The sequence below is a fragment of the Aurantimonas sp. C2-5-R2 genome (assembly GCF_036549495.1).
Classification (GTDB): Bacteria; Pseudomonadota; Alphaproteobacteria; order Rhizobiales; family Rhizobiaceae; genus Aurantimonas; species Aurantimonas coralicida_A.
In genome coordinates this window covers 1-51,333 of the sequence record NZ_JAZHLJ010000025.1, presented here as the reverse complement: position 1 = coordinate 51,333, position 51,333 = coordinate 1, and the positions used below count along the sequence as shown (strand labels likewise).

Annotated in this window: 49 protein-coding genes and 1 pseudogene; 22 read left to right on the top strand and 28 right to left on the bottom strand. The window is 63.4% G+C overall.

The window, feature by feature from the left end; genetic code table 11:
* Positions 1-247: 247 nt before the first annotated feature.
* The 5 genes from VQ044_RS12810 to VQ044_RS12790 form a co-directional block, all read right to left on the bottom strand.
* Positions 248-1,045, bottom strand: a complete 798-nt coding sequence (locus tag VQ044_RS12810; RefSeq protein WP_327647610.1) for a sensor domain-containing diguanylate cyclase — start codon at positions 1,043-1,045, stop codon at positions 248-250.
* Between the two features lie 968 nt (positions 1,046-2,013).
* Positions 2,014-3,357 carry an NAD-dependent dihydropyrimidine dehydrogenase subunit PreA gene (gene preA / locus VQ044_RS12805; RefSeq protein WP_327647605.1) on the bottom strand — a complete coding sequence of 448 codons (1,344 nt, stop codon included), beginning with the start codon at positions 3,355-3,357 and terminating at the stop codon, positions 2,014-2,016.
* Between the two features lie 11 nt (positions 3,358-3,368).
* A complete protein-coding gene (locus VQ044_RS12800; RefSeq protein WP_327647604.1) occupies positions 3,369-4,205 on the bottom strand; it encodes a class I SAM-dependent methyltransferase in 837 nt (278 codons plus the stop codon).
* 9 nt (positions 4,206-4,214) lie between these two features.
* On the bottom strand, positions 4,215-5,579 hold the full coding sequence (locus tag VQ044_RS12795; RefSeq protein ID WP_327647603.1) for an NAD(P)-dependent oxidoreductase: 1,365 nt from the start codon (positions 5,577-5,579) through the stop codon (positions 4,215-4,217).
* Positions 5,580-5,757: 178 nt separating this feature from the next.
* Positions 5,758-7,395: a CHASE domain-containing protein gene (locus tag VQ044_RS12790; RefSeq protein WP_327647601.1), complete on the bottom strand. Its 1,638-nt coding sequence runs from the start codon at positions 7,393-7,395 to the stop codon at positions 5,758-5,760.
* A gap of 744 nt (positions 7,396-8,139) precedes the next feature.
* Here VQ044_RS12790 and VQ044_RS12785 point away from each other — a divergent pair.
* Together VQ044_RS12785 and VQ044_RS12780 are read left to right on the top strand one after the other, a co-directional pair.
* Positions 8,140-8,787, top strand: coding sequence for an SCO family protein (locus tag VQ044_RS12785; RefSeq protein WP_327647599.1), 648 nt, complete (start codon positions 8,140-8,142; stop codon positions 8,785-8,787).
* A 33-nt stretch (positions 8,788-8,820) separates the two neighbouring features.
* Entirely contained in the window at positions 8,821-9,690 is an 870-nt protein-coding gene (locus VQ044_RS12780; RefSeq protein WP_327647598.1) for a F510_1955 family glycosylhydrolase, read from the top strand.
* 93 nt (positions 9,691-9,783) lie between these two features.
* Here VQ044_RS12780 and VQ044_RS12775 read toward each other — a convergent pair whose 3' ends face one another.
* The 9 genes from VQ044_RS12775 to VQ044_RS12735 are packed head-to-tail and all read right to left on the bottom strand — an operon-like array spanning position 9,784 to position 17,036.
* Positions 9,784-10,569: an SDR family NAD(P)-dependent oxidoreductase gene (locus tag VQ044_RS12775; protein ID WP_327622499.1), complete on the bottom strand. Its 786-nt coding sequence runs from the start codon at positions 10,567-10,569 to the stop codon at positions 9,784-9,786.
* A gap of 22 nt (positions 10,570-10,591) precedes the next feature.
* The gene (locus tag VQ044_RS12770) at positions 10,592-10,972 is read right to left on the bottom strand and encodes a DUF423 domain-containing protein (protein WP_327622500.1); all 381 of its coding nucleotides are present in this window, start codon (positions 10,970-10,972) and stop codon (positions 10,592-10,594) included.
* 31 nt (positions 10,973-11,003) lie between these two features.
* Positions 11,004-11,405, bottom strand: a complete 402-nt coding sequence (gene mnhG, locus VQ044_RS12765) for a monovalent cation/H(+) antiporter subunit G (protein ID WP_327622501.1) — start codon at positions 11,403-11,405, stop codon at positions 11,004-11,006.
* Positions 11,402-11,758 carry a cation:proton antiporter gene (locus VQ044_RS12760; protein WP_327622502.1) on the bottom strand — a complete coding sequence of 119 codons (357 nt, stop codon included), beginning with the start codon at positions 11,756-11,758 and terminating at the stop codon, positions 11,402-11,404. Before VQ044_RS12760 ends, mnhG begins: the two co-directional genes overlap by 4 nt.
* On the bottom strand, positions 11,755-12,228 hold the full coding sequence (locus tag VQ044_RS12755) for a Na+/H+ antiporter subunit E (protein WP_327622503.1): 474 nt from the start codon (positions 12,226-12,228) through the stop codon (positions 11,755-11,757). Before VQ044_RS12755 ends, VQ044_RS12760 begins: the two co-directional genes overlap by 4 nt.
* Positions 12,225-13,883: a monovalent cation/H+ antiporter subunit D gene (locus tag VQ044_RS12750; protein ID WP_327647597.1), complete on the bottom strand. Its 1,659-nt coding sequence runs from the start codon at positions 13,881-13,883 to the stop codon at positions 12,225-12,227. The genes VQ044_RS12755 and VQ044_RS12750 overlap by 4 nt, the downstream gene beginning before the upstream one ends.
* A 2-nt stretch (positions 13,884-13,885) precedes the next feature.
* Positions 13,886-14,263 carry a Na+/H+ antiporter subunit C gene (locus VQ044_RS12745; protein WP_327647595.1) on the bottom strand — a complete coding sequence of 126 codons (378 nt, stop codon included), beginning with the start codon at positions 14,261-14,263 and terminating at the stop codon, positions 13,886-13,888.
* On the bottom strand, positions 14,263-14,682 hold the full coding sequence (locus VQ044_RS12740; protein WP_206455351.1) for a Na+/H+ antiporter subunit B: 420 nt from the start codon (positions 14,680-14,682) through the stop codon (positions 14,263-14,265). The genes VQ044_RS12745 and VQ044_RS12740 overlap by 1 nt, the downstream gene beginning before the upstream one ends.
* A complete protein-coding gene (locus VQ044_RS12735) occupies positions 14,679-17,036 on the bottom strand; it encodes a putative monovalent cation/H+ antiporter subunit A (protein WP_327647593.1) in 2,358 nt (785 codons plus the stop codon). Before VQ044_RS12735 ends, VQ044_RS12740 begins: the two co-directional genes overlap by 4 nt.
* 426 nt (positions 17,037-17,462) lie before the next feature.
* Here VQ044_RS12735 and VQ044_RS12730 point away from each other — a divergent pair, with 426 nt between their 5' ends.
* On the top strand, positions 17,463-19,574 hold the full coding sequence (locus VQ044_RS12730) for a S9 family peptidase (RefSeq protein ID WP_327647592.1): 2,112 nt from the start codon (positions 17,463-17,465) through the stop codon (positions 19,572-19,574).
* A gap of 44 nt (positions 19,575-19,618) precedes the next feature.
* On the opposite strand, the gene VQ044_RS12725 is transcribed toward VQ044_RS12730, so the two are convergent.
* The 4 genes from VQ044_RS12725 to VQ044_RS12710 all read right to left on the bottom strand — a co-directional run bounded on the left by VQ044_RS12725 (position 19,619) and on the right by VQ044_RS12710 (position 22,876).
* Complete coding sequence (locus tag VQ044_RS12725; RefSeq protein ID WP_327647590.1) at positions 19,619-20,551, bottom strand: cytochrome c; 933 nt, start codon at positions 20,549-20,551, stop codon at positions 19,619-19,621.
* Between the two features lie 46 nt (positions 20,552-20,597).
* On the bottom strand, positions 20,598-21,056 hold the full coding sequence (locus VQ044_RS12720; protein ID WP_327647588.1) for a c-type cytochrome: 459 nt from the start codon (positions 21,054-21,056) through the stop codon (positions 20,598-20,600).
* A gap of 212 nt (positions 21,057-21,268) precedes the next feature.
* Entirely contained in the window at positions 21,269-21,871 is a 603-nt protein-coding gene (locus VQ044_RS12715) for a superoxide dismutase (protein ID WP_327647587.1), read from the bottom strand.
* 141 nt (positions 21,872-22,012) lie between these two features.
* Positions 22,013-22,876 carry a branched-chain amino acid aminotransferase gene (locus VQ044_RS12710; protein ID WP_327647585.1) on the bottom strand — a complete coding sequence of 288 codons (864 nt, stop codon included), beginning with the start codon at positions 22,874-22,876 and terminating at the stop codon, positions 22,013-22,015.
* Between the two features lie 374 nt (positions 22,877-23,250).
* On the opposite strand from VQ044_RS12710, the gene VQ044_RS12705 reads away from it, so the two are divergent.
* From VQ044_RS12705 to VQ044_RS12695, 3 genes are all read left to right on the top strand, one after another.
* Positions 23,251-23,502: a hypothetical protein gene (locus VQ044_RS12705; RefSeq protein WP_327622512.1), complete on the top strand. Its 252-nt coding sequence runs from the start codon at positions 23,251-23,253 to the stop codon at positions 23,500-23,502.
* A 264-nt stretch (positions 23,503-23,766) separates the two neighbouring features.
* A complete protein-coding gene (locus tag VQ044_RS12700) occupies positions 23,767-24,429 on the top strand; it encodes a haloacid dehalogenase type II (protein ID WP_327647584.1) in 663 nt (220 codons plus the stop codon).
* Positions 24,430-24,614: 185 nt separating this feature from the next.
* Complete coding sequence (locus VQ044_RS12695) at positions 24,615-25,316, top strand: L,D-transpeptidase (RefSeq protein ID WP_327622514.1); 702 nt, start codon at positions 24,615-24,617, stop codon at positions 25,314-25,316.
* A 90-nt stretch (positions 25,317-25,406) separates the two neighbouring features.
* Here the strand turns inward: VQ044_RS12695 and VQ044_RS12690 are convergent, their stop codons facing one another.
* Positions 25,407-25,610 (bottom strand): NINE protein, encoded by a 204-nt coding sequence (locus VQ044_RS12690; RefSeq protein ID WP_327647583.1) that lies wholly within the window; start codon positions 25,608-25,610, stop codon positions 25,407-25,409.
* A 161-nt stretch (positions 25,611-25,771) separates the two neighbouring features.
* A complete protein-coding gene (locus VQ044_RS12685; RefSeq protein ID WP_327647582.1) occupies positions 25,772-27,436 on the bottom strand; it encodes a helicase HerA-like C-terminal domain-containing protein in 1,665 nt (554 codons plus the stop codon).
* 169 nt (positions 27,437-27,605) lie between these two features.
* Between VQ044_RS12685 and VQ044_RS12680 the strand changes: the two genes are divergently transcribed.
* From VQ044_RS12680 to VQ044_RS12640, 9 genes are all read left to right on the top strand, one after another.
* Entirely contained in the window at positions 27,606-27,980 is a 375-nt protein-coding gene (locus VQ044_RS12680) for a DUF2267 domain-containing protein (RefSeq protein WP_327622517.1), read from the top strand.
* Between the two features lie 189 nt (positions 27,981-28,169).
* Complete coding sequence (locus tag VQ044_RS12675; protein ID WP_327622518.1) at positions 28,170-29,885, top strand: HWE histidine kinase domain-containing protein; 1,716 nt, start codon at positions 28,170-28,172, stop codon at positions 29,883-29,885.
* Between the two features lie 141 nt (positions 29,886-30,026).
* Positions 30,027-31,463: a methylmalonyl-CoA mutase subunit beta gene (locus VQ044_RS12670; protein WP_327647581.1), complete on the top strand. Its 1,437-nt coding sequence runs from the start codon at positions 30,027-30,029 to the stop codon at positions 31,461-31,463.
* Complete coding sequence (scpA, locus tag VQ044_RS12665; protein WP_327651015.1) at positions 31,460-33,625, top strand: methylmalonyl-CoA mutase; 2,166 nt, start codon at positions 31,460-31,462, stop codon at positions 33,623-33,625. Before VQ044_RS12670 ends, scpA begins: the two co-directional genes overlap by 4 nt.
* Before the next feature lie 66 nt (positions 33,626-33,691).
* Positions 33,692-33,913 carry an AbrB/MazE/SpoVT family DNA-binding domain-containing protein gene (locus tag VQ044_RS12660; protein WP_327622521.1) on the top strand — a complete coding sequence of 74 codons (222 nt, stop codon included), beginning with the start codon at positions 33,692-33,694 and terminating at the stop codon, positions 33,911-33,913.
* On the top strand, positions 33,910-34,296 hold the full coding sequence (locus VQ044_RS12655) for a type II toxin-antitoxin system death-on-curing family toxin (RefSeq protein WP_327622522.1): 387 nt from the start codon (positions 33,910-33,912) through the stop codon (positions 34,294-34,296). The genes VQ044_RS12660 and VQ044_RS12655 overlap by 4 nt, the downstream gene beginning before the upstream one ends.
* Complete coding sequence (locus VQ044_RS12650) at positions 34,293-35,345, top strand: magnesium transporter CorA family protein (RefSeq protein ID WP_327622523.1); 1,053 nt, start codon at positions 34,293-34,295, stop codon at positions 35,343-35,345. The genes VQ044_RS12655 and VQ044_RS12650 overlap by 4 nt, the downstream gene beginning before the upstream one ends.
* An 86-nt stretch (positions 35,346-35,431) precedes the next feature.
* Positions 35,432-37,381 (top strand): putative bifunctional diguanylate cyclase/phosphodiesterase, encoded by a 1,950-nt coding sequence (locus VQ044_RS12645; RefSeq protein ID WP_327647579.1) that lies wholly within the window; start codon positions 35,432-35,434, stop codon positions 37,379-37,381.
* 97 nt (positions 37,382-37,478) lie between these two features.
* Entirely contained in the window at positions 37,479-38,240 is a 762-nt protein-coding gene (locus tag VQ044_RS12640; protein WP_327647577.1) for an N-acyl amino acid synthase FeeM domain-containing protein, read from the top strand.
* 28 nt (positions 38,241-38,268) lie between these two features.
* Here the strand turns inward: VQ044_RS12640 and pqqE are convergent, their stop codons facing one another.
* The 4 genes and pseudogenes from pqqE to pqqA all read right to left on the bottom strand — a co-directional run bounded on the left by pqqE (position 38,269) and on the right by pqqA (position 41,472).
* The gene (gene pqqE, locus VQ044_RS12635) at positions 38,269-39,411 is read right to left on the bottom strand and encodes a pyrroloquinoline quinone biosynthesis protein PqqE (protein ID WP_327647576.1); all 1,143 of its coding nucleotides are present in this window, start codon (positions 39,409-39,411) and stop codon (positions 38,269-38,271) included.
* Positions 39,408-40,441 (bottom strand): annotated as a pseudogene (gene pqqC, locus VQ044_RS12630) (pyrroloquinoline-quinone synthase PqqC). The gene pqqE and the pseudogene pqqC overlap by 4 nt, the downstream one beginning before the upstream one ends.
* Positions 40,438-41,352, bottom strand: coding sequence for a pyrroloquinoline quinone biosynthesis protein PqqB (gene pqqB / locus VQ044_RS12625; RefSeq protein ID WP_327647608.1), 915 nt, complete (start codon positions 41,350-41,352; stop codon positions 40,438-40,440). The pseudogene pqqC and the gene pqqB overlap by 4 nt, the downstream one beginning before the upstream one ends.
* 42 nt (positions 41,353-41,394) lie before the next feature.
* Positions 41,395-41,472, bottom strand: a complete 78-nt coding sequence (gene pqqA, locus VQ044_RS25665) for a pyrroloquinoline quinone precursor peptide PqqA (protein ID WP_206455397.1) — start codon at positions 41,470-41,472, stop codon at positions 41,395-41,397.
* 205 nt (positions 41,473-41,677) lie between these two features.
* Here pqqA and meaB point away from each other — a divergent pair, with 205 nt between their 5' ends.
* Positions 41,678-42,688, top strand: coding sequence for a methylmalonyl Co-A mutase-associated GTPase MeaB (gene meaB / locus VQ044_RS12620; RefSeq protein ID WP_327647575.1), 1,011 nt, complete (start codon positions 41,678-41,680; stop codon positions 42,686-42,688).
* Between the two features lie 53 nt (positions 42,689-42,741).
* On the top strand, positions 42,742-43,548 hold the full coding sequence (locus VQ044_RS12615) for an NYN domain-containing protein (RefSeq protein WP_327647574.1): 807 nt from the start codon (positions 42,742-42,744) through the stop codon (positions 43,546-43,548).
* 41 nt (positions 43,549-43,589) lie between these two features.
* Here the strand turns inward: VQ044_RS12615 and VQ044_RS12610 are convergent, their stop codons facing one another.
* Positions 43,590-44,591, bottom strand: a complete 1,002-nt coding sequence (locus tag VQ044_RS12610) for an asparaginase (RefSeq protein ID WP_327647606.1) — start codon at positions 44,589-44,591, stop codon at positions 43,590-43,592.
* Between the two features lie 78 nt (positions 44,592-44,669).
* Between VQ044_RS12610 and VQ044_RS12605 the strand changes: the two genes are divergently transcribed.
* From VQ044_RS12605 to VQ044_RS12595, 3 genes are all read left to right on the top strand, one after another.
* Positions 44,670-45,416: a DUF3750 domain-containing protein gene (locus VQ044_RS12605; RefSeq protein ID WP_327647573.1), complete on the top strand. Its 747-nt coding sequence runs from the start codon at positions 44,670-44,672 to the stop codon at positions 45,414-45,416.
* Positions 45,417-45,529: 113 nt separating this feature from the next.
* The gene (locus tag VQ044_RS12600; RefSeq protein ID WP_327622538.1) at positions 45,530-45,811 is read left to right on the top strand and encodes a type II toxin-antitoxin system RelE/ParE family toxin; all 282 of its coding nucleotides are present in this window, start codon (positions 45,530-45,532) and stop codon (positions 45,809-45,811) included.
* Between the two features lie 18 nt (positions 45,812-45,829).
* Entirely contained in the window at positions 45,830-46,123 is a 294-nt protein-coding gene (locus VQ044_RS12595; protein ID WP_327647572.1) for a HigA family addiction module antitoxin, read from the top strand.
* Between the two features lie 69 nt (positions 46,124-46,192).
* Here the strand turns inward: VQ044_RS12595 and VQ044_RS12590 are convergent, their stop codons facing one another.
* Together VQ044_RS12590 and pcaD are read right to left on the bottom strand one after the other, a co-directional pair.
* A complete protein-coding gene (locus tag VQ044_RS12590; protein ID WP_327647571.1) occupies positions 46,193-47,251 on the bottom strand; it encodes a 3-carboxy-cis,cis-muconate cycloisomerase in 1,059 nt (352 codons plus the stop codon).
* Complete coding sequence (pcaD, locus tag VQ044_RS12585; RefSeq protein ID WP_327647570.1) at positions 47,248-48,054, bottom strand: 3-oxoadipate enol-lactonase; 807 nt, start codon at positions 48,052-48,054, stop codon at positions 47,248-47,250. Before pcaD ends, VQ044_RS12590 begins: the two co-directional genes overlap by 4 nt.
* Positions 48,055-48,222: 168 nt before the next feature.
* On the opposite strand from pcaD, the gene VQ044_RS12580 reads away from it, so the two are divergent.
* Positions 48,223-49,173 (top strand): carbohydrate kinase family protein, encoded by a 951-nt coding sequence (locus VQ044_RS12580; protein ID WP_327647569.1) that lies wholly within the window; start codon positions 48,223-48,225, stop codon positions 49,171-49,173.
* A gap of 130 nt (positions 49,174-49,303) precedes the next feature.
* Here the strand turns inward: VQ044_RS12580 and VQ044_RS12575 are convergent, their stop codons facing one another.
* A complete protein-coding gene (locus tag VQ044_RS12575) occupies positions 49,304-50,089 on the bottom strand; it encodes an outer membrane protein (RefSeq protein WP_327622543.1) in 786 nt (261 codons plus the stop codon).
* 882 nt (positions 50,090-50,971) lie between these two features.
* On the opposite strand from VQ044_RS12575, the gene VQ044_RS12570 reads away from it, so the two are divergent.
* Positions 50,972-51,333: c-type cytochrome (locus VQ044_RS12570; protein WP_331827677.1), on the top strand; the 362-nt coding region annotated here is incomplete at its 3' end.

The following is a 51,333-nucleotide window of genomic DNA, read 5'->3' as shown; positions in this document are numbered from 1 at the left end:
GACAAGGCTCTCGACTATATCGCCGCCGAGCCGGATTTCTGGATCCACGCTTGAGCGAAAACCCGCTCAAAATGGCCAAAGTCGAGCTGAGGGCGCTTGCGAAATATGCCCAGAGAACCGGCAACAACAACATTCCCTAGGGCGGAACCAAGGACCAAGACTGGCGGCGAAGCGGCAATCGGGTAACATTCCGGTTCTCATCGTCGGAATACCGCCAAGGGTTTCAATCCGAGCTTGACCGACTGCTTTAGCCCGGTCCTTGGTCGATCGTCTCGACCAGCGACAACGACCCCGCTACCCCCAGAGGTAGTAGTGGGTTTGTCAAAGACAATATCGCCTTTAAAATCGCATCGCCAACCGGATGGCCGTGGGTATCGTTGATCGACTTGAAGCCTCGGATGTCCACCACGGCGACCAAGAGCCCGTCTCGGCCTTTGGCCAACCGCTGGTCGAGCACCTCGGCGAAGTTCTTGCGATTGGGCAGGTCGGTCAACCCGTCGTGCCCGGCGACATGTTCCAGGCGCCGGGAGATTCGCTGTTTCTCGGTGATATCCTCAAAGGTGATCAAAAGCCCTTTGGCAAGCATGCCGCGGCGCTTCACCTCCATGACGGCTCCGCCAACCTCGAGAAGGTCCGTTGCCATCTCGTTTTCGCGCAACGGCAGTGTCAAACTCGGATCGGTGAGAAAGGCCCGAGCCGGCGTTCCCGGTGCCACCTCGCCAAAATAGCGAGAGAACACCTCGTTGGAGAGGACCAACCGCTTTTGCCCATCGAGCATGCAAAGTGCCTGAGTCATATTGTTCAACGCCGCGCCCAACTGGCTTTCCTGCCGATTGAGACGCACGGCCATCATGTCGGCCTCGCTCAGCATCGTGGCCTCGATCTTGCGACAGCGCGCACCCATCTCCTCGAGCGCGAAGAGCACGTCGCGCACCTCCCGGGGACCTTTCGGAACACCAGGCTTGGCCGACGCACCGCTCGCGAGTTCCCGGGCGCGCAGCGCCATCTCGCGCAAGGTCCTCCCGATGGAGCGGGAGAGGAACATCGCAAAGCCGAACAAGGCGCCGAAAACCGCAACCAGAGCGACGCCGTTGCGCATTCTAGCGCTTTCGATTGCGTCGGAGGTCTGCCCTCGCAATTCCGCCAAGTCGGCTCGCGCGACCGTCACAGCGCCCTCCAATCCCAGCCACAAGGCAGCGAATTCCCGCCGCACGGCGCCGCGCGCGAGGTTTCCTTCGGAGGCCTCGATCCGGCTGAGCGGATAACGCAAGGCGCCTACGGCCCTGCGCAAATCCGGGGACACGTCGGCGGATAGAACCTGGCGAATCTCCGACATGATCGATGAAGCGGCAAGCATGATTTCGCCAGCGCTTTTGCCCTGAAGTCTGGCCTCGTCATTTTCGCTACTGTCGTCGGCCGCAGGCGAAAACCGCAATTGGATCACCGCGGTTTTTTCCTTGGCAATCTCCAGCCGACTCAGCGGGGCAGAGCCCCCGTCATAAAGTTTGCGGGCAAGCTCCAGCGAAACCAATTGCGAATCGTAGGAAAAAGCCGCGAACACAAGAGTCAGGGATGCGAAGATAAAGCTGCCGACTAGGAGTCGTAGATTGATCGACATCACCGCGATAATTCCGCCCGCTCCAACAAACCCGAACGGTCTTCCGAGAGGAAGCTTCCGAACAGCGGCGACTATGGAGCGCTCAAGTTACCGGGGGGTTACGCCACAGTCGGCGTAGTCAGCATATCCCGCTGTTTTTTCATTATCTTCACCTGCGGGTAGCGCTGGCGCCAGCATTTGCCGCGACATATTGCAATTTTCGAATTTTTTTGGGCGACTTGGATCACGATGAAAGCCGATCGATGCTATCCGATGTCATGAACCCATCGATTCCCGTCAGTTAGCGCACAATGCAGGTGGAAGACCGGTTTCACTTTCCTCATTTCGCGCGAGCGAGCGGCGGTCGATCCTGCGGCCTGATGCCGCAAGTCTGGTCGCACTCGGGGGAGCTCGGTCTACTCCGCGGCGTCGGGAAGATTGACCGGTTTCGGTGCGAACTGCATCGTTTCTTTCGCCATCGGATTGTTCGGGTGGTTCGTCCAGTTGCCGTATTCGTCCGGGATCGGCTTCTTCGTGCGCGGGTCGGTACCGGCGATCTGCTCCATGGTGATGCAGTTCTCGACCGGGCAGACATTGACGCACAGATTGCAGCCGACGCATTCGGCGTCGATCACCTCGAAATGCCGCTTGCCGTCCACCATCGCCGTGATCGCCTGATGCGACGTATCCTCGCAGGCGATGTGGCAGCGACCGCACTGGATGCACAAATCCTGGTCGATCCGCGCTTTGGTGACGTAGTTGAGATTGAGATATTGCCAGTCGGTGACGTTGGGAACGGCCCGGCCACGGAAATCCTCGATCGTGGCGTAACCGTTCTGATCCATCCAGTCGGACAGGCCCGACGCCATTTCCTTGACCACCTTGAAACCATAGGTCATCGCCGCCGTGCAGACTTGCACCGTGCCGCAACCGAGCGCGATGAACTCGGCCGCGTCGCGCCAGTTGGTGATGCCGCCGATGCCGGAAATCGGCAGGCCGCGCGTCTCGGCGTCGCGGGCGATTTCGGCCACCATGTTGAGCGCGATCGGCTTGACCGCCGGGCCGCAATAGCCGCCATGCGAGCCCTTGCCGTCGATTGTCGGCGTCGGAGCAAAATTATCCAGGTCGATCGAGGTGATCGAGGAGATCGTGTTGATCAACGAAACCGCGTCGGCGCCACCCTTCTTCGCGGCCCTGGCCGGAAAGCGGACGTCGGTGATGTTCGGCGTCAGCTTGACGATGACCGGCAGCTTCGAGTGCTGTTTGCACCAGCGCGCCACCATCTCGATATATTCGGGCACCTGACCGACGGCCGCGCCCATGCCGCGCTCGCTCATCCCGTGCGGACAGCCGAAATTCAGCTCCACGCCGTCGGCGCCGGTCTCCTCGACCAGTTTCAGGATCTTCCGCCACGGCGCCTCTTCGCAGGGCACCATTAGCGAGACGATCATCGCCCGGTCCGGCCAATTGCGTTTGACCCGGGCAATCTCCTCCAGATTGATGTCGAGCGCCCGATCGGTGATCAGCTCGATATTATTGAGGCCGAGCAGCCGACGGTCCGGCCCCCAGATAGCGCCATAGCGCGGACCGTTGACATTGACGATCGGCGGATCCTCGCCGAGCGTCTTCCACACAACGCCGCCCCAGCCCTGCTCGAAGGCGCGCTGCACGTTGTATTCCTTGTCCGTCGGCGGCGCCGAGGCGAGCCAGAACGGATTGGGGGAAGAAATTCCCAGGAAATTCGTCGACAGGTCGGCCATGGCGTATATCCTCAGGATGCCGGCTTGCGGAAGATCATCTCAACCGGAGCGATGGTACCGTCGCGGATGGCGGCGATCATGTTCGTCATCTTCGCCGCGATCGTCGGCCCCATCAGCAGATGTAGTCCAAGCGGCGGCGGGGTGTCCGACTTCGCCTGGGCCTGGATGTGGGTGAAGAAGTCGAGCGCGATGGCTCTGCGATCGTCTTCGGCAATGGCGGTGAAACCTGCCGCTCTCGCCGCATCGCGATAAACCTCCCGCGTAGCCACGGCCGACAGCTCCGCGCTTTCGGCCCAAGGCACGGGAAAGGCCAGTTCGCCCTCACCGGTCTTCATGACGTCGTAGACGGCGAACACCCTGCCCGGTCGCAGGACCCGGTATGCCTCGCGAAACAGTCCCGCCTTGTCGGCTATGTTCATCCCGACGTGGAGCAGCGTCGCCGCGTCGAAACTTGCATCGGTCAGCGGCAGCGCCGTCGCGTTGCCGACCTCGAACCGCACGCTGCCATCCATCCCGCACATCTTCGTCAACGCCGTGGCGGCGGCGACGAAGTCCGGCGTCAGATCGATTCCCGTCACCTCGCAGTTGAATCGCTGCGCAATAGTTCGGGCCAGGCCCCCGATTCCGGAGCCGATGTCGAGGAGATGCATTCCCGGCTCAATGGCAAGACGGTCGAGCAGACGAGCCGTCGCGTCGGCACCGCCGATGTGGAACTCGTCGACCGGCTTGAGCTGATCGGGCGAGAGCTTCTTCAGATCGGCGCCCGAGCGTTCCAACCCCAAGAGGATGCGCTCCAGGACGCCATAAGAACCGTAATGCCTGGCAATTCGGGGTTCGAGATCGTTCATGACCTGCTCCTACGCCGTCAGCGCGCGGTGGATTGATTCCGCCGCCACCTTGCCATCCTCAACCGCAACCACGGTCAGGTCGTCGCCCCCCGAAATGCAGTCGCCGCCTGCCCAGACACCGGGGAGCGAAGTGCGCCGGACGTCATCGACCTCGATGCGTCCCCGATCGATCTGGATACCTTCGCCTTCGCCGTCGGTGCCGTCCGGCAGGAAGCTCTGACCGATCGCCTTGAATACCTGGTCGGCTTCGAGCGTCACCGTCTCCCCCGTCCCCACCAGCCGGCCGTCCTCGGCCCGGGTCCGCTCCAGCTCGATGCCGGTGACATGGCCGCCCTCAGCCAGAATCCGCTTCGGCTGCAAATTGCAGCGGATCGCAATGCCGCGGGTCTGCGCGATCTCCTGCTCGTAGCGGGAGGCGTTCATGGCTTCTTGGCTCCGACGATAGGCGATGGTCACCTCCTGCGCGCCGAGGCCCTTGGCTTGCACGGCCGCGTCGATCGCCGTCATGCCACCGCCGATGACGACGACGCGGCGCCCAACCGGCAGCGAGGCGAGATCGGTGGTCTGGCGGAGGTCGGCGATCCAGGCGACGGCGTCGGCCGAACCCGCTTGGCTCTCGCCCTCGGTGCCGAGCGCGTTGACGCCGGCAAGGCCGAGGCCGAGAAAGACCGCGTCGAAGTCCCGGCGCAGGTCAGCGAGATGGATGTCGCGGCCCAGCACCTTGCCGGTTTCCAGGGTGATGCCGCCGATATCGAGGACGAATTCCACCTCGCGCTGCGCAAAGCCCTGCGTCGTCTTGTAGGCGGCGATGCCGTATTCGTTGAGACCGCCGGGTTTTTCCCGAGCGTCGTAGAGCGTCACGTCATGGCCGTGCATGGCGAGGCGATGGGCGCAGGACAGGCCCGCCGGTCCCGCCCCGACGACGGCGATCCGCTTGCCCGTGGGCGCGGCACGGGTGAAGGGATGCTCACCCTTGTCCATCAGGATGTCGGTGGCGAAGCGCTGCAACAGTCCGATCTTGACCGGTTTGCCTTCGGCGATCTCGCGTACACAGACTTCCTCGCAAAGCGTCTCGGTGGGGCAAACGCGGGCGCACATGCCGCCGAGAATGTTCGACGACAGGATCGTCTTGGCCGCTCCGGTCGGATTGCCGGCCTGGATTTCGCGAATGAACAGCGGAATGTCGATCGAGGTCGGGCAGGCTATCGTGCACGGCGCGTCGTAGCAAAAGTAACAACGGTCGGCCTCGACCACCGCCTCGTGCCCCTCAAGCGGTGGGTGGAGGTCGGAAAAATTCGCTTTCAGCGTGTCGGCATCGAGGCGCTTCGCGCCGATATCGGGCCGGATCGGTCGGGCTTCGTTCATCGCGGACATTCCCTCCAGCCAGTCACCATCGGCGACCGCGCGAGAGGCGCCCTCCCCGGTCAGCCTGATCGAGAAAGAGAATGATCCGAGTTTTTCAGCAGGTCAAATTTTTTATCGTTTGGTCAAAAACATGAGCAAAACCTGCTGACTTTCCGAAAGTGGCCGGCACCCGCGCGCAAGGTCCGTCTCACGCGGTCGTTTCAGCCTTGCGCAATGCCTCGTCCGGCCACGGGAAAGCGATCCGGATGCCGAGCCGATTCACCCCCGGCCGCCGTGTGATCGTACCGCCGAGTTCGCCGGTGACGTTGATGTCGATGAGACGGGTCCCGAAGCCGCTTCGCGGCGCCAGTGACGGAGTTTCGGCGATGCCGAATTCGCACCAGTCAATCGTCACCTCGCCGCCCAAGAGCGCCCATCGAACCGAAAGGCTTCCGTGCAACGTAGCGAGGCCACCATATTTCAGCGCGTTGGTGGCCAGCTCATGGAAGGTCAGCCCCAACGCCTGGGCCTTCGTCTCGCTGACCTCGATGTCCGGTCCGCTGATATCGCAAGCTTCCAGCCGATCGCCGAACACCTGGCGCAGCTCTCCCGCCAAAAGATCGCCAATCTTGGCCCGCTTCCACTGCGAGCGGGTCAATATCTCCTGGGCCGACGCCATCGCGCCGAGCCGAGCCGCGTAGGACTCCAGAAAATCGTCCACCCCCTTGGCGCCGCGGGCGGTCTGGCGAGCAATCGCCAAGACCCGCGCGATCGAGTTCTTGATGCGATGGTTCATCTCCGACAGCATCAGATCCTTCTGGGCGAGATTGCGCTCGCTTTCGGCGTGCAGTGCCGCGACCGCTTCGGACCGTCGCGCCTGCGCCAAGGTCAGCAGCGCCAGAAGGACGGCGAGCAACAATCCCGCGAGCGCAAGGACAACCGCGGGAAGGACCGAGCCGATTCTCTGGAAATCAGCCGTGGGAGTCAGCCGGAAAATCCAGTCGCGACCCGCAACTTCGAGATTCCGCACCACCGCGAACTTCTCGTTGCGACTCGCGTCGGCATCGACGCGCGATGTGAATATCCGAGATCCTGGCGCCATCTCGCCGTCGAACGCCTCGACGAGCACCGGTAGGCGCGGGCTTTGCTGAAGCGCGGCGGAAAACAGATCGCCCAACCGGAAGGGCGCGTAGACGAAGCCTTGTGTCTCACCGACGGCGCCCGCCGCCTGCGCCGCTTCAGAGAAAAACGGCAGATAGATCAGAAAGCCGACCTGAGGGTTCTCGTCGATCTCCTGAACCAGGCTGACCGGAGCGGTAGCGCTCGCCTCGCCGGTGCTCGCCGCCCGCTGCATGGCTTCGCGGCGACTTGCGTCGGAAAACATATCATAGCCGAGCGCGGCGCGATTGCGTTCGTCCTGCGGCTCCAGCAGCACGATCGGAGTACGCTCGGTCTGGTCGGTCGCGGGCCAGATGTCGGCCACATCACCGTAATTCCTGCTCAGGGTTGCGCGGGCGGCCGCGTCGTCCTGCGTCGGGACGGTCAACGCGAAACCAACGCCCTGAATCCCGTCGAACCGTTCCGTCAGATCAACCTTGTCGAGGAATCGGGAGAATTTTTCCCGCCCGACCTGCTGACCCTCGACGACGAGAAAGGCGTGAGTGGCATGCAGCAGCGACAGATGCATCTGCAGACGGGCGGAGATCCGCGCCATGGCATCGTCCGCGACGCCCACAAAGCGCAGACGATCGGCGTCGCCACTCGCCTTCCAGACATGGCCAGCCAGCGCGAGACCCAAGGTCGTCACGATGGCAAACGCCAAAACCGAAAGGATACGTGTCCTCAAGCAGAGCCGCCGTTCGATCGTTTCATGCTCCCCCGCTCCGGGCCATAGCAGTGCGCCTGCCATTTGTCTCGCTCGCAGACGACGGGCTTGAACAATGATGATTCGCCGTCCACCGGTGGACGGGCGCGGCGGCCGATACGGCAACATCGAACGCCGCCCGTGCCGAGGCTGCCGACCGGCCAATTCAGGGGCGGAGTGGCTGCGGATCCGGCGTGCGTTGGCATCGGGCGCGCGAAGGGCTATATCGGCGTCATGTCGGCTCTTCGTCGGATCCTCGTCTTCACGCTTTTCCTGACCTTCGCGTTGGGAACGCCCGGCTATGGAATGCCGCCGGGCGACATGGCGGACAATGCCCTGACGGTCACGAGCGGCGCCACGACGCCGGATACATGCGACACGTGCGCGAATGACATGGCGAAATCGGTCTGCGTTTCTCCGTGCCTAGTCGTCGGCGTCCTGTCTTGTGCTGACGATTGTCTGCCGGCGGGGGCGGAAGAAGTTCCCGGTTGGATGCCCGAGCGGCCGACGCCCGACGCCATCGCCGCGCCAGACCCTTTCCCTCCTAAACTCTTCGCATAAGACGAAGCGATCGCCGCAGCCGCGGCGGTCGATGTCGACGCCCCGATGCGCCCGACGGCCCGCGATTTTCGTTGCCGTTCGGATCGTCGGCCCGACCTGATCCGGACATAGGAAACTCAGATGCGATCCATCCTTCGCCAAGCCCTGGCGGCAGGGCTTTTCGTCATGATGTCCGTGCCGCCTGCGGCAACCGCGCATTCATTGGACGATCTCCAGGCGCAACTCGGCGAGAACGAGCAATATTTTGAGCCGAGAAACGAGCCCGCTCCCGACTTTTCGCTTCAGGACGCGGCAGGAAATACGGTTCGCCTCAAGGATCTTCGTAACCAGGTCGTGGTGCTGAACTTCGTCTATACGCAGTGCCCGGATGTTTGCCCTCTTCATGCCGAGACGATCGCTCGCGTTCAGAAGATGGTGAACATCACCCCCATGAAGGATCGCGTGACTTTCGTCACGGTAACCACCGATCCGGTCCGCGATACGCCCGATATTCTCCGAAGCTATGGCGATGATCATGGGCTTGATCCGGCAAACTGGCGGTTTCTCACCAGTGGACCGGAACGACCGGAACAGACTCGCAAGCTGGCGGAAGCCTTCGGTCACAAATTCAAAGTGACGGAGGATGGCCTTCAGCTCCACGGCATCGTTACCCACGTCATCGATCAGAACGGCGTTTGGCGAGGAAATTTTCACGGCCTGGCTTTCCAGCCGGTCAACCTCGTCAGCTTCGTCAACGCACTGACCAACGATCGGGATTTGCATGACAAGCCCGCCGATCCTTCCTGGTGGACGACGTTTCGTTCGCTGTTCTGACCTCATCCCCCTGCAACTCGAATAGGAACTCCAATGAAAAACCGTACGACATCATTCCTCGCCATGGGCGCTCTCGCCGCCGTGGCCGTGGCAGGCTCCGGTTGGTCGAGCAGCCAGGCCCAGAGCATGCCAATCGCCGAGGTCTCACATATCCATGGCATTGCCGTGAATCTGTCCGACCCGTCCCGGCTTTACCTGGCAACCCACGACGGTGTGTTCCTTACCTCTCCCGACGGCACGGCCGAGAAGGTATCGAGCAACACAGACGACTATATGAGCTTCACCTCGCATCCCTCCGACGCGAACACCTTCTTCGCGAGCGGTCACCCAAAAACAGGCGGAAATTCGGGCTTTCTCGTATCGCGTGACGGCACGAGTTCCTGGGAACAGGTCTCCCCTGGCGTCAACGGGCCGGTCGACTTCCACGCCATGACCGTCAGCCCCGCCGATCCGAACGTGCTCTACGGCCTTTACGGCGAGATCCAGACAAGCGCGGATGGCGGCAAGACCTGGGAGGTGGTCGGCGCACCGCCCGCCGACATCTATGGCTTGGCGGCGTCGGTCTCAGATCCGAAAACGGTCTACGCGGCCACCGGCCAGGGCGTAATGGTCAGCCGCGATGGCGCCAAGACCTGGGAGCCGAGCGGGCCTGCCGGACAGCCGGCGAGTTTCGTCAAAGCAGCCCCGGACGGAACCGTCTACGCCTTCGTGGTCGGCTCCGGTCTGGTCAAGCTGGCGAAATCCGCAAGCGAGTGGGAGCCGATCACCGACCGTTTCGGGAACCGTATCCTCATCCACTTCGCCGCCGATCCGAGCAATCCCGACAATCTGTTCGCTGTCACCCAGCAGAGCGAAGTGATCGTCAGCAATGACGGCGGCAAGAGCTGGAAGCCGCTCGGCTGAACCAGCCCCCAAGCCGCCGGACGATTCACGGCGGCTAGGCTGCGTCCGCCGGGCGGCCGAGGAAAATGGCGGAGCGCTCGCGGGCGCTCCGCCTCAGCCCATGAACTGGCCGCCATTGACCTCGATCACCTGGCCGGTGATGTAGCCTGACAGCTCCGGGCTGGCGAGAAACAGATACGCCGGCGCGCAGTCCTCGGCGGTGCCAAGGCGCTGCATCGGAATCGTCGCGGCTGTCGCCTCCAGCTTTTCCGGCGTCGAATAGCGGCGATGGAAGTCGGTCATGATCGTGCCGGGCGAAACCGCATTGACGCGGATGTTGTCCGGCGCGAGTTCCTTGGCGAGTGCCCGTGTCCAAGTCGAGATGAAGGCCTTGGAGGCCGAATAGAGCGATGAGCCCGGGCTGCCGCCGATGGTCGCCGCGACCGACGATGTGTTGACGATCGCGGGAGCTTCGGCGGCCTTCAGCGCCGGAAGGAGCTTCGTTGTCAACGCCACGACGGATCGGACGTTCAAGTCGAGGACGTGATCGTATTGCGCCCGGTCGACGTCTCCCGCCGCCACCCGGCCGCCCATCGTGCCGGCATTGTTGACGAGAACGTCGATCCGGCCGCCGACTTTGGCGAGGATCGCCTCAGCCAGGCGCTCGCCCCCCTCCGGGTCGGCAAGATCGGCGGTCAGCAGCGTCAAACGCTTGCGATCCTCTGCCGGTAAATTCGCGAGCAAGTCCTTTTCCGCATGTTCCAGACTGCGTCCCGCATGGGCAACGACATCGGCGCCCGCAGCGAGAAACGCCCGCGTGGCCGCCGCGCCAATGCCGCGTCCCGCACCGGTGATGACGACGGTCTTTCGGGCAAAGAGCGCTCGATCGAAACCATTCATGGGGATTCCTCCAATTTCGATTTCATAGTGCCGGCGGCGTCGACCGCTGCCGTGCCATTCCCACAGCGATACCAGCGATTGCCGTCACCAGCCACGCCCCGATCAGGATCATACCTCCGAGCGGCGCGGCATTGGCGAACAACCGCTCGCTCCACACGACCCGCGCCGCCAGATCGCCGGAAAACAACAGCGTTCCGGCGATGGTCAGCATCCCCGCAATGGCCGACAGGTGCGGCATCATCGGCCGCAACACAGCCAGCGCCAGCAATGCCGGCGCGTGAACCAGCGCGATCGCCGCCGCGATGGCGACAAGCCGTGTGTCGCCGCCATGGGCGGCCAAGGCGGCGCCGGCCACTCCGGCCGCGCCGAAGAGGCCCGCAAAGACGATCAGCAGCGCCGTCACGCGGCGGCATCCGTCGAGCGACCGAGCGGCATCATTGGCTCTCGCCGACGCTGGTGACCGGGCCTTGCGGCGGTGGCGCTTTCGCGACTCCCAAGGTCGGATCGACAGGAGGCATCTCGTCGAGGACGGAGCCCTCCCACATCCGATAGCCCACCGAATAGGAGGCCTTGGCCAGGAGATGGGCCGAGATTGGCGCGGTCAACAGGAAGAACACTACGGCGGCGAGCGCCCTGAGCACGACCGGCGTCTCGTCCGCGGTGATTGCGAGGGCGATCAGCAGCATGGCCGAGCCGACCGAGCCCGCCTTCGAGGCGGCGTGCATCCGCGTGTAGATATCCGGCAAACGCAGAATGCCGAGCGCGGCAACGGCAGCGAAAGCGGAGCCGGCAAGGATCAGGAGACTAGCGATGATGGTCGAGATGTCCGCGATCATGTCTTTTCGCCCGCTCTGGCTGCATTTGCGGCAGCCTGCAACTGCTCCACCCGCTCTTCCTCGGTCTTGCCCCGCGCCATGATGAACCGCGCCAACGCGACGGTCGCGAGAAAGCCGACGAGGCCGAGGGCGATCGCGATATCGATGTAGAGTGTGAAGCCGGTGTCGATGCCGATGACCGCGATGAAGCCGATTGCGACGCTGGTCAGCATGTCGAGGCCGAGCACCCGGTCGGGCAGCGTCGGCCCCATGACGATCCGGGTCACGGTGATCAGAAAGGCCGCACTGAGTAACACCAGGGCGACAGAGAGCGAAATATCGAGAGACCACCGGGCGAATTCGTGAAGGCTCATCGAAACGCCTCCAGGATCTTGCGCTCGAAACCGCCGGCGATATCCGCCTTCGTGGCTTCGGGATCGGAGCAGTCGATCGCGTGGACATAGAGGGTGGAGCGATCCTCCGAGACGTCGACGGACAGGGTGCCGGGCGTCAGGGTGATCATGTTGGCCAGGAGCGTGATCTCGAAGTCGCGGTCGACCTTCAGCGGATAAGCGAAGATGCCGGGCTTGAGGTCGGGCTTCGGTGTCAGCACCAGCACGGCCACCCGCCAGGCGGACATCAGCAGTTCATAGACGAACAGCAGGAACAGCGTGAGGATGCGGCCGGCCCGGCCGACATAGCCGACGGTGCCGACCTGCTCGCGGATCAGATACAGCGCCGCCGCGCCCAAAACAAAGCCGAAAACGAGGTTGAGAAGGGTGAACGAGCCCGAGATGATGACCCAGATCAGCGCCAGGATGAGGTTGAAGAGCGAGAGCCTCACGATCCGCCTCCGAAGACCGAGGAGAGATAGGCCGCGGGATCGATGACGCCCGCCGCCGCGCCGTCGGTCAGACGCGCCAGCCACTCCGGCCAGACGCCGGCGGCGATGACGAAGCTGATGAGCCCGAGCATCGGGACCAGCGACAGCGCCCTGCCCGGCCCGGGCGCATGGAACGTCTCGGCTTCGATGCGCGCGGCCTCGCTCTCGCTGACCGCCGACGGGATCGCCGGCAGCGGTCGCCAGAAGGCCAGCGCGAAGACACGCGCGCTGGCGATGGTCAGCAGGAAGCCGGACACAAGGATGGTGGCCGCCAGCCAAGGCATGTCGGCGGTAATCGTGGCGCGGACCAGCGCGACCTTCGGCCAGAAACCGGAAAAGGGCGGCAGGCCGGACACGGCGAACAGCAGCATCAGCACCAACGCGGCGAACAGCGGGTGGCGGCGCCACAGTCCGCCCATCTCCGCCAGCGATGACGAGCCGGCCAGATACGCCGCGGTTCCGGCCGCCAGATAAAGTCCGGTCATGACGACGATCGAGTGAAGGGCGTAATAGATCGAGCCGGACAGCCCGGTCTGAAGCACCGCAGCCGCCGGCGCAGGCTCGACCACCGAAAGAGCGCTGGAAACAGCAGTCATCGAGGGCACCGCCAGCCCCGCGAGAATCGTGCCGATGCCGGCGATGACGACGTAGTTCAGAAGCCGCCGGAGATCGGTCTGCGCCAGCGCGCCGAGTGCCCCGACGAGCATGGTCAACCCCGCGATCCAGGCGATTACCGATGCGAGGCCGGCCCGCTCCGGCGGAAACAGCATCAGCAGCACGCGGATCATCGCGTAGACGCCGACCTTGGTCAAAAGACCGGCGAACAGCGCCGACACCACGAAGCGCGGCGTGTGGTAAGAAGCGGGCAGCCAGGAATTGAGCGGAAACGCCGCGGCCTTCAGCGAAAACGCCACCAGATAGAGCACGGCGAGGGTGTAGACCGCGCCATCATCCGGCATCTCGGCGGCCTTTGTGGCGATATCGGCCATGTTGAGCGTGCCGAAGATGCCATAGAGATAGCCGGTGGCGATCAGGAACAGCGTCGTGCCGACGAGATTGAGCATGCAGTATTTGGTCGCGCCGTCGAGCTGTTCGTGCTCGGAGCCGAGGATCAGGAGCCCGAACGAGCCGATCAGAAGCACCTCGAACCAGACATAGAGGTTGAAGATGTCGCCGGTCAAAAAGGCGCCTGAGACACCGCCCATCATCAGGAACAAAAACGGATAGAAGCCGTAGCGCCGTTCCGTCGCGCTGATCGAGGCCACGGCGTAGATCGCACAGGCGAGCGCCACGAAACCGGCGACGCTGACGAACAGCGCGCCCATCAGATCGACCGTGAAAGCAATGCCGAAGGGCGGTTTCCAGCCGCTCATCATCATCGTCTGCGGCCCCTCTGCGGCGACCTTGACGAGGAGCGCGACGTCGATGCCGAAGAGAAGCACGAAGCCGGGGATCGCCAGCCACGGATGCCAGTCGATGCGTTTTCTCAGCATCAGGAGGCCGGCTCCGAAAATGAAGCAGGTGACGACCGGCAGCACAACAAGATAGTCGGACGCCGCGACCGCACCCTTCACCATGGCTTCGGCCTTGAGGACCTCGATGTTTCCGATAGCCATGGTCAGTAGCCGAGGGGCGGCAGCCCCTGGTCCTTGGGTTCGGCGAGGCGCATCTCGTCGGTGTTGTCGGTATTGAGATCCTGATAGGCGCGATAGGCCAGCACCAGCAGGAAGGAGAAGAAGGAGAAGGAGATCACGATCGCGGTCAGGATCAGCGCCTGCGGCAGCGGGTTGGCGATCGCGCTTTCCGGTATCTTGAGATCATCCGGGATGATCGGCGGCGCGATCGGTCCGATGCGCCCGGCGGTGAAGATCAACAGATTGACGCCGTTGCCGAGCAGGACGACGCCGAGCAGCATGCGGATGGTGTGCTTCGACAAGAGCAGATAGAGCGATGTGCCGAACAGGCAGGCGACGACGAAGCTGAGCGCGGTTTCCATCAGTCGCTCTCCCTCTCTTCGAGGGCCAGGGCGATGGAACTGATCGCTCCGACGACGACGAGATAGACGCCGATGTCGAAGAACAGCGGCGTCGACAGGCCGACATCGCCGCCGAGGATCGCCGGAAACGCCCATAGGCCGGTCAGGAACTTGGCGCCGACGAAGAGTGACGCCACGCCGGACAAGACCGCCATCATCAGGCCGCTGGCCGCGATCGCCATCGGGTGGAAATACAAAGCCCGGCGGACCGGCGCGACGCCGCAGGCGATGCCGTAGATGGCGAAGGCCGACGCGGCGATCAGCCCGCCGATAAAGCCGCCACCTGGCTCGTTATGCCCGCGCAGCAGCACGAAGATCGAAAACAACACCATCAAGGTCGTCAGATAGGGGATGGTGAAACGGAAGATGACCGTCCTCATGGCGTCTGCTCCGTCGGATCGGGGTAGCGCTCGCCCTTGCGCCCGACCCTGACGCGGATCAGCGCCAGGATGGCCAAGCCCGCCGTCATGACGACGGCGATCTCGCCCATCGTGTCGATGCCGCGGAAGTCGACGAGGATGACGTTCACGATGTTGCGCCCGTGGGCGATGGTGTAGCTGTAGCGCTCGAAGAAATCCGACAGCGAGGCGTCGAAGGGGCGCTGGGTCACCGCCAGCAGGAACAGGCCGAAGCCGGCCCCGCCAGCGATGGCCAGAACGGCGTCCGGCAGGGACTCGCGCAGCGGCCGGTGATCCGCCGCGGACAGCCGTAGCCGGGTCATCACCAGGGCCAGGATGACCACCGACAGCGTTTCGACCATGAATTGCGTGAAGGACAGATCCGGCGCGCCGAGCAGCATGAAGATCAGCGCCACAGCGAAGCCCTGAATGCCCAGCGAGACGATGGCGGTCAGGCGGTTCTTGGCGATGACAACGGCAAAGATGCCGAGGATCACGAGCCCGAGGACGGTCCACTCGTAGAAGGCCAGAGTGGGGAAGTCCGGCATGGCCGGAAAGGCGTCCATATAGATCATCGGCCCGAACAGCCCCGCGATGATCAGGATGACCGTCACTGTCATGTAGATGTCGAGGCGGCCCGATTGCAGGAAACCAGTGATCGCGAACGCCCCGCGCAAAAGCCCCCGCATTGCTTGGTCGAACCCCTTGTCCGGGCCCCAGCCGATCGCGGTGAGAAGATTTGCGAGGCCGGAGCGGAGCCGCGTCGCGAAAACATACAGCACGATCCCGAGCGCGATGGTCAGCAGCGACAGCATGAAGGCAAGGTTCAGATGCGGCACCCAGCCGATCTCGATCGCGACCGGCTCACCCAGCGCGGCCGAGGCCATCGGGCTGGAGAAATTGGCGTGATAGGCACCATAGAACAGCGCGCCGAGGAGACCGAGGACGCCGAGGGTCAGGGGACCGAGCCAGATCGTCGGAGCCCCCTCGTGAGGATGATGGATCGTCTCCGGCATCCGGCCGACGAACGGCTTCAGCGCCACGACGAAGGCGGCCGCGAACATCAGCGCGTTGCCCGCGATCGCCGCGATCATCAGCGCGATGTGCCAGGGGTCGCCCTGTTCGAGCGCCGCATAGATCTCTTCCTTGGCGAGGAAGCCGACGAAGGGCGTGATCCCGCCCATCGACAAAGCGCAGAGCATCGCCGCAGTGAAGGTGACCGGCATCGCCCGGCCGAGCCCGCCGAGACGGTCGATCTCGCGCGTGTGCGCCCCGTGGTCGATCGATCCGGCGACCATGAACAGGCCGCCCTTGAACAGCGAATGGGCGATCAGATAGAGCACCGCGCCGGTGATCGCGGCCTCGGTGCCGACGCCGATCAGCATGACCAGAAGGCCGAGCGAGGCAACGGTCGTATAGGCGAGCGTGATCTTGATGTCGCTGGCGCGGATCGCCAGCAGCGCCCCGACGACCAGCGTCACCGACCCGAATAGCGGCAGGATCGTCGTCCACAGCGCGGTATCGCCCAAGGCCGGATGGAAGCGCAGCAACAGATAGACGCCTGCCTTCACCATCGTCGCCGAATGCAGATAGGCCGAAACCGGCGTCGGGGCTTCCATGGCGTTGGGCAGCCAGACGTGGAACGGCATCTGCGCCGATTTGGTGAAGGCGCCGGCGAGCACGAGAATCAGGATCGGCACGTAGAAAGCGCTGTCGCGCAACGCGTCGCCGGCGGCGAGCACCTCACTCATCGAGGACAGGCCGAGCAACTCCCGGATCACGATCAGGCCGGCGAGCAGCGCCAGCCCGCCGCCGCCAGTGATCACCAGCGCCTGAATCGCGCCGCGCCGCGCCGCCTCGCGATGGTGATCGAAGCCGATCAACAGGAACGAGGTGATCGACGTCAGTTCCCAATAGACGAACAGGGTGATGAGATCGTCGGCCACGACGAGCCCCAGCATCGCCCCCATGAACATCAGGATGAATGAGAAAAAGCGGCCCTGGTCCTTATGGCCGGCCAAATAACCGCCGGAATAGAGCACGATCAGCGTGCCGATGCCGGTGATCAGGAGCGCGAAGGTCGAGGACAGGCCGTCGATCCGGAAGGAAAACCGCACGTCGAACGATGGGATCCAGTCGAACCCGAACAGCAGTACGTTGCCGTCGGCGACGGCCGGCAGCGCCTGCAGGAAGAACAGGAAGGCGAGTGCCGGGGCGAGTGCCAGCGGCCAGCAGGCGTGCTGCTTGAAAAGACGGGTGAGGATCGGAGCCAAAGCCGCGGCGATGAACGGCAGGGCAAGCGCCAAAAATCCTGTCGTTGCCTCGATACCCGTCATCCGCGGCGCGTACTCCATCCCTCGCCTGTCGCCACCTCGCATTCGCGACGCGCCGTCCCGACTCCCTCATACGGAGAGCAGCCTTTGTGGGCAAGACTGGTTCGCCCGAAGCCTGATCCGCACCCCGTTTCTAGTATAGTGGTATGCCATACGCCACAGAAAATATCCGTGCAGCACGCGAAAAGTGTGACCCTGCCGGTATCGCATAGGCGTCAGTGATTCGGCCCGCCGACCTCGCACCCTTGGCGCCGCTGCCCACCCGGCCACGGATCGACGGCCCCGGATGGGACACGGTGCGTCAAGTCATTGGGCAACCCACGCCGCGTGCGGTTTGGCCTCTACGTCATTCTTCGCTACTATTGCGCGAAACGTCGTCCTCTTTTTCCAGCGTTCGATTCTCCCAGCCCTTCCCGCAAGTCAGGCCTGATGACAAACTCCTCCACAGCCGAATTGAAGCCCACTCCCCCCCTCGCCGAGCGGCGCCCCCGGACCGACGTCCGGCATGGCCGCGAGCGCTCCGACGACTACGCATGGCTGCGGGCCGACAATTGGCAGGATGTGTTCAAGGATACGAGCGTCCTGGATAGCGAAATCCGCGAACATCTCATTGCCGAGAATGCCTATCAGCAGGAAGTGATGGCCGGCACCGAGGCGCTCCGCGGAACGCTCGTCAAGGAAATGCGCGGGCGGATCAAGGAGGATGATTCGTCGGTGCCCGCCCCGGACGGAGAATGGGCCTACGGCGCTTCCTTCGAGACCGGAGCGGAATATCCGCGCTTCATCCGGCGTCCCCGCTTCGGCACCGTGGCTCAAGAGACGGTGCTTCTCGACGGGCAGGCGGAGGCCGCCGATCGCGCCTATTTCTCGCTCGGTGGCGTCAGCCACTCGACCAACCATCGCTGGCTCGCCTGGACCTGTGACGACAAGGGGTCGGAATTCTACACCGTCTCGATCCGCGACATGGAGACCGGTGAGGACCTGCCGCTGCGGATCGAGGACACCAGCGGCGGCACGGTCTGGTCGGCCCGCTCGAAGGGCTTCTTCTATACGCGCCTCGACTCCAACCATCGTCCGAGCCGGGTCTATTTCCATCGCCTGGGAACCGACCCGCTCGACGACGCGCTGATCTACGAGGAGACCGACACCGGCTTCTTCATGGGCGTCGACAAGACCCAGTCGGGCGAATTCGTTGTCATCGACATTCACGACCACGAAACCTCCGAATGCTGGCTGATTCCCGCCAACAACGCGGCGGCCGAACCCCGCCTGCTGGCGCCGCGCGAAACCGGCATCGAATACAGCGTCGACGAGGGCAACGGCACCCTTTACATCCTGACCAATTGTGACGACGCTCGGGATTTCAAGATCGTCACGGCGCCGACCGACGCATCACGGCGCTCGGACTGGACCGATTTCGTCGCGCATGAAGATGGCCGTCTCATCCTCGGCCACATGGTGCTCAAGCGTCACCTGATCTGGCTCGAACGTCGGGACGGCCTGCCGCGGATCGTCGTCAAGCGGCTGTCGGACGGCGAGGAGCATGCGATCGCCTTCGAAGAGGAAGCCTATTCGCTCGGGCTGGCCGGCACGTACGAGTTCGACACCGACGCCATCCGTTTCACCTATTCGTCGCTGACGACGCCGAACCAGACCTTCGACTACGATGTCGAGACCCGCGAGCGCACTCTGCTGAAGACGCAGGAGGTTCCCTCCGGCCACGACCCGGCCGACTACGTGACCCGGCGCATCTTCGCGCCGGCCAAGGACGGCGAACTGGTGCCGATCTCGCTGCTCTACCATAAGGATACACCGCTCGACGGCACCGCGCCCTGCCTGCTCTACGGCTATGGCTCCTATGGCATCGCCATCCCCGCCAGCTTCAGCACCAATGCGCTGTCGCTGGTCGATCGCGGCTTCGTCTACGCCATCGCCCATATTCGCGGCGGCAAGGACAAGGGCTTTGCCTGGTACGATGCCGGGCGGCGGCGCAACAAGGCCAACACGTTCACCGATTTCATCGCCTGCGCCGACCACCTCGTCGCCGAAAATTACACCCGCCATGAGCGGATCGTCGCCAATGGCGGCTCGGCCGGCGGCATGCTGATGGGCGCCGTCGCCAACATGGCGCCGGACAAATTCGGCGGCATCATCGCCGTGGTGCCCTTCGTCGACGTGCTCAACACCATGCTCGACGACACGCTGCCACTGACGCCGCCGGAATGGCCCGAATGGGGCAATCCGATCCTGTCGGGCGAGGACTACGAGATCATCGCGTCCTACAGCCCCTACGATAACGTCAAGCGGCAGGCCTATCCGCCGATGCTGGTACTGGCCGGGCTCACCGATCCGCGCGTCACCTATTGGGAGCCGGCCAAGTGGGTGGCGCGGCTACGCGAGGTGAAGACCGACGACAATCCGGTCATCCTGCGCACCAACATGGATTCGGGCCATGGCGGCGCCTCCGGCCGCTTCTCCAAGCTGGAGGAAGTGGCCTATATCCACGCCTTCGCGCTCAAGCTGATGGGCAAGGACGGGTAGTCCGCCGCCGCCCCACGATCAGGCGCGCGCCGGAACTGTCCCGGCTATTTGCCGGCGCTCTCAACCGCCGGCACGGCCTTTAGATAGGCCGCGATCGCCTCGCGATCCGTCGCGGGCAAACGCGCGATATTCTCCTGCACCGCCACCATCGCGCCGCCGACGGAATCGAAATCCGGCGTGAAGCCGCTTTCCAGATAATAGACGATGTCGGACGCCGACCAGGACCCGATCCCGTCCTTCGACGGGGTGATATCGGGAATACGCCCCTTGCCCTCCGGGTTCGGCGCGCCCGTCAGCCAGGCATCCGTATCCAGTCCGCCGACGCCGCCAAGGCCCCGCGGTGTATGGCACTGGCCGCAATGGCCGGGGCCTTCCACGAGATACTGCCCGGCGCGGGCCGCGTCCGAGGCGTTCTCGCCTAGATCAACGACCGGCGCCGCATCATCGAGGAAGAAGAGCTTCCACAGGCCGATGCCGCGGCGGATATTGAACGGAAAGGCGAGATCGCTCGGCGGCGCCTGTCCCGCGACCGGCGGCAAGGTCTTCAGGAAGGCCCAAAGATCGGCAATGTCGCCGGACTTCATCTTCACATAAGAGGAATAGGGAAAGGCCGGGTAGAGATGCTCGCCTTCCGGATCGACGCCGCGCTGCATGGCGTTGGCGAAGTCGGCAAGGCTCCAGCCCCCCACCCCGTCGGTCGGATGGGGAGAAATGTTGGGGGCATAGAACGTCCCGAAGTCCGTCTTCAGCGGATCTCCGCCGCCGAGATCGAGCTTCGCAGCGGCCTTTGCCTTCGACGGGGCATGGCAGGACGCGCAGCCGCCGGCCCAGAACATCCGTTCGCCCCGCACTGCGTCGCCGGATTGCTCGGGCGGCAACGTCGCCGCATCAAGCGGGTCGGGCATCGTCAGCAGATAGAAGCCGCCGGCGCCGAGGACGACACCGACCAGGGCGGTGGTCAGGATGCGATTGAGCATGTCGCCAGTGTCCGTCCTGCGTCGCGCCCCCTGCGGCTACGTGCCGCTATTTTTCTTTCTTGATGCGGAAGTCCTCGTGGCAGCCCTTGCAGTTCTCTGCGACCATGGCGAAGCTCTGCTTGAAGGCGTCGATATCCTGCGGATCGGCGGCGATCGCGGTCGCGGCATCCTTCTCGAATTTCGCGACGGCGGCCTGGAATTCCTCGGGCTTTTCCCAGATCGCCGGAGCCGCCTCGGTCTCCTCGCCGGTCTTGCTGTCCTCGGGGAAGAGTGAGCCGAACTTTTCAGCGGCCTGGTGGAAAGCCTGGAATGCCTCGGCTGCCTTGGTCGGATCGAATTCCGCCTCGCCTTTGAGCATCTGGCCGGACAGCTTGGCGGCCTTGCCGTTGCCTTCCATCAGCTCCTGCCGCTGCTTGATGGGTTCGGCGTTTTGGGCAACCGCAGGCAACGCGAACGCGGCCGCTGTCGTCGTCGCAAGGACCAGCGCGAGAGTTCTGATCTGCATGAATTCGTCTCCCCGGGAGTTCATCGGCGTCTGCGGACAAGTAAGAAATATTTGAGAGCAACTTGCGGTCTGGCGCAATCGGACTTTGGTCCGGCCCCTCTCACAAAAACGTCAACGCTGCAGATCATGGAAAAGGCCCCGCAAGCTTAGCGCCTGCGGGGCCTTGATCTATCTCGCTGCCGCCATTGCGGCCAGGAGGCAGAGAACCTGCGTTAACCGGCGACGGCCTCGTAGCGCTCCAGGACGTAGTCCCAGTTGATCAGATTATCGACGAACGCGCCGAGATATTTCGGCCGGGCGTTGCGGTAGTCGATGTAGTAGGAGTGCTCCCAAACATCGACGCCGAGGATCGGCTCGGCGCCATGCACCAGCGGGTTCTCGCCGTTCGGCGTCTTCATGATCTCGAGCTTGCCGTTCTTGACCGCGACCCAGGCCCAGCCCGAACCAAACTGGCCGGCGCCCGCGGCCTCGAAATCGGCCTTGAACTTGTCATAGCCGCCGAGATCGGAGTCGAATGCGGTCTGAAGCTTGCCCGGCAGGCTCTTGCCGCCGCCGCCTGGCTTCATCCACTTCCAGAAATGGATGTGGTTGTAATGCTGGCCGGCATTGTTGAAGAGCGCCTGGTCGCTGCCGTGCAACTTCTTGACGATCTCCTCGAGCGACAGATCGGACATTCCAGCCTTTTCAGCCAACTCGTTGCCCTTGGTCACATAGGCGTTGTGGTGCTTGTCGTGGTGATATTCGAGCGTTTCCTTCGACATGTATGGGCCGAGTGCGTCGTAGGCGTAGGGAAGCTCGGGAAGGGTGAATGCCATTTGATGCGTCTCCTTCTGGTTGGTTAGGTCCTGAGCGCAACGGACAGACCCGGCCAGGGTTGCCCGAAACGTCAAAATTCGGCGAAGGGGAAGTTAGGGCCGACGGTTGCGTTTGCCACCGGTCAGTTCGTCAGCGGCCTGTCAGCCCGCCGAGCGGGCGAAGGACAAATACAGCTCACGCGCCGCCTCGTAGACGGGACCGGGCTGCAGTTCGCGCCCCTCGATGCCGATCACCGGCACCACCTTGGAGTGGTTGCCGGTCGAGAAGATTTCGTCGGCATCGAGGAATTGGGCCACCGTCAGCGACGCCTCGACCACTTCCCTGCCCTCCTCGCGCAACAGCCCGATCACCCGCTGCCTTGTGATCCCGTCGAGGAAACAGCCGTTGGGAACCGGCGTGAACACGGTCCCGTCCTTGACCATGAAGAGATTGGACGTTCCCGTCTCCGCGACGTTGCCGAGCATGTCGAGCACCAGCGCGTTGTCGAAGCCGCGCGACTTCGCCTCCATGATCGCTCGGCCGTTATTGGGGTAGAGACATCCGGCCTTGGCCAGCGTCGGCATGGTTTCGGGCGTCGGCCGGCGAAACGGCGAGACGCCCAGCGAAAATCCCGAGGGCGCGATCATCGGCGCTTCATAGAGGCAAAGGCAGAAGCGCGTCGTCTCCGGGTCGGCCGGAACGCCCATGTAGCCGCCATCCTCGGCCCAGTACATCGGCCGGATATAGACGGCGGTCTTGCCATCGAACCCTTCAAGCCCCTCGCGGGTCAGGCGCACGATTTCCTGCGGTGTCACCGTCGCCTTCAGGCCGAGCGCCTGGGCCGACCGGTTGACGCGCTCGCAGTGCCGATCGAGGTCGGGCGCGAGGCCATCGAACCACCGCGCGCCATCGAAGACGGTGCTGCCGAGCCACATCGCATGGCTGCGCGGGCCGATGAGACCAGGGTTGCCGTCATGCCACTCGCCGTCGACGAAAGTCCGCGTGCGAGTCATTTTCTGTGGCATGGCGAAGCTCCAAATTGGGCGGACGGGGACGGCACGGCGACACGATTGCCGCCAAGGCGGCCTCGGAGTGGGCAAAGAGTATCCGTTCTGCGCTAGCGACGGCCTGGCAGCAGAGTCAACCGCTCGATAACGAAATCCATGAAAATGCGGGAGAGAACATTACGACAGCAGAAACGATTGAACCATACAATCATCGTGGAAAGGCAAATTGATTCGCCGTGCTTGAAGGAATCGAGCACGCGCCATCGCGGGGGCCGGCAATGAGGACAAGATTTCTTCGCGATCTGCATGATCAGCGCCGCTGGTGTCGCCGTCGCACGCGCCTGAGACCGGTGAAACTCGTAACGCGGTGTCACAGGTTTCTGGACGATGGAATGGTGGTTGATATATCCGATGGTGGGCTCCGCGTGCGCCGTTATTCAGGAAATCATCTGCCGTCGCAGCTGGCGATCTACGATCAGTCCGATCGAGTCTTTCGCCCAGTCGTTGTTGCGTGGCGACGGGGCGACGAAATCGGACTGCGGTTCACCGACAGCATGATTCCGGCCACCCCGCCCGAAATTGAGCGCCTGTCGGGTCGCTCGGATTGGAACGACGTCTATATCCTAAAAGGACTTCCTCTTTGAAGTGCTCTGGATGCTGACCGCCAAGTCTAGCGCGGCAGAATAAAACGCGCCTCTCCCTGGGAAATCGTGGCGGCTCGAGTTTGAGGCTCGCCCTGAGCATGGGCGCGATGTGTAGGCCGGACGCGAGGCTGTCGATCCGATGCAAAAAGGCATGCTGTCGATTGGTTTATCGCCGACGGCAACGGCGACGCTTCCAATTGACGCGACGGGCCCATATGACCGTCCAAAGCCCGAGCGTCCGCTTACACGATCAGGGAGACCCCATTGCATTCCGTCTATGTCTTCGACGCCTATGGCACGCTGTTCGACACCGGTGCCGCCGTCTCCCGCCATGCCGGTGACCTGGGAGAATCGGGCCGGCTTCTCTCCGAGATCTGGCGCCGCAAGCAGCTCGAATATTCCTGGGTCCGCGGCCTGATGGGACGTGCCGAACGGGATTTCTGGCAGCTGACGGAAGACGCCCTCGACTACGCCTTCAAAAAGGTCCCATCGGCGGACCCGGCGCTGCGCGAAAAATTACTCGAGGCCTATCGCGACCTCGACGCGTTCGAGGAAGTGCCCGGGACCCTCAGAGCGCTCAAGGAGCGGGAGGCACGCCTCGCGATTCTGTCCAATGGCTCGCGCGAGATGTTGAAGCGAGCGGTGCGCTCGGCGGGAATCGAGGATCTGTTCGACGCGGTCTTCTCGGCCGAAGACTGCGGGGCCTACAAGACCGCCCCGGCCATGTACGAATTGGTGACGACACGCTTTCGGCTCTATCCGGATGCCGTGTCGTTTCAGTCATCCAATCGCTGGGACATCGCGGGGGCCACGCAATTCGGCTTCAACACCGTCTGGATCAACCGTGGCGGTGAGCCGGACGAGTATCTGGATCTGGCGCCGAACGCCGTCCTGGCGGACCTTCGCAGCCTGCCGAATCTCGTCTGATCATAGCTCGCCAGGTCATAATCGCACTTGGACGGACGCAGGTCTGTTCGCGGCTATCGCCGAGGGGCGATCAAACGGATGTGATCGAAATGGAACCGAACAACTTGGAAAGTGTTCGCACGGTAACAACAATTTACGGCTTTCTCTCGTAGGGTGGCGGCCGACAAAAAAAACAGGCTGGATAGATGACGAATAACGGCAACTCCCTCTTCACGCGTCGCAAACTGCTCCTCGGATTCGGGCTCGGCGCAGCAGCGGTCGCGACAGGCTGTACCACCGGACCGCGCGCCAAGGTGTCGGTGGCACCCTATCCCGTGGAGCGCGGGATCGAACCCAAATATGTGTCGATGTACGGGCCGGTGGTCGACGATGGATACCGGATTCCGGCCGTCGATCTGAAGCGCGTCGATCCGAAATTCTATCGTCAGGAAGTCGCTGATCCGACCGGCGAAGCGCCCGGGACAGTGGTCGTCGATACCGCGAATTATTTTGCATATGTGGTGATGCCGGGTGGTCGCGCGATGCGCTACGGCGTCGGCATCGGACGGGCGGGCTTTTCCTGGAGCGGCCGGGCCAAGGTCCAGTGGAAGAGAAAATGGCCGACCTGGACGCCACCCAGGGAGATGATCGCCCGCGAGCCGAGCCTCGCCAAATATGCGGACGGCATGGAGCCGGGTCTCGCCAATCCGTTGGGCTCGCGCGCGCTCTACATTTTCCAGGGTGGTAAGGACACGCTCTACCGTCTGCACGGGACGCCGGAATACTGGACGATCGGGACAAATTCCTCGTCGGGCTGCATCCGCTTCATGAACCAGGACGCGATCGATCTTTATGATCGTGTCAAGTCCGGCTCGCCGCTGGTCGTCACCCAGATCGGCATGGTCTGACCGGGCTATCCTGCGATCATTCCATTCGAAGGGGCGGGAGATTCTCTCGCCCCTTTTTTGTTGCGGGATCGGCTTTGTCGCAGGTCGGTATTACCGCAGGCGATCGCGCTCACGCTCCATATGGTCGACGCGGCTTTCGAGATTCTCTTCGCGCACCATACCGGGAATGAGGAACAGGTCGATCAGCTGGCCGATGCCCATAAGCCCCAGGGTGAGAAGCCATAAGAGACCGGTCCACGGCCGTCCGAGATAGAACCGGGCAGGCCGCAGATCGCGCCGAAGCCCAGCAGCCACAAAATGTAAGAAGCGAGCGTCGACTTCCGGTTCATGGATCTTCCTTCGCAACGGTTAGCCGGGGCGAAAATGGGGTGTCGCCGGGTCGTTGGAAAGGTCGCCGGGTCATTGAGTCCTCAACGTGGCGCCGGGCGGCGCCTGAGATCTACAGTCGTGCCCGCTCAGCGACCGCGTTTGAAGCCGCCGAGCACGCCGCGCAGGATCGCCCGCGTCACGGTCGAGGCGACGGTTCGGCCTACCTGCTTCATCACTGTTTCGGTCAGCGTCTGCCGTTGGTAGCCGGACGAACGACGCCGCCGCTTCGGCGCCGACCGCCGGCGCGGCGCTTTATCATCGTCGTATTCCTCGACTTCCTGGGTATCGTCGCGCCCGCCACCGCCGAGCCCGAAATCGGGAAGCTGAAAGCCGGTTCGCGTGCGCCGCCCTTCCGCCGCCTCCGCCCGCCGCGTCGATTCACCCTCGCGGCTCGCCTTCTCCGTCTCGGCTTCGAGCCGACGTTGCTCTTCTTCCTGCCGAAGCTCGGCCTCGGCCCGGCCAACCAGCATCTCATAGGCCGACTCCGGGTCGATCGCCTGATCATACTGCCCCGCGACCGGGCTCTTGGCGATGATCGCGTCGCGCTCCGCGTCATTGAGCGGACCCAGACGCGCCGAGGGCGGACGGATCAGCGTGCGTTCGACCATCGACGGCACGCCTTTCTCGCCCAAGGTGGACACCAGCACCTCGCCGACGCCGAGCTGGGTGATCGCCTCATAGGCGTCGAATTCCGGATTGGGGCGGAACGTGTCGGCCGCCGTCTTCACCGCCTTTTGTTCGCGAGGCGTATAGGCACGCAGCGCGTGCTGGACGCGATTGCCAAGCTGGGCCAGTACGCCATCCGGCACGTCGAGCGGATTCTGGGTGACGAAATAGACGCCGACACCCTTGGAGCGGATCAGCTTGACCACTTGCTCGACCCGGTCGACGAGGATCTTCGGGGCGTCGTCGAATAGCAGATGCGCCTCGTCGAAGAAGAAGACCAGCTTCGGCTTCTCGGGGTCGCCGATTTCGGGCAACTCCTCGAACAGTTCCGACAGCAGCCACAAGAGGAAGGTCGCATAGAGGCGCGGATTCATCATCAGCTTGTCAGCGGCCAGAATGTTTACCATGCCCCGACCGTCGCGGTCGGTGCGCATCAGGTCGGCGATCTTGAGCGCCGGCTCGCCGAAGAAGCTTTCGGCGCCTTGCTGTTCGAGCACCAGCAGCGAGCGCTGGATCGCTCCGACCGACGCCTTGGCGACATTGCCGTAGAGCTTGGAGATGTCGCCGGCATTTTCCGAAAGATGCGCCAGCATCGCCTGCAAATCCTTGAGGTCGAGCAGCAACAGCCCCTCCTCGTCGGCGATCTTGAACGCGATGTTGAGAACGCCTTCCTGGGCGTCCGACAGGTTCATCAGGCGCGAAAGCAGCAGCGGCCCCATCTCGGAGATGGTGGTGCGGATCGGGTGACCCTTCTCGCCGAAGATGTCCCAGAACACCACCGGGTAGAAGTCGTTGTAATACGGGTCCAGGCCGATTTTTTCCGCCCGCTCCACCAGGAAGTCCTTGGCCTCGCCGCGCATGGAAATGCCCGACAGGTCGCCCTTGATGTCGGCACAGAAAACCGGCACGCCCGCTTCCGAGAAACCTTCAGCGAGGATCTGCAACGTCACCGTCTTGCCGGTTCCGGTCGCACCGGTGACCAAGCCGTGGCGATTGGCGAGCTTGAGGTCGAGATACTCGCCCTTCTTGATCGCGTCCTGCGGGTCACGGCTGCTCCCCAGAAAAATCCGACCTGTTTCCTGCATCCAGCATCCCTCGCTCATTGACCATTGGGGTTATAGCCGGCCAGCGGCTTGGAACAAGCGCGGCGAGCGATAAGCGCGCGTTCGTCGATTGCGTCGGCGATCAGGCTTTGCCAAGCTTTGCAGCAACCGGCCCCCTCTTTCCGAGGCGCGGCGGCAGGAGGAGATGTCCATGGACGAGCTGTTGGCGAAAATCGCGGCGGAGACGGGTCTTGAGTCATCCACCGCCAAGGTCGCGATCGGTCATATCCTGACCTATCTCAAGGCCGAAAGTGACGATCCCGCCGTCGGCAAGATGATTGCCGAAACGCCGGGGGCTTCGGACGCGATCGCTACGACCGGTGGCGACGACGAGGGTGGTTTCCTTGGCGCCGCGATGGGCGGCGGCATCATGGGGCTCGGTTCGAAGCTGATGGGGCTCGGCCTCGACATGGGTCAGATTCAGATCGTCGCGCGCGAACTCGCCGCCTTCGCGAAAGCCCATTCCGATCCCGAAACCGTCGATCGCGCACTGGCGTCGGTGCCCGGATTGTCGTCCTTCGTCTGACCGCGGCATCGGAAACTCTGCCAGGCTTTCACCGCATCGACCAATCTCGCCAAAAGCACTCATCCCACCAAACGGTTATGGAATACCGGCCGAGACTGACGTATGGTCGTGGGATAAACGCAGGGGTTCGTTACCAGCAGGGGCCGTGGCGCAGATCGAGGATCCAAGTGCCGCGGAATATTGTCACTGATGAGTGTCGAAGCGGACGTCGCTCGCTCGCTGCCCGACAGGCTGCGATCTTTCCTGTCGTCGCCCAGACGGGCGCGATGGGCGATGCTTTCGCGCGCCATGCGGAGACCGCCTCTCCTCGCCCATCTCGTGCTGTTTGCTCTGATCGTCCTCATTCCCGCGCTGCTGTTCAGCGCGTTTCTGGTGCTGCAGTTCTCCGAACAGCAACGTGAAATCGCGGCCGCGCAAGTGAACGATACGGCCGAAATCGTCTCCAACGCCGTCGATCGGGATATTTACGGCATGATCACCAGCGGCAAGGTGCTGGCCTCCTCGCCGTCTCTGGTAAACGGACAACTCGCCGGCTTTCACGAGCGAACAGTAGCCGCTCTCAGAACTACCGAGACCAATGCCGAGTTGATCGACCCGGCGCTTGGAGTCGTCGTTTCGACGCTGGAGCCTTATCCCCCCGCGCCGAGGAAGAGCGAGTATACAAAGACCATCGAGCAGGTGTTCAAGACCCGTCGGCCGCTGGTCTCCGGCGTGTTCTTCGGCGCGCGGGCCGACCGCTTCATGTTCCATGTCGCGGTCCCGGTGATGCGGGATCAGACGGTCACCTATGTGCTGGTGATCAACAAGGCCGCCGATGCCCTCGACGCCGTCATCGCAAATCGGAACCTGCCGCGCGAATGGTCCGCGATCATCAAGGACGCCGAAGGCCGGCGCGTTTTTGCCGCGGTAACCAGCGAGGGACGGATGGAAGCCCAGCAAGGGATTTCCTACGACAACCCGTCGATCATGGAAACGCTGGGCGCGCGAATGAGCAACGATCTCATCGAGGCGTCGACGGTCTCCAGCCTGTCCAACTGGACGACCACCGTCGCCGTGCCCAACGCCGTCATCGTCCGACCGGCACTCAGATCCTGGATACTTTTGATGAGTGCCGGGATCCTGCTTCTGCTGTTCTCGATCATGCTTGGCATCATTTTCGGCCGACGCATTGCGGCGCCGATCCTGCAATTGTCGCAGCAGGCCGAGGCGATCGGCAAGGGCGAACCGGCAATGCCGTTTGCGACCGACATCGCGGAGATCGGCGCGGTCTCGAAGGTTCTGGCGCAGGCCTCGCGCGAGCGCCGCGAGGCCGAGGAGCAGAACCGCTTTCTCATGCGCGAGATGACCCATCGCGCCAAGAACCAGTATGCGCTCATCGCCGCCATCGCCCGGCGCGCCGCAAAGGAGAGCGCCAATACCAAGCAGTTCCTGGACACGCTATCGGAGGCGTTGAGCTCGCTGGCGCGGTCCGCCGACTTGCTCGCCGGTAGCGGCTGGGAAAGCGCCATGCTGGCCGACCTCGTTGACAGCCAACTCAAGGCGTTCGGCGCCGGCGGCGAGCAAATCGAACTGGACGGCCCCGCCATTCGCCTCAATTCGACCGCAGCACAGACGATCGGGCTCGCACTGCACGAATTGGCGACAAACGCGGCCAAGTACGGCTCGCTCTCGGTTGCCGATGGAACCGTGAAAATATCATGGTCGATCGCCGAGAAGTTCGAGCTTATCTGGCGTGAAATCGGCGGCCCAACGGTCGTCGAACCCAAACACGCCGGATTCGGCACACTCATCACCCAGAAGATGACATCGCGGGGCTTGGGCGGGGCGGTCGAGATGAACTACGCCCCGGCCGGCGTCGTCTGGAAGCTGGTCGCGCCCAAAGATGCCGTCATCGCGTGCGACTAGAGCATGGAACGCCCCGTGCAGGGGACGTGAGCCGAAGGCTGCATTTCGCCGACGCCGGAGAGGCGCTATTGAGGCGGGTGTCGAAGGTCGCTTTGGGATCGCTGCGAAGGCGAAACGCGGTGCGGCCTACAGGGAGGTGCAATGACGGCGCTGACAATCGAGACGATCGATTTTCCTCAAGCTGACGATGCCGCATGGCGGAGCCTGGTGGAAAAGGGCCTGAAGGGTCGGGATTTCGAGTCGCTTGCCGCGCGGGCCGAGGACGGTTTTACCTACGGCCCCCTGCACGACCGCAAGCGCGACGCGTCTGCGCTCGCATGCTCGACGGGCGGGCGATGGGCGATCCTGCAGCGCGTCGATGATCCCGACGCCGCGCGCGCCAATACGCAGGTGCTGGCGGATCTGGAAGGCGGCGCCGATGGTCTGTCTTTGGTTTTCGCCGGGTCGGCATCGGCGCACGGGTTTGGACTTCCGATGGAAGGCGATGCGATCGCCCGCGCGCTCGCCGGCGTGAAGCTGGAGATGATCTCGCTGAGGATCGAGCCGCATATGGACGCGCGGCGCGCCGTCGAGACGATCCGCACGCTGGCGAAAGATCGCGGCCAGGATTTCGAGACGCTTTCCCTCGACCTGTGCCTCGACGCGATCGGTCCGTTTGCCTTTACGGGAAGCTTTCCCGGTCCCGAAAGTGATTTTCGGGCGCATTCGGGCCGTGCCACGAAGTCGCTACGCGGGAGCGGCTTTCGCGGCCGTATCGCCGAGGCGGACGGGCGCGTCTTCCACGACGCGGGCGCAACCGCCGGACAGGAACTCGGCGCCGTGCTGGCGACGGCGCTCTATTACCTCAGGGCGATGCTCGATGCCGGCCTCGGCCTCTCCGATGCGGCGGCGGCGATCGGCTTCACCCTGGCAGTCGATCAACGGCAGTTCGAGCAGACCGCGAAACTGCGGGCCTTGCGTCTTCTCTGGGCCAAATTGCTGGAGGAATGCGGCGATTCGGCCCCGCCTGCTGCCCGCATCCACGCCGAGACCTCCTGGCGCATGATGGCGGCCAAAGACCCGCACACCAACATCCTGCGTGCGACGATCGCTGCCTTCGCGGCCGGAACCGGCGGCGCCGACAGCCTGTCCGTTCTGCCATACACCGCCCCGCTCGGCCTTGCAGATCCTGCCGCGCGGCGACTGGCCCGCAATATCCAGATCATCCTGCAGGATGAAACCGGCCTGGCGCGTGTGACTGATCCGGCGGCAGGTTCCGGCGGCATCGAGGCACTTACCGATCTGACGGCGGAGGTCGCCTGGAGCGAATTCCAGAAGATCGAGGCCGAAGGCGGCATCTTCGCGAGCCTTTCCGCCGGGGTCCTGCAAAACCGCATCCTGGACGCCAGAGCCGCCGAACTCGCGGAGGGGAAAACCGTCATCGTCGGCGCTAACCTCTATCCGCTCGATGAGGAGCGACATCACGTTCTCCTGGGGCAGGCCCCCGGCACCGAGCCGCCGCCACAGCCGACCGGGCAAACCCGCTGCGAGCCGCTGCGCCCATACCGAACCAGCGAGACCGTGGAGGCATCGACGTGACCAAGGTTCCTGATTTCACCCGCATCGCGTGGAGCCGGCCGACGCAGCCCGCCCTCGCGAAGACGCTTGGCGAGTCCTTCGAGACGCCGGAGGGAATCCCGATCGCGGGGGCCTATGGCGCCGAGGATATCGCGGACCTGCCGTTCCTGGACACCTATCCGGGCATCGCTCCATACGTGCGTGGCCCCTACCCCACCATGTATGTCGAAAAGCCCTGGACGATCCGGCAATATGCCGGTTTCTCGACAGCGCAGAAGTCGAACGCCTTCTATCGCCGCAATCTCGCGGCCGGACAGAAGGGCCTGTCGGTCGCCTTCGATCTCGCCACCCACCGCGGTTACGATTCCGACCATCCGCGCGTCGCGGGCGACGTCGGCATGGCGGGCGTCGCGATCGATTCGATCATCGATATGCGTCAGCTCTTCGACGGCATTCCGCTCGATGAAATGAGCGTCTCTATGACGATGAACGGCGCGGTGCTGCCGGTTCTGGCGCTCTATGTCGCGGCCGCCGAAGAGCAGGGCATTGCCCAGAAGGATCTGTCGGGGACCATTCAGAACGACATCCTGAAGGAGTTCATGGTCCGTAACACCTATATCTACCCGCCCAAACATTCGATGCGGATCATTTCGGATATCTTCGCCTACACCTCGAAGCACATGCCGAAATACAACTCGATTTCGATTTCCGGCTATCACATGCAGGAAGCCGGGGCTACGGCGGATCTGGAACTCGCCTATACCATCGCTGACGGCATCGAATATGCCCGGGCGGGCGTCGCGACGGGTCTCGACATCGATCACTTCGCCCCCCGCCTGTCGTTCTTCTGGGCGGTGGGCATGAACTTCTTCATGGAGGTCGCCAAGCTCCGCGCGGCGCGGCTGATCTGGGCCGCGCTCATGCAGAAGAACTTCGCGCCGAAGGATCCGCGCTCGCTGTCGCTGCGCACCCATTGTCAGACCTCGGGCTGGTCGCTGACGGCCCAGGATGTCATGAACAACGCGGTCAGAACCTGCGTCGAGGCGATGGCAGCGACGCAAGGCCATACCCAGTCGCTGCACACCAACTCTTTCGACGAAGCGCTGGCGCTGCCGACCGACTTTTCCGCCCGGATCGCCCGCAACACCCAGCATGTGCTGGCCCGCGAATCCGGCACCACATCCCCGATCGATCCCTGGGGCGGTTCGGCGTATGTCGAACGGCTGACGCATCTGCTCGCGGAGAAGGCCCTTGCCCACATCGCCGAGGTTGAGGAGATGGGCGGCATGGCTGCGGCCATCGAAAAGGGCCTGCCCAAACTCAGGATCGAGGAAGCGGCAGCCAGGACCCAGGCACAGATCGATTCCGGCGCCCAGACCGTCGTCGGGGTCAACAAATTCCTCAATGATGTCACCGACGACATCGACGTGCTCTCCGTCGACAACGCCGAGGTGCGGCGCCAGCAGATCGAAAAGCTCAAGCGCCTCAAGGCCGAGCGCGACGACACCGCGACGCATGCCGCCCTGGCGGCGCTGACGGCGTCGGCCGAGCGTGGCGACGGCAATCTCCTGGAACTGTCGATCGCCGCGGCCCATGCCAAGGCGACCGTCGGCGAAATGACTGGGGCGCTGGAAAAGGTATTCAGCCGGCATGTCGCGACGACGAAGGTCATCGCCGGCGTCTACAAAAGGGAGGCCGGCGCGATGGCGGGGCGGATCGAACATATCCAGGCGATGAGCGCGGCTTTTGCCGAGGCCGAGGGCCGCCGGCCGCGCATTCTTGTCGCCAAGATGGGCCAGGACGGCCACGATCGCGGCCAGAAGGTCATCGCCTCGGCCTTCGCCGATCTCGGCTTCGACGTCGACATCGGCCCGCTATTTCAAACGCCCGAGGAAGCGGCCCGCCAGGCCGTCGAGAACGACGTCCACATCGTCGGCGCCTCGTCGCTGGCGGCCGGGCATCTGACCCTCGTTCCGGCGTTGAAGGCGGCGCTGGAAGCGGAGGGACGCGGCGACATCATGATCGTCGTTGGCGGCGTCATCCCGCCGAAGGACGTCGACACCCTCAAGGCGGCCGGGGCCGCCGCCATCTTCCTGCCGGGAACGGTCGTCGCCGAAGCGGCCGAGGACTTGCTGCGAGCCCTTTCCCGTCACCTTGGCCATGAGAAGGCGGCGGCCGAATAGTCTCTTGCCACTCCCTTGGTTCAACATTAGTTATAACGCCAGAACCTGGAGATCGGAGGCATTGCCATGAACACCGTCATTCGCAAGATCGGCAATTCCGAAGGTGTGATCCTGCCCAGGGAGGTGCTGGAACAGGCGGGATTTGCCACCGGCGACTCTCTTGAAATCGTCCGGACTCCCGATGGCGTTCAATTGGTTCGGGCAGATTCGCCCTTCGGCCGTCAGATGCGTTCGGCCCGCGAGGGGATGCAGAAATATCGTACTGCCCTGCGTGAACTGGCGAAATGACCATTGAGTGGTTGAGCCGGGAGGTCGTGGAGGCCATTCACTACGAACAATTGTCGGAGCATGGCGGGCTCGCCGGGATCAGAGACGAGAACGCGCTGGAAGCTGCACTGGATCGGCCGCTGAATAAGGCGGCTTATGATGAGCCCGACCTTTTCGATCTTGCCGCCGCCTATTTGTATGGCATCGCTCGCAATCACCCTTTCAGCGATGGCAACAAGCGGACCGCCTATCTCGCCGCCTACGTCTTTCTCGACATTAACGGCTACGACATCACCGCCGACAACGGCATGGTCTACCAGTTCGTCATGGATGTCGCGGCTGGCGCCGTCGGCGAGGACAGCGCCGCGCGCTGGTTCCGCGATTTCACGGAAAAGCGTCGATGATCGAGGCCTATGTCCCGAGCGGTGCCAGAATGCACGCGGTCCGGGCATCGCCCGACGCAATCCCGACCGAGGCTGTCTGGATCGACCTGCTCGATCCGCATCCAGACGAAATCGCCGCCGTCGAACAGTTATGCGGCATCGACGTGCCGACCCGCGAAGAAATGGTCGAGATCGAGGTGTCGAGCCGGCTCTATTCCGAGGACGACGCCGACTTCATGACGGCCTCGGTCGTGTTCGGGTTGGACGGCGGCAAGCCGTCTTTCGCCCCGGTCACCTTCATGCTCGCCGACCGCCGGCTGATCACGCTGCGCTATAGCGCGCCGAAAAGCTTTGCAATCTACGCGACCAAGCTCTGCCGCGAGACACCGCGCCATGGTGGCGCTGCGGACAGCGGCGCCCAGCCCGGCGCCGCCGAAAAGCCGGCCGTCAGCCGCGGCGATCGGCCGCCGTCGGCGGACACGATCCTGATCGGGCTTCTCGAGACAGTGATCGACCGGGTCGCGGACCTCCTCGAGACCATCTCGGCGGACCTGGACAGCATCGGCGAGGACATCTTCTCCTCTTCGGCGCGCAAGAAGCCGACCGGCACCAAGGATTTCAAATCGCTGCTGCGGCGCATCGGAGCGGCCGGCGACCTCACCTCCCGCGCGCGGGAGGGCCTGGCGACGCTCGATCGCCTGCTCCCGTTTCTTCAGCTTGCCCTCGACCGCCGCAAATCCAGCGCCAAAGACGCCAAGCCGCGCGTGAAGGCGATGGCAAGGGACGTCCATTCGCTCAACGACTTCGTCACGTTCCTGTCCAACAAGACAACATTCCTGCTCGACACCACGGTCGGCATGATCTCGATCGAGCAGAACGCCATTATCAAAATCTTCTCGGTCGCCGCCGTCGCCTTCTTGCCGCCAACCCTGATCGCCTCGATCTACGGCATGAATTTCCGTTTCATGCCCGAACTCGGCTGGACCTTCGGCTATCCTGCCGCGCTCGCGCTGATGGTGGTCTCGGCGATCGTTCCAATGCTGTTCTTTCGGTACAAGAACTGGCTGTAGCCCAGCAACCCTGAGTGGTAAAATCTAGCATAAATTTGTTTTTAATCGTCACACTGTATTCTGGATTCCTTCGGTTGATTGGAGCGATGGTGCAGTTCGCGATTAAGAGGCTTCAGGCGATCCAGGCTGGCAGGCGCCCCGATCGTTACAAACAGATGCTCTTCGCCGACGCTGGCAATTTTGCTCGCGGGTGCGCCTTTACGCTTGTCGCTTGCATTGCGACGGCGATACAGACCGATATGCCGAGCGTCTGGGCAATCTTTGCCGCATTGAGCTTGGTAACGACCGTCCGCGTATCAGCGATCTATTATGGCGCACGGCGTGCCGACGACGACCGCGAGTCCGTCGCTATCGCGAAGCGCTTTTACGAGGTGACAGGCGTCATTCACGTCCTTCTCATCGGCGTTTGGCCGATGGTGATTTTCGCAGCTGACCAAACCTATGTCGCAGCCGAACTTTTTTCGTTCGCGACAGCCTTGTGTTTTATGACAGGCCTCGTTGGACGAAATTACGCCTCCAGAAAGCTGGTTGTCCTGCAGTTGTCGGCGGCCGGTGTCCCTATGTCCCTCGGACTCGCTTGGCAGATGGACGCATGGCACCTCCTTTTCGCTGCCCTTTTCGTGATGTTCTGCATGACCTTGCTTAGGATCGCGGACGGAATGCGGGGAATGATGGAAGAGACCGTTGCGGTTGCCCAGCAAAACTTTCATCTCGCTCACATCGACGGCCTTACCGGCTTGCCGAACAAGGGCCAGATGGTCCGTATTCTCGATACCGCGATCCATCACGGGGAGGCGATTGCGTTGCATTTCGTCGATCTCGACCGTTTCAAGCGCTTGAACGACACTTACGGTCACGCATTCGGGGATCGCGTCCTGGCCATCGCCGCGCGTCGCATGGAGGAGGTGAGCGAGGATGAGACTGTCGTTTCCCGATTTTCCGGCGACGAGTTCGTGATCCTGCAGCATCTGAACGGCGAACCGCGGCAGGAAGCGACCCGCTTCGCCAATCTTCTGATCACCGCGTTAGCGAACCCGCTCTCGATCGACGGAATATCGGTCACATCGAAATGCAGCGTCGGCACCGCGCTCTTTCCCGGCGACGCTCGAACAACCGCCGAGTTGCTTCAGCGCGCAGATCTTGCGCTTTATAAATCGAAGTCCGCGGGACGCGGGAGGCACTCGCGATTCGACGCCGAGATGGAGAGCGTCGAGATCGAACGCATGAGGATCGAGTCAAATCTGCGCAGAGCGCTCGATGCAAACGAACTGACATTTGTATTTCAACCCATCGTCAATCCCCAATACGGCCGCATCAGCACATGTGAGGCCCTCTTGCGTTGGGATGATCCCGTCCATGGCGCGATTTCCCCGGCGGTTTTCTTGCCAATCGCCGAGGAAAGCGGCCTTATGCCGGCAATCACCGATTATACCATCGACATGGCATGCGCGGCGGTCGCTACTTGGCCCCCCAATAAACGGGTTGCCGTCAATATTTCACCGAGCCAGCTGAATCGCGACGACATCGTCGATGTCATACTTCGATCTGCGGCCCGCCACTCGGTCGCCCCATCGCAGCTTGAGGTCGAGATAACCGAAAATATCTTTCTCGATCGCGATCCGGAAATTTTTCGACGGCTCGATATCTTGCACGCAACCGGGATCAGACTGTCCCTTGACGACTTCGGGACCGGCTATTCAAATCTCGAATATATCACTCGGCTACCCCTCGATAAGGTCAAGATTGACCGGCGTTTCATACGAGAGGCGCTTGAGAACAACAGGGAGCGCGCCTTGCTCCGTGGCATTCTCGGCTTGGTCGAATCCATCGGACTTGGCGTAGTGGTGGAGGGCGTCGAGCGAACCGATCAACTGGAATTTCTCACTGCAGAACTACCGTCAGCGGAGATTCAGGGCTTCATTTACGGCCCTCCGTTGCGCCCCGAGATGATCCGGGATCTGCTCCTGGCCGGCCGGCCGCCCGTCCAATCGGAAAGTAACACGGCAGCCGCGAGCGCCCTCCAAACGCTTTGTTAACCCTTACCAAACATTTATTGCATCGTTACAATTTTCGCTATCGTGAATGACAAATAATTAAGCTAGACTGCCTTTGCTATTTGTAGAGGCGCAACAAATGTCCAGATTTTCGCGACGAATATCCCGCGACCCCGATAGCAATAATACCGATATCCTTGCGATAACCGATTATCATATCGCAAATAATACAAAGAGTCGGGATGATATATATCGATTGCGCTATCGATCCTACCGTAGGGAAGGAATAATATCAGAAAATTCAAGACAGTTCTTTTTCGATAAATATGATTTCGACCCCAATGCTGTTGTCTTCGGAACTCATATCAATGACTACCTTGCCGGCTCAATCCGCATTCATCTGCTTTCCAAAGAGAACCCTACAAGTCCTGCGCACGACACCTATCACGATATTCTGAGTCCGCTTCTGCGGAATGCCGAAACGATGATCGATCCGAGCCGGTTCGTAATTGACCCGGAGGCCCGAACAACGCCACTCTTGCCATTCTCTGTGATCAGGCTGGCCTGTATGATGGCCGAGCATTTCGAGTCCGATTGGATGCTCGCCACCGTTCGGCCCGAGCACGCGGCGTTCTATAAGCGTTTCTGCTCGTTAGAACCGATGTCCGAGCTGCGTCCCTATCCCGGACTGAGCTGTCCACTCATGCTGCTCGGGGCACGCAACAAAGATGTCCAGGATCATGTGTTCGCGCGGTATCCGATCTTTTCGTCCACCCTTGCTGAGCGCCTTGCCTTGTTCGGTACCGAGCGGGCGATCGAGCGCTTCGGCATGGGTCCGGCCAACGATAGCGACGACAATTCTCCCCAACTTCTCCGAGAGCACTCGTCCGGACAATTGTAACGAGCGGGCAGTGCGATCTGCCTGACTCTCATCTTTTCCGAAACCCGCGATAGGTCGCCGCGCCGGGATCGGCAACCGTCGAGGCCTCGGTCGTGGCGATCTCGCCGAGCCGTTCGTGGAAATCGGATTTGACGCAGGCGGGGTCCGCGTTCGCCGGGTCGCCGGTCAGCGCCAGCGCCTGGCAGCGGCAGCCGCCATAGTCGACATGCCGGCGCTCGCAGGAACGGCAAGGCTCCTTCATCCAGGCAGTGCCGCGATAGGCTTCGAAGGCCGGCGACGACGCCCAGATATCGGCGAGGGAATGGTCCCTCACCGACCAGAATTCCAGATGCTCGATCGTCTCGGCCGCGTGGCAGGGCAGCGCCTTGCCGGCCGGCGTCACACTCAGCGTGCGTGTCCCCCAGCCGCCGTTACAGAGCTTGGGATATTTCGCGTAGTAGTCCGGGAAGACGGCGTCGATGACCAGCGTGCCCTTCAGCCGCTCGCGCGCCGCCTCGACCTCCCCGATCGTCCGGTCGACGTCCTCACGCGCGGGCATCAGCTGCGCCCGGTTCTTCAGCGCCCAGCCGTAATATTGCGTATGTGCGATCTCCATCCGCTTGGCGCCGAAGGCGACGGCCTTGTTGATCATGTCCGGCAACTGATGGATGTTCATCCGGTGGATCACCGCGTTGAGGGTCAGCGGGAAGCCGCGCGCGACCACCGCGCGGGCGAAGACCTCTTTCTTCTCAAAGCCCCCCTTGTAGCCCGCCACCCGTTCGGTCACGCCGGCGTCGGCGCCTTGCAGCGACAGCTGGATGTGGTCGCAGCCGGCTTCGAACAGGGCGTCGAGCTGCGCCTCCGAAACGCCGATCCCCGAGGTGATCAGATTGGTGTAGAGCCCGACCTCGGCGGCGTGGCGGGTCAGTTCGACGATGTCCTTGCGGGCGGTTGGTTCGCCGCCGGACAGATGGATATGGATGACTCCGAGTTCGGCCGCCTCGGTGAAGACCCGCTTCCAAGTCTCGGTGTCGAGCTCGGACGATCGCGTGTCGAGCTCGAGCGGGTTCGAGCAATAGGTGCAGCGCAGCGGGCAGCGGTGGGTCAGCTCGGCCAACAGGCCCAGCGGCGGTTGCGGCGCCGGCCGCTCCGCCGCTTCGGCGGCGGGCTTGGGAAAGACCGCCTCGTTCATAGCGTCACCATCTGCTTGTCGCGAAGCTCGATGAGGAAACTCTCGACATCCGGGCGGATCGTCGCTTCGTCCGCCGTAAACGTCTCCGTCAGCTGTCGCAGGATATCCCCGAACGTGGTCTTGCCATCCACCCGCTTGAGGATTTCCGTCGAAACCTGATCGGCGTTGAAGATGCGTTCCGGCCCGACCAGGATGAACTGGCCGCGCGTCTTGTCCTCGCGAAAGCGAACGCCGTGCGGCAGTTTGGGCACCGTATCGTCGGCGATCGCGGTCATGCCGCCCCGCCTCCTTCCCGTAACCCTTCGCCCGGACGCCACGCGTCCGGCGGGGTCAGTCCCGGCTCGACATAGGCGAAATGCAGGGCATCGAGTTGCGCCCAGAGCACCTGGCACTTGAACCGCAAGGCGTCGAGGACGGCGCGCTGTTCCTCGGGCCGGCGTGCATTGTCGAGGCAATAGGCGAGCGCGAAATCGGAATCGCGCTTGGCCTGCACTGGCCGCTTGTCGAAATAGGTCAGCGTTTCCTTCGAGATGAAGTCGTAATGCTCCAGCATCCCCTGCACGCGAGTGCCAATGACATTTGGCGAGAATAGTTCAGTCAGCGACGAGGCGATGGCTTCCAGCAGCGTCCCCTCCTGGACGAAATGGACATAAGCATCGACCGCAAAGCGCGTACCGGCAAGAATGCCGACGCCGGATTCCACATAGGCGCGATCGAGACCGACGCCGTCGGTGAGCGCGATCCATTTCTCGATGCCGCCGCGCTGCCCCTCCTCGCCGTCATGGTCGATGATCCGCTGGCGCCATTCGCGCCGCAGTTCGGCAGTCTGCAGCCGGGCGAGAATGTAGGCATCCTTCACCGGGATCTGCGACTGGTAATAATAACGGTTGAGCGCCCAAGCCTGCACCTGCGTCTTTGTCAATTCGCCGTTCTGCAATCGCTGCTGAAACGGATGCAGATGGTGATAGCGCTCCGCTCCAATCCGCCGCAGCGCCGCCTCGAAATCCTCGCGTCCCATCATGGCTTTCATGGCACGATCTCCATCCCGTCTTTCGCCACCTGCCAACCGGCAGCCTCCACCATTTGCCGCTCCCTGGAATCCTCGATCAGGATCGGATTGGTGTTGTTGATGTGAATGTAGGTGCGGCTTGCGATTTTGAGCCCGTCGAAGGCCGCCAGGCTGCCGCCCTCGCCGGTGATCGGCATATGGCCCATCCGGCGACCGGTCTTCTGGCCCACACCGGCCTTGGCCATCTCGTCGTCGGTGAACACGGTGCCGTCGAACAAGAGTGCGTCGGCCTCCCTGACCCTGTCACGCAGCCGATCGGGGACGGTGGCGCAACCGGGGATGTAATAAGCCGTCTTGCCGTTTGCCGTCAGTCGGACACCGATCGTCATCTCGCCTTCCTCGCCGACATCGACCTCGCCTTCTTCCAGGTAGAGCGGCACTTTGCCGGGAACGGGGAACACCTCGACTTGAAGTCCCGGCACCGGCTCGAACGTCGCCCCCATCATCACTGGCCGTCTCGTCACATGCGCGGGATCGAGAACCGAAAAGATCGGGTTGTCGGCGATGACGCCGAGAACGCCAGCCGTGCCGTAGAGCGGGAACGACTGTTTCTCGCGCAAGGTCAAAAGGCCGGCGACATGATCGACATCGCCGTTGGTCACCAGGACCGCGCCGATGGGCGAGGCCCGCCGCTGATCCGCGGACGCCCCGGCCGCCGGCTGCAAAGGTGGTGAGCGCAAAATCTGCTCGCGCAGATCCGGCGATGCGTTGATCAGCAGCCAATTGCGTCCGTCGGCGGTCGCGGCGATCGAGGATTGCGACCGCGCCGACACGCGGTTGTCGCCGGCCCAATAGAGCCGGCACACATCGCACAGGCAATTCCATTGCGGATAGCCGCCGCCGGCAGCCGAGCCCAAAATGAAAAGCCGCAGGCGGGCCTCGACCCGCCCGCGGCTGTCAGGTGCTGCCACCGATTAGAATTCGATCGGCATATAGCCGTTGATTTCCATCGCGAGGCAGACTTCCGTGAGAACAGGTTTGTTCCAGGCCATGGTACTTCTCCCAAAGCATGGCGGCTGGCGATAAGAGCAAAGCCGCCTTTAATCGTTGCCCACCATCGAAGGCCTAGCAAACATGGCGTTCCTTCGGTAGTCATTGCCGTTCACAAGCCCGTTTCAGGCCCGAGATCGGGAGGTTTTCCCACATCCTCGACGGCGCCCGACCGGGGCCACCGACAGCCCGCCCACACCGGTGATCATGACCCCTTTGCCCGATCCCGACGACCTGGCCGACCGCATCCGCAAAGGCGAGCGCGCCGCGCTGAGCCGCGCCATCACTCTGGTCGAATCGACCCGGCCCGAGCACAGGGGCGTCGCCGCCGCCGTCCTCGATCGGCTCGCCCCCGACACCGGCGGCGCGATCCGCATCGGCGTCAGCGGTGTTCCCGGCGTCGGCAAGTCGACGCTGCTCGATGCCTTCGGCTCGATGCTGACGACCAAGGGTCACAAGGTCGCGGTGCTGGCAGTGGACCCCTCATCGGTCCGCTCCGGCGGCTCGATCCTTGGCGACAAGACGCGGATGGCGCGCCTTGCCGTCGACGCCAATGCCTTCATCCGACCCTCCCCGTCCTCCGGCACGCTCGGCGGCGTCGCCGCGAAGACGCGCGAGACGATGCTGCTTTGCGAGGCGGCGGGGTTCGACGTCGTCATCGTCGAGACGATGGGCGTCGGCCAGGCCGAGGTCAGCGTCGCGGACATGGTCGATCTCGTGCTGCTGCTGATGATCGCCGGCGGCGGCGACGAGTTGCAGGGCATCAAGAAGGGCATTCTCGAAGTCGCCGACATCATCGCCATGAACAAGGCAGACGGCGACAATGCCGGGCCGGCGCGGGCCGCCGCCGCCGAAATCCGCTCCGCCCTCAATATCCTGGCGCCGCGTTCGGCAGCCTGGACCGTCCCGGTGCTCGCCGTCTCCGGCATGACCGGCGCCGGTCTTGACGATTTGTGGACCGACATCGAGCGGTTCCGCGACATCCACCGCCGCGACGGCTCATGGGACGGTCGACGGGCCGAGCAGCGGGTGCGCTGGCTCTGGACCAGCCTTGACGAGGGCCTACGCCGGCGCATTCTGTCCGGGGCTCGCTGGCGCGCCGAAATCACCGCTGGGGAGGAGGTCGTGAGGGAAGGCGAACGGGCGCCGAGCGCCGTCGCCGAAGCCATCCTCGACCGGCTGGGGTTGCCGAACAGACCTGAGAACGGGCAAGACTGACGACGGCCCGCAGCCGTCTCCAGTGATCGCCAGCCACATACGAGGAATCCTTCATGTCTGCTTCAAGACCCGACAAGACCGATCGGCTGGCCGTGCTGATCGATGCCGACAACGCCTCCTCACGCATCGCCGACGGCCTGTTCGAGGAGATTGCCAAGATCGGCGAGGCGAGCGTGAGGCGCATCTACGGCGATTTCTCCAGCCAGCGTTCCAAGGGTTGGGCGGACGTCTTATCGCGCCATGCGATCATCCCGCAGCAGCAATTCGCCTATACGACCGGCAAGAATGCCTCCGACATAACCCTCGTCATCGACGCCATGGACCTTCTCCATAGCGGCCGGTTCGACGGCTTCTGTCTGGTCTCGTCGGACAGCGACTTCACCCGGCTCGCCGCCCGCATCCGCGAACAGGGCGTCGACGTCTACGGCTTCGGCGAGCAGAAGACGCCGGAAAGTTTCCGGCAGGCGTGCCGGCGCTTCATCTACACCGAGAACCTCCTGCCCGGCCGGGTCACGGCGGAGAAAAACAACGGCGACGCGCCCCCACTGGCCAAGCCGCAGCAGGCGGCAGACCTTCTCAAGCGGGTGATCGAGCAGATGGACACCGAGGATGGCTGGGTGAATCTCGGCAGTTTCGGCAAGCAGCTTCTCAACCTCTCCTCGGACTTCGATCCGCGCACCTACGGCTTCAAGAAATTGAGCGATCTGGTGCGCTCGACCAAACTGTTCGAGGTCGACGACCCGGAAGGCGGCAGCGTCGAAATCCGGCTGAAGCCGCAGGCGGCGGAAAAACCCCGCGCCACCCGCTCCCGCAGACCGGCTAGCCGTCCTCCAAGCCAGCCGAAAAGCGACTACAGCTAAGCGTCAGCCCAGCCGAACGCCGGGTCGACCGCGGCCTCGCCTCAGCGCAGGACCGCACGTACCGCGCCGACCGTGATCTCTTCCCAGTTGCGCAACGTCTTCGACGCCAGCGCATCGAAGCATCCGGCCAGCGCCGCGTCGTCACCGCGAAGCGCCTTGGCGATGACCGCCGCGACCAGCGCCTCGCTCGCCCGCGTGCCGCCGTCGTCGATCTTGAGCGCGAAACCGAGGCCGAGGTCCGGCAGCGCTCCGCAGAAGACGCCCTCGGCCCCGGTCTTGGCGAACACCCGTCCGGGCGCGGCCTGCATCAGCTTTTCGCAGGCGCGTCCGCTGCCGGACATCTCCCAGGGCGCGGCCATGCAGGCCTCGATCAGCCGGCGCCCCGCCGCCGCGCGCTCCGGGGCGACGCCCTCACCGGTGACGAGCTTGGCGAAGCCATGCGCGAAACTTTTCAGCGGCGCCGCATAGGTCGGGATTGAGCAGCCATCGGTGCCGCAGACATCGTCGCCGAGTTCAGTGCCGGTCATATCCTCGATCGCGGCCTTGGCCCTTTGCTGCACCGGATGATCCGCCCGGACATAGCCACGCGGGTCCTCGCCCTGGTGCACCGCCGTGCAGAGAAACCCGGCATGTTTGCCCGAGCAATTATTGTGCAGCGCCGTCGGCTCGCCGCCGCGCCGGGCGAGATCGAGCGCGACGGGCAGATCGAACGGCCAGTGGCAGCCGCATTCGAGTGCGCGGCCGTCGAGCCCGCCCTTTGCCAACATGGCGGCTGCAAGCGTCACATGCCCCTCTTCGCCCGAATGGGAGGCGCAGGCGAGCGAGAGTTCCCGGTCGCCGAAGCCGAATGCGTCTGCCGCGCCGCTCTCGATCAGCGGGATCGCCTGGAACACCTTGATCGCCGAGCGCGGAAACACCGGCCGCGCGATATCGCCGGCCGAGCCGACCACCGCCCCTGAGCCGTCGACCAACGCGAAGGCGCCGCGATGGACGCTCTCGACCAGATCGCCACGGGTCACTTCCACGAGAACGGGTTTTTCCATCACGCACCTTGGTCCTACAACTGCCTTGAAGTGGGCGCTCTAGCAGCCGTTCCGCTTTCCCGCCACCGTCAGGACCCGATGCATCTGTTGAAATGGCTCTCCGTCGTCGTCGTGGCGGTCTATCTCCTGCCCACAGCGCTCGCCGCGCTTCTCTGGTGGACGAGCGAACGTCCCCTCTCCTGGCGCCAGGCCGACTGGAGTTCGGCGTCGCTCCTCCCGATAGCCAGCACCAACGGGGACGCGGCGCTCTACATTCTCGCGGCGCGCACCGGCGGCCTCAAAGGCGCGATCGCCGATCATTCCTGGATCGTCGTCAAGGACAAGGGCGCGAGCGCTTACGAGCGTTGGGACAAGGTCGGCTGGGGGACACCGGTTCGGCGCAACAGCCAACCCGCCGACGGGCGCTGGTATTCGAACGATCCCCGGGTCATCGTCGCGGTCACCGGCGCGCGGGCGGAATCCCTGGTCCCCAAGGTGCGCGCCGCGATCGCCGCCTACCCTTATGCCGAGCGTGGCGGCTACGCCCTCTTTCCCGGCCCGAACTCCAATACCTTCGTCGCCCACGTCATGCGCGCCGTCCCCGGCATCGACGCGACGCTACCGGCGGCGGCGGTCGGCCGCGACTACCCGTCCGAGGGGCGCTTCCTCTCGATCGACCCCGACCGCCAGGAACTGCGCCTGTCGCTCTGGGGCTATGCCGGCATCGTCGCAGGCTGGAAATCGGGGCTGGAGGTGAATTTCCTCGGCCTCGTCGCCGGCATCGATCCGTGGCGGCTGGCGGTCAAAGTGCCGGCCTTCGGGACCTATGCGCTGCTGGGGGCGTGATTATTTGCACCGTCGACTGTCAGAAAGCGATGATCTGCATTGGCAATCGCATGATCATTTGAGACTATTTGACAAGTGACAATTGTCGGCGCACACTGCCGACCCATGCACGGATGATTGCCAGCTTTCGACACAAAGGACTCCGACGCTTTTACGAGACCGGCGATGCGCGCGGCGTTCAGGCCGATCAGGTCAGACGCATTCGCCGCGTCCTGTTCGCGCTTGATCATGCCACCTCGCCGGAAACCTTCGAAGGTCTGCCGGGAATGCGTCTGCATCCTCTCAAGGGCCAGCTTGCCGGATTTTGGAGCGTGAGCGTGTCCGGCAATTGGCGGATCGTGTTTCGGTTCGACGACAGCCGGCCCGTCGATCTCGATTATCTGGATTACCACTGACGACTGGAGAAACTGACCTTGCCCCTCTACGACCCGCCCCACCCCGGCGAAATGGTGCGCGAGGAGTGCCTTGCGCCGCTCGGCCTGAGCGTCACGGAGGCTGCCCGCGTGCTCGGCGTCACTCGGCAGGCGTTGAATAACGTCGTCAACGAGAAAGCCGGGATCAGCCCTGAAATGGCGATCCGGCTCGAAAAGGCGTTTGGAGGCGAGGCCGATTTCTGGTTGCGGCTGCAAACCGCGTTCGATCTGGCGCAGGTCCGGCGACGGGAAGGCAGCATTGCCGTCGACCGCTATGTCCCGGAAAGCGCATAGCCGATTCAGCCACGCCTTACAGAAGGCTTCCGGGCGTTTCCAACCATCTGCCTCGTCAAACGCCCATCTTCATTCCTCCCTTAGCGACAGCTGCCCGAGCAAGTCCTCCGCCGTCCGCGTCGCCCCCCCCGCGGCCAGGGCCATCTGCGGCAACAGCATCCATTCCAGCGTCCAGGCCGCGCCGGAGCGCTCGTTCTCATGCACCAACGCATGGTGCAGGCCGGAGACCAGCGTCGCGTTGAAGCGCGCCAGCGTCACCAAAACCTCCGCGCCGACCGGGTTCAGCTTGTGCGGCATCACCGACGAGCCGCCGCCGCCGGAAAGCGTCAGTTCCCCGACCTCGCTCTGCAGCGCCAGCGCCGCATCCTGCCCGAACTTCCCGAGCGCGCCGGTGATCAGCGACAGCCAGTGACCGAGTTCGGCGATCCCGTCGCGTTCCGAATGCAAGGAAGCTGCGGCTGGCCAGAGGCCGAGCGTGTCCGCCACGCGCTGGACGATCGCCTCGCCCTTGTCGCCGAAATCCGCGCGGTCGCCGACGGCGCCGCCGAGCCGCAGGGCAAAGGCGCGCGGCGCGATCTCCTCGCGGCGAAGGCGACAGCGCACCAGCGGATCGGCCCAGGAGGCGAGCTTGCGCGAAAAAGGCGTCGGCCGCGCCGCCTGCATTCGGGTGTGCGCCATCACCTCGCGGTCGCCGGCCTCGATCCCCCATTGCGCGAAGGCATCGACCAGCGCTTCCAGCCGCCGGTCGAGCACCAACGACACCGCTTGCATGCGCATCGCCATCGCCGCGTCGATCGCATCCTGACTGGTCGCGCCCTTGTGCAAGCCGGCGGCAGCGGCCGGGTCGAGCCCGGCGCGCAATTGCTGAAGCAACGCGGGTACGACGACGCCATCCCGCGCCGTTCCCACGGCAAGGGCCGCGAGATCGGGGGTGAATTCGTGTGTCCAGGCGCGAATCGCGGTGACCGCTGCCGGCGCGATCAATCCCTCCGCCGCCTCGGCCTCGGCGAGCGCGACCTCGAAGGCCAGCATCGCCTCGAGCTCCGCCGCCGCGGTAAAATAGGAATCGAGTTCCTCATCGCCGAGCAGCGCGCCCAGAAACGAATGGGAGAAGACCGAGGCCGTCACCGGCCGGTCGCCGTGCTGAATACTTCCGCGGCAAAATCCGCGATCAGACCCGCCGTAACCTCCGGCTGCTCGATGCAGGGCAGATGACCGGCGTCCTTGACGATCTCGAAGCGCGAACCGGCAATCAGATCGGCGGTCGAGCGCATCAGATCCGGCGGGGTCGAGCCGTCCTGATCGCCGACGACGCACAGCACCGGCAGATCGATCTTCGCCGTCGCCTCAGTGTAATCGGCGTCACGCAATGCGGCGCTGCTGCCGAGATAGCCGGGCAGCGGAGTGCGCAGAAGCATGTTCGAATATCCCACGAAATCGGGATTGGCCGGGCGGCGGAATTGCGGCGTAAACCAGCGCTCGAGGATCTGTTCGGAAATCGACCCGATTCCGTCCTTCTCGATCGCGGCGATGCGTTGGTCCCACAGTTCGATCGTGCCGATCCGGTGCGCCGTATCCATCAGCACCAGTCCCTTGGCAAGAAGGGGATGGCGATGGGCAAGGCCTTGCGCGATCATGCCGCCGATCGACAGGCCGACGACGAGCGGGTTGGTCACGCCGAGATGATCGATCAGGCCGTTCAGGTCGTCGACATGGGTGTCCATGGCGTAGGGTGCGGGCGTCGCCTCCGACAGCCCGTGGCCGCGCTTGTCGTAGCGCACGATCCGATACGCGCCGGCGATGCGCTCGACCACAGCGTCCCAGATCCGGAAATCGGTGCCCAGCGAGTTGGCGAAGACCAGCGTCGGCCCGTCCGCGTTTCCCTCGACCCGATGGTGGATGACGATGCCGTTGACGCGCTGAAATGGCATGGATGCGGTTTCCTCCCCGATTGGACGCCGTCGATCATAGGCGTCAGCGCGCGCTATGAAAGGGTCGCGGTAGCTTTGTGCAAAGTGCGGCGCCATCTTCCCCGCTTCGGCCTTTCCTGATAGCGGCATTTGAAACCGAACGCTGGATATGGTCCGGGAGATTTCGCCATGTTTCTCAGTTGCGGCGACGCGCTGTTCGATCTGTTCGCCGAACCCGACGCGGATGTGGCGAAGATCGCCCTGTCCGGACGGGTCGGCGGTTCGCCGCTGAACGTCGCGCTGGGCCTGGCGCGCCTCGGCCATCCGGCCGGCTTCTTCACCAAGGTCTCGAGCGATCTCTTCGGAACGCGCATCCGCAGATTCATGGCGCGCGAAAATATCGACCAGCGCTTCCTCATTCCGACCGACAGGAACACGACGCTGGCGATGGTCTCGCTCGGCGCCGACGGCTCGCCGGCCTATATCTTCTATATCGACGGCACCGCCGACCGCTCGATCGAGCCCGCCGAAGTGCCGGCGACGTTTCCCGAGGCGCTCGAGGCGATCCATCTGGCGTCCTACTCCACCGTGACCGATCCGACCGCCTCGGCGCTGGCCCATCTCGTGCGGCAGGAATCGGCCCGGCGGTTCATCTCCTACGATCCCAACATTCGCGCCTCGATCGAACCCGATCTCGACATCTGGCGGCAAAAGGTCGCCGAACTGGTGCCTTTCGCGGCCTTGGTGAAAGCGAGCGAAGAAGACCTTGATCTCCTCTATCCTGGCCGAACCCTCGATGCCGTGATCGACGATTGGGTTGCCGCGGGCGCGGAGATGGCCGTGGTGACCCGCGGCGAGCGCGGCGCGATCGCCGCGACAAGCTCGGGCGTCAAAGCCTCGGTCGGCGGACGACAGATCATCGTCGCCGACACGGTCGGCGCCGGCGACACGTTTCAGGCGGCGCTCCTGGCCGGCCTGAAGGAACGCGGTCAACTCTCTCGCGCGGCGCTCAAGGCCGCCGACCAAGCCGGCATCGAGGAATTGCTGCGCTTCGCCGTCGACGCCGCCGCAGTGACCTGCTCGCGCCGCGGCGCCGACCTGCCGCGGCGCGCCGATCTGGATCTTCCGCCGCTCGCCTGAAAGCGTTTCTCGCGCGGCCTCAACTTTCAAGGCAGTTCTCGGAAACCAAAAAAGCCCGCCGGATCCTGTGATCCGACGGGCTTTTGTCTGTAGGGCCGGGCGCTTGACGCGCCCGGCCGAAGGCAGTGCCTTAGTTGAAGCGATAGGACGCCTTCGCCCAGATCGTGTGGAAGTCGAGATCGTTGTCGTTCGACTCCGAGGTGAAGTTCACCGTGTTGGTACCGTTGGTCCCGGTGATCGTCTGATCGTTCGAGCCGAGATTGGTGTAGAGGTACTCGACGCCGAACGAGATGTTCTGGGTGGCCATCACGTCGACACCGCCGCCGACCGCATAACCGACATCCGCGTCGTCGCCATCCTGCGTAAACGTATAGCCGGTGAAGGCGCCGCCGCTCGGCGCAGTCATCGTATTGTCGACGCCGGCATAGGCGAGACCGCCCGTACCATAGAGCAGGACGCTGTCCATGGCGTAGCCGAGACGAGCGCGAACCGTACCGAGATAGTTGATCTCGCTATTGGACGTGAAGGTCGAGCCGCCCGGCGTGGTATAGGACCGGTTGGTCTCCGCATCGATGTAGTTGATGTCGGCGACCGCGCCGATGACGAAGTTGTTCGGCATCTGGTAGTCGTAGCCGATATGCGCGCCGCCGATGAAGCCGGCGTTGTTGTCGTCACCGTTAAAAGTGCCGTTGCCGAAAACACCGGTGTTGTTGGTGTCGAAGCGCGCGCCATCGTCATCGCCACTGAAGGCGACGCCAGCCTGGCCACCGATGTAGAGGCCGGTCCACGTGCTAGTCGTAGCGACCTGCTCGATCATCATCGGTGCCGGCGCAGGGGCTTCCTCATAGACCGGGTCGGCGGCGAGCGCCGGGGTGACGAACGCCGTCGAGGCGAGAAGCAATGCAAAGCGTTTCATAACTGTACTCCATTCTGTCGCAGTCGCGACTCTCTTCCCGACGCCACGTCCGCGTGGCGCCCGGATTTCCCGACCCGGCTGGCGGGTTCGGGAGTTGATATGGTCCGTCTCCGTGCCGGAAAAATGGCAGGAATAGGTTCTCCTCCGTCGTGTTGCCGATCCGCAACGCGAATTCCGATCGGGCCCGACGTCGTGAATTATTCGTAACCTTCGGTCGTTGATTTCCTCTTAAAATCGATGGTTTACGCCAAGTTCGGCCTGACCTGGGGCGCTTAACGAGCATGGCAAAGTTGTGTCGGATAGAATTCCTAGCGAATAGACGCGCGGGTTACCCGAAGGAAATCGAATTGCGCCTTGTCACGATCTGAAGCCCCGAATGCCGACGTATGAATCCCTCGTCAGTCCGCTCGCATCGCGCAATGGCAGCAGCCGAAAAATTCCATTTATACTGACAGACGGCGCGGACCGGGCGTGTTGCAATCCTTCGCAACGACAATGAATATTGAATTCTGCGGAGAAAGAACGCTGCGGCCCCGCCTCACCCGATATATAATTCATCCCGTCAACCCGCGTTAATTACGGCTCACATTTGCGTTAGCCGCGCGTGATCACCGCCGGCCCCGAAACCGCACGCACCGCCGCGGCCACACACGCGCCGCCCCTTTCAAATGATTGCTATTGTGCGGCGCGCCTTTATATTCCCGCTTAGAGGCCGTTTCGAAACCCTGCCAAGACCAGCCTCCATGGTTCACCCGGGACGCCCAAACCCGCGGAAATCGGGTATCATGTCATTGCGGAGCGACCATCCGAGGGGCCTTTGAACCCGCCGCAGTGAGTTTCGAAACGGACTCTAAGAAGAGCACAGCACTGCATGGAGGACTTATGCGTAATCTGATTTTGGCTGCTGGCACGATCTTGACGCTGACCATGGCGTCGGGAGCGACGGCCCAGACCGTCGGCGACGCGGACGCCGGCAAGAAGGTCTTCAACAAATGCCGAGCGTGTCACGCCGTCGGCGAAGACGCGAAAAACAAGATCGGTCCAGAGTTGAACGGCGTCATTGGCGAGAAGCCGGGCATGATCGAAGGCTACAAATTTTCCTCCAGCTTCGAGGAGTGGGCCGCCGACAAGACAGTCTGGGACGAGGCATTGATGACGGAATGGCTCGCCGACCCCCGCGCCGTCGTCAAAGGTACCAAGATGGCGTTTCCCGGGCTGAAAAAGCCGGAAGACCTCGCCAACGT

Excerpts from the sequence above, each read along its gene's own strand:
- VQ044_RS12810 (WP_327647610.1), bottom strand. The coding sequence starts at position 1,045 with ATGTTCCTCTCCCGCTCCATCGGGAGGACCTTGCGCGAGATGGCGCTG.
- preA (WP_327647605.1), bottom strand. The coding sequence starts at position 3,357 with ATGGCCGACCTGTCGACGAATTTCCTGGGAATTTCTTCCCCCAATCCG.
- VQ044_RS12800 (WP_327647604.1), bottom strand. The coding sequence starts at position 4,205 with ATGAACGATCTCGAACCCCGAATTGCCAGGCATTACGGTTCTTATGGC.
- VQ044_RS12795 (WP_327647603.1), bottom strand. The coding sequence starts at position 5,579 with ATGTCCGCGATGAACGAAGCCCGACCGATCCGGCCCGATATCGGCGCG.
- VQ044_RS12785 (WP_327647599.1), top strand. The coding sequence starts at position 8,140 with ATGATGTCCGTGCCGCCTGCGGCAACCGCGCATTCATTGGACGATCTC.
- VQ044_RS12780 (WP_327647598.1), top strand. The coding sequence starts at position 8,821 with ATGAAAAACCGTACGACATCATTCCTCGCCATGGGCGCTCTCGCCGCC.
- VQ044_RS12775 (WP_327622499.1), bottom strand. The coding sequence starts at position 10,569 with ATGAATGGTTTCGATCGAGCGCTCTTTGCCCGAAAGACCGTCGTCATC.
- mnhG (WP_327622501.1), bottom strand. The coding sequence starts at position 11,405 with ATGATCGCGGACATCTCGACCATCATCGCTAGTCTCCTGATCCTTGCC.
- VQ044_RS12760 (WP_327622502.1), bottom strand. The coding sequence starts at position 11,758 with ATGAGCCTTCACGAATTCGCCCGGTGGTCTCTCGATATTTCGCTCTCT.
- VQ044_RS12750 (WP_327647597.1), bottom strand. The coding sequence starts at position 13,883 with ATGGCTATCGGAAACATCGAGGTCCTCAAGGCCGAAGCCATGGTGAAG.
- VQ044_RS12745 (WP_327647595.1), bottom strand. The coding sequence starts at position 14,263 with ATGGAAACCGCGCTCAGCTTCGTCGTCGCCTGCCTGTTCGGCACATCG.
- VQ044_RS12740 (WP_206455351.1), bottom strand. The coding sequence starts at position 14,682 with ATGAGGACGGTCATCTTCCGTTTCACCATCCCCTATCTGACGACCTTG.
- VQ044_RS12735 (WP_327647593.1), bottom strand. The coding sequence starts at position 17,036 with ATGACGGGTATCGAGGCAACGACAGGATTTTTGGCGCTTGCCCTGCCG.
- VQ044_RS12730 (WP_327647592.1), top strand. The coding sequence starts at position 17,463 with ATGACAAACTCCTCCACAGCCGAATTGAAGCCCACTCCCCCCCTCGCC.
- VQ044_RS12725 (WP_327647590.1), bottom strand. The coding sequence starts at position 20,551 with ATGCTCAATCGCATCCTGACCACCGCCCTGGTCGGTGTCGTCCTCGGC.
- VQ044_RS12720 (WP_327647588.1), bottom strand. The coding sequence starts at position 21,056 with ATGCAGATCAGAACTCTCGCGCTGGTCCTTGCGACGACGACAGCGGCC.
- VQ044_RS12715 (WP_327647587.1), bottom strand. The coding sequence starts at position 21,871 with ATGGCATTCACCCTTCCCGAGCTTCCCTACGCCTACGACGCACTCGGC.
- VQ044_RS12710 (WP_327647585.1), bottom strand. The coding sequence starts at position 22,876 with ATGCCACAGAAAATGACTCGCACGCGGACTTTCGTCGACGGCGAGTGG.
- VQ044_RS12705 (WP_327622512.1), top strand. The coding sequence starts at position 23,251 with ATGGTGGTTGATATATCCGATGGTGGGCTCCGCGTGCGCCGTTATTCA.
- VQ044_RS12695 (WP_327622514.1), top strand. The coding sequence starts at position 24,615 with ATGACGAATAACGGCAACTCCCTCTTCACGCGTCGCAAACTGCTCCTC.
- VQ044_RS12685 (WP_327647582.1), bottom strand. The coding sequence starts at position 27,436 with ATGCAGGAAACAGGTCGGATTTTTCTGGGGAGCAGCCGTGACCCGCAG.
- VQ044_RS12680 (WP_327622517.1), top strand. The coding sequence starts at position 27,606 with ATGGACGAGCTGTTGGCGAAAATCGCGGCGGAGACGGGTCTTGAGTCA.
- VQ044_RS12675 (WP_327622518.1), top strand. The coding sequence starts at position 28,170 with ATGAGTGTCGAAGCGGACGTCGCTCGCTCGCTGCCCGACAGGCTGCGA.
- VQ044_RS12670 (WP_327647581.1), top strand. The coding sequence starts at position 30,027 with ATGACGGCGCTGACAATCGAGACGATCGATTTTCCTCAAGCTGACGAT.
- VQ044_RS12660 (WP_327622521.1), top strand. The coding sequence starts at position 33,692 with ATGAACACCGTCATTCGCAAGATCGGCAATTCCGAAGGTGTGATCCTG.
- VQ044_RS12655 (WP_327622522.1), top strand. The coding sequence starts at position 33,910 with ATGACCATTGAGTGGTTGAGCCGGGAGGTCGTGGAGGCCATTCACTAC.
- VQ044_RS12650 (WP_327622523.1), top strand. The coding sequence starts at position 34,293 with ATGATCGAGGCCTATGTCCCGAGCGGTGCCAGAATGCACGCGGTCCGG.
- VQ044_RS12645 (WP_327647579.1), top strand. The coding sequence starts at position 35,432 with ATGGTGCAGTTCGCGATTAAGAGGCTTCAGGCGATCCAGGCTGGCAGG.
- VQ044_RS12640 (WP_327647577.1), top strand. The coding sequence starts at position 37,479 with ATGTCCAGATTTTCGCGACGAATATCCCGCGACCCCGATAGCAATAAT.
- pqqE (WP_327647576.1), bottom strand. The coding sequence starts at position 39,411 with ATGAACGAGGCGGTCTTTCCCAAGCCCGCCGCCGAAGCGGCGGAGCGG.
- pqqA (WP_206455397.1), bottom strand. The coding sequence starts at position 41,472 with ATGGCCTGGAACAAACCTGTTCTCACGGAAGTCTGCCTCGCGATGGAA.
- meaB (WP_327647575.1), top strand. The coding sequence starts at position 41,678 with ATGACCCCTTTGCCCGATCCCGACGACCTGGCCGACCGCATCCGCAAA.
- VQ044_RS12615 (WP_327647574.1), top strand. The coding sequence starts at position 42,742 with ATGTCTGCTTCAAGACCCGACAAGACCGATCGGCTGGCCGTGCTGATC.
- VQ044_RS12610 (WP_327647606.1), bottom strand. The coding sequence starts at position 44,591 with ATGGAAAAACCCGTTCTCGTGGAAGTGACCCGTGGCGATCTGGTCGAG.
- VQ044_RS12605 (WP_327647573.1), top strand. The coding sequence starts at position 44,670 with ATGCATCTGTTGAAATGGCTCTCCGTCGTCGTCGTGGCGGTCTATCTC.
- VQ044_RS12600 (WP_327622538.1), top strand. The coding sequence starts at position 45,530 with ATGATTGCCAGCTTTCGACACAAAGGACTCCGACGCTTTTACGAGACC.
- pcaD (WP_327647570.1), bottom strand. The coding sequence starts at position 48,054 with ATGCCATTTCAGCGCGTCAACGGCATCGTCATCCACCATCGGGTCGAG.
- VQ044_RS12580 (WP_327647569.1), top strand. The coding sequence starts at position 48,223 with ATGTTTCTCAGTTGCGGCGACGCGCTGTTCGATCTGTTCGCCGAACCC.
- VQ044_RS12575 (WP_327622543.1), bottom strand. The coding sequence starts at position 50,089 with ATGAAACGCTTTGCATTGCTTCTCGCCTCGACGGCGTTCGTCACCCCG.